50 protein-coding genes, 2 tRNA genes and 1 other RNA gene (1 of these 53 running past the window's edge) are annotated in these 57671 nt (G+C 51.2%); 38 read left to right on the plus strand and 15 right to left on the minus strand.

Annotated elements, in window-relative coordinates:
• Positions 1-215 precede the first annotated feature (215 nt).
• A complete protein-coding gene (locus tag IE074_RS10310; protein WP_169295376.1) occupies positions 216-494 on the minus strand; it encodes an SWIB/MDM2 domain-containing protein in 279 nt (92 codons plus the stop codon).
• Between the two features lie 309 nt (positions 495-803).
• Between IE074_RS10310 and pyrC the strand changes: the two genes are divergently transcribed.
• Together pyrC and IE074_RS10320 are read left to right on the plus strand one after the other, a co-directional pair.
• Entirely contained in the window at positions 804-1862 is a 1059-nt protein-coding gene (gene pyrC / locus IE074_RS10315) for a dihydroorotase (protein WP_189385390.1), read from the plus strand.
• A gap of 138 nt (positions 1863-2000) precedes the next feature.
• Complete coding sequence (locus IE074_RS10320; RefSeq protein ID WP_229793987.1) at positions 2001-2690, plus strand: O-methyltransferase; 690 nt, start codon at positions 2001-2003, stop codon at positions 2688-2690.
• 23 nt (positions 2691-2713) lie between these two features.
• On the opposite strand, the gene IE074_RS10325 is transcribed toward IE074_RS10320, so the two are convergent.
• On the minus strand, positions 2714-4543 hold the full coding sequence (locus tag IE074_RS10325) for an ATP-binding cassette domain-containing protein (protein ID WP_189385392.1): 1830 nt from the start codon (positions 4541-4543) through the stop codon (positions 2714-2716).
• Between the two features lie 103 nt (positions 4544-4646).
• Here IE074_RS10325 and rnpB point away from each other — a divergent pair.
• From rnpB to lpxC, 16 genes are all read left to right on the plus strand, one after another.
• An RNA gene (rnpB, locus tag IE074_RS10330) (RNase P RNA component class A) lies at positions 4647-5031 on the plus strand.
• A 285-nt stretch (positions 5032-5316) separates the two neighbouring features.
• Entirely contained in the window at positions 5317-5769 is a 453-nt protein-coding gene (gene mraZ, locus IE074_RS10335) for a division/cell wall cluster transcriptional repressor MraZ (protein ID WP_189385393.1), read from the plus strand.
• Positions 5769-6839, plus strand: coding sequence for a 16S rRNA (cytosine(1402)-N(4))-methyltransferase RsmH (rsmH, locus tag IE074_RS10340; protein ID WP_189385394.1), 1071 nt, complete (start codon positions 5769-5771; stop codon positions 6837-6839). The genes mraZ and rsmH overlap by 1 nt, the downstream gene beginning before the upstream one ends.
• Positions 6827-7141, plus strand: a complete 315-nt coding sequence (ftsL, locus tag IE074_RS10345; protein ID WP_189385395.1) for a cell division protein FtsL — start codon at positions 6827-6829, stop codon at positions 7139-7141. Before rsmH ends, ftsL begins: the two co-directional genes overlap by 13 nt.
• A 12-nt stretch (positions 7142-7153) precedes the next feature.
• Positions 7154-8959, plus strand: a complete 1806-nt coding sequence (locus IE074_RS10350) for a peptidoglycan D,D-transpeptidase FtsI family protein (protein WP_189385396.1) — start codon at positions 7154-7156, stop codon at positions 8957-8959.
• Positions 8956-11745 (plus strand): bifunctional UDP-N-acetylmuramoyl-L-alanyl-D-glutamate--2,6-diaminopimelate ligase MurE/UDP-N-acetylmuramoyl-tripeptide--D-alanyl-D-alanine ligase MurF, encoded by a 2790-nt coding sequence (murF, locus tag IE074_RS10355; RefSeq protein ID WP_189385397.1) that lies wholly within the window; start codon positions 8956-8958, stop codon positions 11743-11745. The genes IE074_RS10350 and murF overlap by 4 nt, the downstream gene beginning before the upstream one ends.
• A complete protein-coding gene (gene mraY / locus IE074_RS10360) occupies positions 11735-12904 on the plus strand; it encodes a phospho-N-acetylmuramoyl-pentapeptide-transferase (RefSeq protein WP_189385398.1) in 1170 nt (389 codons plus the stop codon). Before murF ends, mraY begins: the two co-directional genes overlap by 11 nt.
• Positions 12901-14430, plus strand: a complete 1530-nt coding sequence (gene murD, locus IE074_RS10365) for a UDP-N-acetylmuramoyl-L-alanine--D-glutamate ligase (RefSeq protein ID WP_189385399.1) — start codon at positions 12901-12903, stop codon at positions 14428-14430. Before mraY ends, murD begins: the two co-directional genes overlap by 4 nt.
• Entirely contained in the window at positions 14427-15644 is a 1218-nt protein-coding gene (ftsW, locus tag IE074_RS10370) for a putative lipid II flippase FtsW (RefSeq protein WP_189385400.1), read from the plus strand. Before murD ends, ftsW begins: the two co-directional genes overlap by 4 nt.
• Entirely contained in the window at positions 15644-16717 is a 1074-nt protein-coding gene (murG, locus tag IE074_RS10375) for an undecaprenyldiphospho-muramoylpentapeptide beta-N-acetylglucosaminyltransferase (RefSeq protein ID WP_189385401.1), read from the plus strand. The genes ftsW and murG overlap by 1 nt, the downstream gene beginning before the upstream one ends.
• Positions 16714-18123 carry a UDP-N-acetylmuramate--L-alanine ligase gene (gene murC / locus IE074_RS10380; RefSeq protein WP_189385402.1) on the plus strand — a complete coding sequence of 470 codons (1410 nt, stop codon included), beginning with the start codon at positions 16714-16716 and terminating at the stop codon, positions 18121-18123. Before murG ends, murC begins: the two co-directional genes overlap by 4 nt.
• Entirely contained in the window at positions 18120-19073 is a 954-nt protein-coding gene (locus tag IE074_RS10385) for a D-alanine--D-alanine ligase (protein WP_189385403.1), read from the plus strand. The genes murC and IE074_RS10385 overlap by 4 nt, the downstream gene beginning before the upstream one ends.
• Positions 19074-19087: 14 nt before the next feature.
• Positions 19088-19897: a cell division protein FtsQ/DivIB gene (locus IE074_RS10390; protein ID WP_189385404.1), complete on the plus strand. Its 810-nt coding sequence runs from the start codon at positions 19088-19090 to the stop codon at positions 19895-19897.
• Positions 19894-21123 carry a cell division protein FtsA gene (gene ftsA / locus IE074_RS10395; protein ID WP_189385405.1) on the plus strand — a complete coding sequence of 410 codons (1230 nt, stop codon included), beginning with the start codon at positions 19894-19896 and terminating at the stop codon, positions 21121-21123. The genes IE074_RS10390 and ftsA overlap by 4 nt, the downstream gene beginning before the upstream one ends.
• A gap of 204 nt (positions 21124-21327) precedes the next feature.
• On the plus strand, positions 21328-22521 hold the full coding sequence (gene ftsZ, locus IE074_RS10400) for a cell division protein FtsZ (RefSeq protein ID WP_189385406.1): 1194 nt from the start codon (positions 21328-21330) through the stop codon (positions 22519-22521).
• A gap of 197 nt (positions 22522-22718) precedes the next feature.
• Complete coding sequence (gene lpxC, locus IE074_RS10405) at positions 22719-23642, plus strand: UDP-3-O-acyl-N-acetylglucosamine deacetylase (protein ID WP_189385407.1); 924 nt, start codon at positions 22719-22721, stop codon at positions 23640-23642.
• On the opposite strand, the gene IE074_RS10410 is transcribed toward lpxC, so the two are convergent.
• On the minus strand, positions 23639-24142 hold the full coding sequence (locus tag IE074_RS10410) for a DciA family protein (protein WP_189385408.1): 504 nt from the start codon (positions 24140-24142) through the stop codon (positions 23639-23641). The two genes, lpxC and IE074_RS10410, sit on opposite strands and share 4 nt — an antisense overlap.
• A 105-nt stretch (positions 24143-24247) precedes the next feature.
• Between IE074_RS10410 and IE074_RS10415 the strand changes: the two genes are divergently transcribed.
• On the plus strand, positions 24248-25255 hold the full coding sequence (locus IE074_RS10415) for a M23 family metallopeptidase (RefSeq protein WP_189385409.1): 1008 nt from the start codon (positions 24248-24250) through the stop codon (positions 25253-25255).
• A gap of 93 nt (positions 25256-25348) precedes the next feature.
• The gene (secA, locus tag IE074_RS10420; RefSeq protein WP_189385410.1) at positions 25349-28096 is read left to right on the plus strand and encodes a preprotein translocase subunit SecA; all 2748 of its coding nucleotides are present in this window, start codon (positions 25349-25351) and stop codon (positions 28094-28096) included.
• Between the two features lie 55 nt (positions 28097-28151).
• On the opposite strand, the gene mgtE is transcribed toward secA, so the two are convergent.
• Positions 28152-29639, minus strand: a complete 1488-nt coding sequence (gene mgtE, locus IE074_RS10425) for a magnesium transporter (RefSeq protein ID WP_189385411.1) — start codon at positions 29637-29639, stop codon at positions 28152-28154.
• 2 nt (positions 29640-29641) lie between these two features.
• Positions 29642-30511, minus strand: coding sequence for an inositol monophosphatase family protein (locus IE074_RS10430; protein ID WP_189385412.1), 870 nt, complete (start codon positions 30509-30511; stop codon positions 29642-29644).
• Between the two features lie 108 nt (positions 30512-30619).
• Between IE074_RS10430 and IE074_RS10435 the strand changes: the two genes are divergently transcribed.
• From IE074_RS10435 to IE074_RS10470, 8 genes are all read left to right on the plus strand, one after another.
• Entirely contained in the window at positions 30620-32509 is a 1890-nt protein-coding gene (locus IE074_RS10435) for an FAD-dependent oxidoreductase (RefSeq protein ID WP_189385413.1), read from the plus strand.
• 236 nt (positions 32510-32745) lie between these two features.
• Positions 32746-34878, plus strand: coding sequence for a glycoside hydrolase family 31 protein (locus tag IE074_RS10440; protein WP_189385462.1), 2133 nt, complete (start codon positions 32746-32748; stop codon positions 34876-34878).
• Position 34879: 1 nt separating this feature from the next.
• A complete protein-coding gene (locus tag IE074_RS10445; RefSeq protein ID WP_189385414.1) occupies positions 34880-35755 on the plus strand; it encodes a polysaccharide deacetylase family protein in 876 nt (291 codons plus the stop codon).
• A 128-nt stretch (positions 35756-35883) separates the two neighbouring features.
• Positions 35884-36951 carry a methionine ABC transporter ATP-binding protein gene (locus IE074_RS10450; protein WP_189385415.1) on the plus strand — a complete coding sequence of 356 codons (1068 nt, stop codon included), beginning with the start codon at positions 35884-35886 and terminating at the stop codon, positions 36949-36951.
• Positions 36932-37585, plus strand: a complete 654-nt coding sequence (locus IE074_RS10455; protein WP_189385416.1) for a methionine ABC transporter permease — start codon at positions 36932-36934, stop codon at positions 37583-37585. The genes IE074_RS10450 and IE074_RS10455 overlap by 20 nt, the downstream gene beginning before the upstream one ends.
• A 16-nt stretch (positions 37586-37601) precedes the next feature.
• The gene (locus IE074_RS10460; RefSeq protein ID WP_189385417.1) at positions 37602-38396 is read left to right on the plus strand and encodes a MetQ/NlpA family ABC transporter substrate-binding protein; all 795 of its coding nucleotides are present in this window, start codon (positions 37602-37604) and stop codon (positions 38394-38396) included.
• A 52-nt stretch (positions 38397-38448) separates the two neighbouring features.
• A tRNA-Lys gene (locus IE074_RS10465) sits at positions 38449-38524 on the plus strand.
• Positions 38525-38596: 72 nt separating this feature from the next.
• Positions 38597-38672, plus strand: a tRNA-Lys gene (locus tag IE074_RS10470).
• A 188-nt stretch (positions 38673-38860) separates the two neighbouring features.
• Here IE074_RS10470 and IE074_RS10475 read toward each other — a convergent pair.
• The 3 genes from IE074_RS10475 to IE074_RS10485 are packed head-to-tail and all read right to left on the minus strand — an operon-like array spanning position 38861 to position 41499.
• A complete protein-coding gene (locus IE074_RS10475; protein ID WP_229793988.1) occupies positions 38861-40573 on the minus strand; it encodes a SulP family inorganic anion transporter in 1713 nt (570 codons plus the stop codon).
• Between the two features lie 29 nt (positions 40574-40602).
• On the minus strand, positions 40603-41031 hold the full coding sequence (locus IE074_RS10480; protein ID WP_189385418.1) for a YeeE/YedE family protein: 429 nt from the start codon (positions 41029-41031) through the stop codon (positions 40603-40605).
• Between the two features lie 36 nt (positions 41032-41067).
• Positions 41068-41499, minus strand: coding sequence for a YeeE/YedE family protein (locus tag IE074_RS10485; protein WP_189385419.1), 432 nt, complete (start codon positions 41497-41499; stop codon positions 41068-41070).
• Positions 41500-41653: 154 nt separating this feature from the next.
• Here IE074_RS10485 and rraA point away from each other — a divergent pair, with 154 nt between their 5' ends.
• Positions 41654-42136, plus strand: coding sequence for a ribonuclease E activity regulator RraA (gene rraA, locus IE074_RS10490; RefSeq protein WP_229793989.1), 483 nt, complete (start codon positions 41654-41656; stop codon positions 42134-42136).
• Positions 42137-42236: 100 nt separating this feature from the next.
• On the plus strand, positions 42237-42842 hold the full coding sequence (gene gstA / locus IE074_RS10495) for a glutathione transferase GstA (protein ID WP_189385421.1): 606 nt from the start codon (positions 42237-42239) through the stop codon (positions 42840-42842).
• A gap of 93 nt (positions 42843-42935) precedes the next feature.
• Here the strand turns inward: gstA and phbB are convergent, their stop codons facing one another.
• Positions 42936-43694, minus strand: coding sequence for an acetoacetyl-CoA reductase (gene phbB / locus IE074_RS10500; RefSeq protein ID WP_189385422.1), 759 nt, complete (start codon positions 43692-43694; stop codon positions 42936-42938).
• A 21-nt stretch (positions 43695-43715) separates the two neighbouring features.
• The gene (locus IE074_RS10505; RefSeq protein ID WP_189385423.1) at positions 43716-45479 is read right to left on the minus strand and encodes a PHA/PHB synthase family protein; all 1764 of its coding nucleotides are present in this window, start codon (positions 45477-45479) and stop codon (positions 43716-43718) included.
• 221 nt (positions 45480-45700) lie between these two features.
• Between IE074_RS10505 and IE074_RS10510 the strand changes: the two genes are divergently transcribed.
• The 7 genes from IE074_RS10510 (at position 45701) to IE074_RS10540 (ending at position 52826) form a co-directional block, all read left to right on the plus strand.
• Positions 45701-48001, plus strand: coding sequence for a TonB-dependent hemoglobin/transferrin/lactoferrin family receptor (locus tag IE074_RS10510; RefSeq protein WP_189385424.1), 2301 nt, complete (start codon positions 45701-45703; stop codon positions 47999-48001).
• Between the two features lie 38 nt (positions 48002-48039).
• A complete protein-coding gene (locus IE074_RS10515; RefSeq protein ID WP_189385425.1) occupies positions 48040-49077 on the plus strand; it encodes a hemin-degrading factor in 1038 nt (345 codons plus the stop codon).
• Positions 49078-49084: 7 nt separating this feature from the next.
• A complete protein-coding gene (locus IE074_RS10520; protein WP_189385426.1) occupies positions 49085-49915 on the plus strand; it encodes a heme/hemin ABC transporter substrate-binding protein in 831 nt (276 codons plus the stop codon).
• A gap of 52 nt (positions 49916-49967) precedes the next feature.
• A complete protein-coding gene (locus tag IE074_RS10525) occupies positions 49968-50915 on the plus strand; it encodes a FecCD family ABC transporter permease (RefSeq protein WP_373297814.1) in 948 nt (315 codons plus the stop codon).
• A 14-nt stretch (positions 50916-50929) separates the two neighbouring features.
• Positions 50930-51730, plus strand: coding sequence for a heme ABC transporter ATP-binding protein (locus tag IE074_RS10530; RefSeq protein WP_169295331.1), 801 nt, complete (start codon positions 50930-50932; stop codon positions 51728-51730).
• A gap of 84 nt (positions 51731-51814) precedes the next feature.
• A complete protein-coding gene (locus tag IE074_RS10535; RefSeq protein WP_189385428.1) occupies positions 51815-52510 on the plus strand; it encodes an AzlC family ABC transporter permease in 696 nt (231 codons plus the stop codon).
• Positions 52497-52826 (plus strand): AzlD domain-containing protein, encoded by a 330-nt coding sequence (locus IE074_RS10540; protein WP_189385429.1) that lies wholly within the window; start codon positions 52497-52499, stop codon positions 52824-52826. The genes IE074_RS10535 and IE074_RS10540 overlap by 14 nt, the downstream gene beginning before the upstream one ends.
• Before the next feature lie 134 nt (positions 52827-52960).
• On the opposite strand, the gene IE074_RS10545 is transcribed toward IE074_RS10540, so the two are convergent.
• From IE074_RS10545 to IE074_RS10560, 4 genes are all read right to left on the minus strand, one after another.
• On the minus strand, positions 52961-53767 hold the full coding sequence (locus tag IE074_RS10545) for a thiazole synthase (RefSeq protein WP_169295328.1): 807 nt from the start codon (positions 53765-53767) through the stop codon (positions 52961-52963).
• 11 nt (positions 53768-53778) lie between these two features.
• Positions 53779-54006, minus strand: a complete 228-nt coding sequence (thiS, locus tag IE074_RS10550; protein WP_189385430.1) for a sulfur carrier protein ThiS — start codon at positions 54004-54006, stop codon at positions 53779-53781.
• A complete protein-coding gene (locus IE074_RS10555) occupies positions 54003-55073 on the minus strand; it encodes an FAD-dependent oxidoreductase (RefSeq protein WP_189385431.1) in 1071 nt (356 codons plus the stop codon). Before IE074_RS10555 ends, thiS begins: the two co-directional genes overlap by 4 nt.
• Before the next feature lie 117 nt (positions 55074-55190).
• Positions 55191-55628: a hypothetical protein gene (locus IE074_RS10560; RefSeq protein ID WP_189385432.1), complete on the minus strand. Its 438-nt coding sequence runs from the start codon at positions 55626-55628 to the stop codon at positions 55191-55193.
• A gap of 99 nt (positions 55629-55727) precedes the next feature.
• On the opposite strand from IE074_RS10560, the gene recQ reads away from it, so the two are divergent.
• Positions 55728-57551, plus strand: coding sequence for a DNA helicase RecQ (gene recQ / locus IE074_RS10565; RefSeq protein WP_189385433.1), 1824 nt, complete (start codon positions 55728-55730; stop codon positions 57549-57551).
• A 97-nt stretch (positions 57552-57648) separates the two neighbouring features.
• Here the strand turns inward: recQ and ruvB are convergent, their stop codons facing one another.
• Positions 57649-57671 carry the end of a Holliday junction branch migration DNA helicase RuvB gene (gene ruvB / locus IE074_RS10570; RefSeq protein WP_189385434.1) on the minus strand. 1036 nt of this gene lie beyond the right edge of the window, so only the last 23 of its 1059 coding nucleotides appear in the window; its start codon lies beyond the right edge, outside the window; it ends in the stop codon at positions 57649-57651.

Raw genomic sequence — 57671 nt, forward strand, 5'->3', positions numbered from 1 at the left:
ACGCTTGCCCACTCAGCCCGCCAGCCGTATTGCTGAACTGTTGCCGCATAATTGGCAACCGCAGACAGCGATGTAAAAAAACAGGTTAAAGAAAACCGCTGTCAAGATGAGATGGCCGAACGCTTACAGACCAGGCGTCCACACGCAGGTGCATGGGAACGAGGAGGCATAAAAAAACGGGCACAGGCCCGTTTTTTATACTTTTAAATCTTGATTTACTTCAGGTGAGTGCTAACCAGTTTGGTCATTTCAAACATACTGACCTGCTCTTTACCAAAGATTGGGCGCAGTTTGTCGTCGGCATTGATATTGCGACGGTTTTGTGGATCTTGCAGATCATGTTTTTTAATATATTCCCAGATTTTTTTGGTAACTTCTGTACGAGGCAGTGGTGTGCTCCCTACAACGGCGGCCAATTCGGTGCTTGGAGTAAGGGGTTTCATAAACGCTGCGTTTGGTTTGCGTGCAGGTTTTTCCGATTTAGTTGTGGCCATTTTGGGGCTCTCCTTAAAGGCAGGTAGTTATATATAGTGTGTGAAGTAGAGAATAGCGTGTAATAGGATGCTTGCCTAGCATTTTTTAAGTATATTTTGATTCAAATGGTTTTTGAGGCCTTTGTCTGGGCAAATTATGGATAATTAACCATTATTGTCTATTCATGCCTGTTTGAAATCGGATTCAATATCAGTTTCCCGGGTCTGTTAGTAAAATTTGGCAGCAGGGCATTAATACTGGGTAAAGAATACTTATTTTGGTTATAGTGCATGATTATTCCATAGAAATTCTGCTTTTAATATTCAATCATGCAAATTACCGATCATTCAATTACTTTAAAACGCCCCGACGACTGGCATCTGCATTTACGTGACGGGCTGGCCCTTGAGTCTGTTATTGCCGATAGTGCCCGACAATTTGCCCGTGCTATTGTCATGCCGAATTTACGCCCTCCCGTTACGACAGTGGCGCTGGCGGCTGCCTACAAAACAAGAATTGAAAATGCATTGGTAAAAACGGGCTATGAAGGCAAATTCGAGCCACTGATGACTTTATATTTAACCGATAATACATCAGCAGAAGAAATTCAAAAAGCGGCTGAATCAGGCTTTATTCATGCGGTTAAATTGTATCCTGCCGGTGCCACGACCAATTCGGATGCCGGTGTGACCGATTTGCTTGGCAAATGTCGTCCGGCACTTGAGGCATTGCAAAAACATGGGATGCCCCTGTTGGTTCATGGTGAAGTCACTGACCCAACCATAGATCTGTTTGATCGGGAAGCGGTTTTCATTGAGCGTGTCATGATGCCGCTGCGTCGTGATTTTCCTGAGCTGAAAGTGGTTTTTGAGCACATTACCACACAGGAAGGTGCGCATTATGTGCGTGATGCGCAAGGTCCCGTGGCGGCAACCATTACCGCCCATCACCTGCTATATAACCGTAATGCCATCTTTACCGGGGGTATTCGCCCTCACTACTACTGCCTTCCCGTGTTAAAGCGCGAAAAGCATCGTTTGGCCTTGCTCGAGGCGGCCACTAGCGACAGCACGCGCTTTTTCCTGGGTACAGACAGCGCTCCGCATGCCAAAGGCCTTAAAGAGCACGCCTGTGGCTGTGCGGGTTGCTACACAGCCGTACATGCCATGGAGCTTTATGCCACCGCTTTTGAACTGGCTGGCAAGCTGGATAAGCTTGAAGCTTTTGCAAGTCTGAACGGACCTGATTTTTATGGCTTGCCACGCAACCAGACCTCCATCACCCTGGAGCGCACCGAATACAGTATTCCTGCAGAGTTGCCTTATGCCGGCAATACCACCCTGGTTCCTTTGGCAGCTGGTGAAAACCTGAACTGGAAAATGAAATAATCAGGTGACAAGTGCATGGCAATCCCGACGTCTTCATTCCGTCAGGGATTGACAATGCAATAGGACTTGAATGAATGCCTGTTTTGGGTGGGTTAAATGCCCAACCTGAGAAGGCAATAAGCGTTAATGGGCATTGCCTTGACTAAACATAAGACTCAAATTACCGAAGAATGCTACAAGCAGGTAGATGACTATTTCAATCAGCTGTTCCTGAAAGAAGATGTAATTCCTGAAAAAGTGCTTGAGCATTGCAAGAAAAACAATATTCCCGCGATTAATGTGGCGCCCAATCAGGGAAAGCTGCTTCATATGCTAGTCAGTATGAATGGGGCCCGTCGTGTTCTGGAAATTGGCACCTTGGGCGCATACAGTACCGTTTGGATGGGGCTGGCCTTGCCCGACGATGGCCGCCTGGTGACACTGGATTTTGATGAAAATTATATAAAGATTGCCCGTGAAAGCCTGAGTATTGCGGGTTTGCAGGACAAGGTTGAAATCCGGCAAGGAGTTGCTGCCTATACGCTTGCGCAAATGGTGCAAGAGCAGCAAGCTCCCTTTGATTTTATCTTCATCGATGCTGACAAGGAAAACAATCCGGTCTATCTGGAGTATGCCCTGAAGCTGTCGCGGCCGGGTACCGTTATTGTGGCCGATAATGTCGTGCGTCAGGCAAAGATACTGGATGATAGTGGCAAGGCGGATAATATCCGGGGGCTGCGTAGGTTTTTTGATGATATGGTGGGCAACCCCCGTCTAACCGTGACCGCTTTTCAGACCTTGGGCTCTAAAGGCTGGGATGGCCTGGCAATTGCCATTGTCAAGCAATAGCAGCGTCAGGCCAGCCAATATGCCTAGCTGGTTTCTTTCTTGGCTTCCAGCTGTTCCCAGCGGTCAAAAAGCTTAAGCAGTTCATCTTCCAGTTCTTGCAGGCGAAGGTTAATGCCGTTGGCGGTGTCCGAGCCGTCTTTGTACAATTCCGGATCGGAGAGTTTGGCGGTTAGTTCTATCTGTTCCGCTTCCAGTTTGGAAATTTCCTCGGGCAGGGTCTCCAGTTCCTTGAGCTCCCAGCTGGTAATGCGAGAGCGGTTAGGGCGTGGCTTTGGCTGGACAGGGGTGTCAACGGTAGGCGCTTCGGTTTTTTTATCTGTGCTGCCGGGCTTGCCGGCCAGTCTGGCCGCCACGTCTGCGGGCCGCTGTTCAAGCCAGTCATCATAACCCCCCACGTAATCCCGCCACTGTCCATCTCCTTCATAGGCAATCGTTTGGGTGATCACATTATTCAGGAAAGCACGGTCGTGGCTGACCAGTAAAACCGTGCCATTAAAATCTTGTAACAATTCTTCAAGCAGTTCCAGGGTTTCAATATCAAGGTCATTGGTTGGCTCGTCCATAACCAGGACATTGGCAGGCCTGGCAAACAGCCGTGCCAGCAGCAGGCGTGCCCTTTCACCGCCCGACAGGCTGGAAACCGGGGATTGTGCGCGGGCCGGTGAGAACAGGAAATCACCCAGATAGCTCATGACATGTTTGCGCTGCTGACCGATTTCAATCCATTCACTGCCTGGATTGATCACTTCGGTAAGAATGGCATTTTCATCCAGTTGTTCGCGCATCTGGTCAAAATAGGCAATTGACAGGTTGGTACCCAGCTTGACCTTTCCTTCAGTGGGAGAAAGTTTGCCCAGAATGATTTTGAGCAAAGTGGTTTTACCGGCACCGTTGGGGCCAATCAAGCCAATCCGGTCACCGCGCATGATGGTGGTAGAGTAGTTTTTGATAACGGTTTTGTCACCGAAAGTGTGGCTGACGTTTTCCAGTTCAGCCACCAATTTGCCGGATTTCTCACCCATGGAAACGGCCAGGTTGACGTTTCCAACGCGTTCACGGCGTTCACTGCGTTCGCGACGTAATGCTTCAAGGCGTCTGACGCGACCTTCATTGCGGGTACGTCGGGCTTCAACCCCTTTGCGAATCCAGACCTCTTCCTGGGCCAGGAATTTGTCAAAACGTTCATTCTGCAGTTTTTCGGCTTCAAGCCATTCTGCCTTGCGTGCCTGCCATTGACTGAAATTGCCTGGGAAACTGTGTAGCTGGCCGCGATCCAGCTCAATAATGCGAGTGGTTACGGCATCAAGGAAGCGTCGGTCGTGGGTAATGATGACGCAGGCCGAACGACAGCTTTGTATCATTTGTTCAAGCCAGAGAATACCCTCAAAGTCCAGATGGTTGGTGGGTTCGTCAAGGAGTAGTAAATCAGGGTCTTCTATAAAAGCGCGGGCCAGGGCTATGCGTTTTCGGGTGCCGCCAGACAGTCCCTTGACCAGGGCGTCAGGATTCAGGCCCAGTTTTTCAATAATCGCATTGGCACGGGCCGGACGGGCCCAGTCTTCGGAATCAAGGATATTGCCGCAGATGTTTTCATAAACGGTTTGTAAATCGTTAAGGACGGGTTCCTGCTCAACGGTAATGACACGCAGCGAACCCATTCTTGAGATTTCTCCATCATCGGCTTCGGTGCGGCCATCAAGAATGCGCAGCAACGAGGATTTGCCAGCGCCATTGCGGCCGATCAGACCGATTCTTTCGGACTCCTGGATGGTAAGGTTGGCGTTATCGAGCAGGGCGTGGTGGCCATATGCAAGATGAGCATTGATTAACGTGATAAGAGTTTGTGCTGCCATAAAGTAGATCTGAAAAATTGGATAAACGGTTTTTTTATTCTTTTGGGATAAAAGGACTTTAACACCTTTGGCGGGAATAAGTCGGTTAAAATGCTTTTCTGGCAAAGTGGGCTGGGCAATCGCGGGGGTTTTTATCCTCGAGGAACGTCCGGACTCCATAGGGCAGGATAGCGGCTAACAGCCGTCCGGTTGCGCAAGCGGCCGAGGAACAGGGCCACAGAGACGAGACTGCGGCGTGGGCATGCATGTGCACTGATACGGCAACTTCCGTATGGCATTGCCGCAAGGCAATAACGCAGCAGGGTGAAACGCGGTAACCTCTATCCGGAGCAACATCAAATAGGCATGTGTCTGGTTCTGCCAGGAAGGGCGGCTCGTCCAAACATGCGGGTAGATGGCTAGAATGCATCAGCAATGATGCGTCCAGAGGAATGATTGCCAACCAGTTTACTGGTTTACAGAATCCGGCTTATAGGCTCACTTTGTCAGTTCTTTTCTTATAATTCGCAAACCCTCGCCCTTACCGGGTGCTTGGGAAGTGTTTCATGGCAATTTTTCAAAAACTGTTAAGAAATGATAAAAATTAATATACAGTTTTTACGATATTTCTCACCTTACTTTCACTTTGTATTTTAAGAGCTTGATTTCTAAAGGTCTTTCTATTTTCCGTTTTCATCATTTAACGCTAAGTCGTTGTTGTTATTGGAAAAAGTCAATAAATAAAGCTTGACCAAATATCAGCCTTGTCTTAAAGTGGGAAAAAGTAGGGAAATGTGGAAAAAAGTGGGGAAAAAGTGGTTTTCCAGGGAAATAGTGCGCTCACCTTAGATGCCAAGGGACGGATGACCATTCCGGCCCGGTATCGTGACGCCCTGATGGAGTCCGCTCAGGGTGCCCTGACCATTACCCGTAATTTTGATGGCGGCTTGCTTATTTACCCCCGCCCCGTGTGGGAGGAAAAGCGTGAAACCATTATGCAATTGCCCATGTCCGCCCGTCATGTCCAGCGTATGTTATTGGGTAATGCCCAGGATGTGGAAATAGACGGATCAGGGCGGGTACTCATTGCTCCCGAATTGCGCTCTGCCACGGAAATGGTTAAAGACGTTGTTCTGGTTGGCATGGGCAGGCATTTTGATCTTTGGGATGCCCAGGTGTTTGCACATATGCAGGCGGCTGATATGGCCAAGGGTTTACCGGAAAGTTTGGATGATTTTTCATTGTGATGTCAGAAAGTTTCGTACACAAGACCGTGTTGCTTGGAGCAACTGTCAATGCGCTGGTTCACGATGAGTTCAATGTAAAGGCCAAATGGATTCATGATTTGTTGCCGCCGGGCAATAAAGAAGGTGTTTTCGTTGATGGCACGTTTGGGCGGGGTGGGCACAGCCGTTATTTGCTGTCCCAGCTTTCAGCCAATGCAAAACTGTTTGTTTTTGACAAAGATCCCCTGGCCATGGCCTCGGCGCGTCAATTGCAGCAGGAAGATTCCCGGGTGGAAATTATTCATGGTGGCTTTTCTTCAATGGAAGAAGAATTGCGCCAGCGTGGCATTGAGCAGGTTCAGGGTGTTTTATTGGATTTGGGGGTTTCTTCCCCACAGATAGATGATGCATCCAGAGGTTTTTCCTTCATGCGGGAAGGGCCGCTGGATATGCGAATGGATACCAGTCGTGGCTTAACCGCGGCTGAATGGCTGGCACAGGCCAGTATTGAAGAAATGAAGGAGGTTATAAAAAACTATGGCGAAGAACGGTTTGCTTTCCAGATTGCAAAGGCGATTGATCATCGCCGCCAATCCAGCCCTTTGTGCACCACGCTCGAACTTGCCGAGCTCGTCTCAACCGTCGTCCGGACGAGGGAAAAAGGTCAACATCCGGCCACACGCACCTTTCAGGCTATACGGATTCACATCAATCAAGAGCTCGAAGAGCTGGCGAACACCCTCGCGTCACTTTTAAGATTGCTTGCGCCAGGTGGCCGGATGTCAGTGATCAGTTTTCACTCGCTTGAAGACCGGATGGTTAAACAGTGTATTGCGGCAGCGGCCAAGCCGGGTGCCGATTTTGCCCGTTTACCATTGCGCGAAAGCGAAATGCCCCAGCCTGTGCTTAAAAATATGGGCAAGGTGCTGGCTACCCAGGCCGAAGTGGCTGCCAATCCCCGTTCCCGCTCTGCGGTCTTGCGGGTAGCGCAAAGAACCGCAACTGAATTGACGGATGCGGATGCTTTTGTCAGCAGGCCGCTCATGCTGGGTGGTCAGTCTGGCAAGCGGAGAGCATCATGGCGCGCTTAGGTTTATTGCTGCTGGTGGGCTGGTTTGCTTACAGCGCCATTTCCCTGGTGTCGGTCCGATATCAGCAGCGCCTGCTATATGTGGATCTGGGCCGTGCGCAGGCAGTAGAAAATGAACTTGGCATAGATTGGCGTTATTTGCAGCTTGAACGGGCAAAACTTACCACCAATGCACGTATTCAACAAGTCACAACCCAAAAACTGAACATGCAAATTCCGCATATCGGTCAAATTATTTACATCAAAGATTCTGAGCTGGTTAATAACCTGGCCTCACCTGCGGCACAACAGAGTAACCAATAAAAGGGAGGCCAAATGCTTAAGTTCGGCAAAAACAAAATCCCTGAGTTGTTCAAGCGATCCAGAGAAAACGCCTATTCGCGCCATTACAGCAGCCCTGTTTTGCACGTGCAAATCCCAAGATGGCGTGCGCGCGTGCTTTTTGTCCTGATTTCCCTGGGTTTTCTGGCAGTAATTGGCAAGGCCCTGTATATCCAGATCATGAGTACCGAGTTCTTGCAGGCAGAAGGCGAAAAGCGCTTTGAGCGTACTTTACAGTTGCCGGCGACCCGTGGACTTATTACCGACCGTAATGGCGAATTTCTGGCAACCAGCACACCCGCGGTGGCTGTCTGGAGCATTCCCGAGGAAACCAGCAAGGCAAGTGTCCAGCAGCTTGGCGCTTTGGCTAAACTGCTGGATATGCCTTTGAAAGACCTGCAAGAAAGATTGAAGAACCTGGATAAGACATTTGTTTATCTGAAACGGCAGATTCCGACGGACATTGGCAAACAGATCAAAGAGCTGGGGGTTCCCGGCATTCATTCTTTACCCGAGTCCAAGCGCTCTTATCCGCAGGGTCCTGTGACCGCACATGTGGTTGGATTTACCAATATCGAAGACAGGGGAATTGAAGGAATTGAGCTGCAAATGAACGACTCATTGCAGGGCAAGCCGGGTTTGCGCCGGGTATTGCGTGACCGTATCGGGCGTATTATTGAAGATGTCCAGGAAGTGGAACCGGCAACCGACGGTGCAGACGTCATGCTGACCATAGACGGGCATATTCAACTTCTTACTGCGCAGGCCCTGGAAAAAGCCATGAAAAAGCATGAGGCCGAGTCGGCCGGAGCAGTGGTCATTGACACGCAAAATGGCGAAATACTGGCTATGGTCAGTGTGCCATCTTACGATCCTAATGAACAGTCCGAACGTAAAGGTCCCGAACTCAGGAATCGGGTTATTACCGATACCTTTGAGCCAGGGTCCATTATCAAACCACTGGTTGCGGCCCTGGCGCTGGATGCCGGTATCATTACCAAAAATACGCTGTTTAATACGGGTACCGGTTCTTACCGCTATCAGGGGGCTACCATTACCGATGTCAGTTCCCGCAATGGCACGTTGAATGTGTCCGGCATTTTACGCCGCTCAAGCAATATTGGCATGACCATGATTGCCGAACGTTTGCGTTCGGAACAAATGTGGACGGTATTTAATGCCCTGGGTTTCGGACAGGTTCCCAACACCGGTTTTCCCGGTGCGGCTTCGGGGCGTGTCCGGCCATGGGAGCGCTGGAAGCTTATTGAAAAGGCAACCATGTCCTATGGATATGGTTTATCGGTATCCCTGCTGCAAATCGCCAAGGCATTCACAACACTGGCCCGTGACGGAGATATGATTTCCCTGTCATTGATTAAAAATGACAAGAAACCCACCAGTATCCAGATATATAAACCGCAAACGGCCCGTGATGTAAGGGCCATGCTCGAAGAGTCAGCGGGTCCGGAAGGGAATAAAATCCAGGCAATGGTCAATGGCTACCGTATTGGCGGAAAAAGCGGGACCGCAAGGCAAATTGTCAACGGACGGTATAGCCGTTCTGATTACAGGGGCTCATTTGTTGCCGTTGCACCTATTTCAAAACCCAGGGTTGTTGTGGCGGTAACCGTGAACAGACCGAAAAAAGGCGGTTATTACGGTACCCTCACTGCAGGGCCGGTTGCGGCAGAAATCATTGAAGGAACCTTGAAGTACCTGACGGTTCAGCCGGATTTGCCGGTAGAGCCTGCGCTGGAAGCAAAGAACCCGAACACAACAAGCAGGAGAAATCGGGGATGACCGTAGCATTCATATTACATTGGTTAAAACAGCACGTGGCATCCACGGCGCATCTTCAGCTGGATTCCAGGGACATCCGTAAAGGGGATGTCTTTGTTGCCTGCGTGGGTACCTCACAAAATGGTGCTGCATACATTGAGGATGCAATCGTAAAGGGCGCTGCTGTTGTTTTGCTTGAGCAATCCAGTGGTCAGCAGGCTAATGCCGGCTATCCGGTGCCGGTATTGGCCGTGCCGGGTTTACGGCAATTGCTGGGCGAGCTGGGCGATGCCTGGTATGGGCATCCATCAGAACAGGTTTTTGTGATTGCGGTTACCGGCACCAACGGAAAAACCTCTTGCGCCACTTGGTTGGCCAGAGCGCTTACTGCCAATGGCGTGCCGTGTGCCACTATTGGTACCCTGGGCATGGTTTTGCCCGATAACACCAATTTGGGCGGTTCGCTCACGACCCCTGATGTGTTGACCTTGCATCGCTTACTGGCAGAATTGCGAAACCGGGAGATCAATGCCGTGGCCATTGAGGCCTCCTCTATCGGTCTTGATCAGGGGCGCCTGGACGGCTTGCGTATACGTATTGCGGCCTTTTCCAATCTGACTCTTGATCATCTTGATTATCACAAGGACATGGCGCAATACGAACAGGCCAAAATGCGCCTGTTTCATTGGCCCGGTTTGCAGCATGCCGTGATCAACCTGGATGATCCGGCCGGTGAGCGCATGTTCCGTGACTCCCGTGCCGAAAACACGATTGGCTATTCCCTGAAGGGGCATGCAGATGCAAAAATTCTTGCCAAAGAGCACCGTTTTTATGATTACGGACTGGCTTTCGATTTATTCAGCCCGCAAGGTGAAGCACAGGTACTGACACGCCTGCTGGGCGAACACAATATCTCCAATTTACTGCTGGTTGCCGGTGTTTTGCAGGCTATGGGCTGGCAACTGGCCCATATTGTCAAAACCATCTCACTGCTTGAGCCGGTTCCCGGACGCTTGCAGATTGTAAAAGGCCTTGATATAGAAGGTGAAGCAGGGATGCAGCCGTTGGTGGTGGTGGATTACTCGCATACTCCCGACTCGCTGGAGCGCGCACTGGATGCCTTGAGGCCAACTGCCCAGGCCAGGAAAGGTCGGTTGATTTGCGTTTTTGGCTGCGGTGGTGACCGTGATAAAACCAAACGTCCTGTCATGGGGAAAATTGCCTCGCAAAAAGCTGATCTGGTTTATGTGACCAGCGATAATCCCCGTACCGAAAATCCTCAACAGATTCTGGCCGATATCCTTGCCGGCATGCCCGGCTCACCCACTGTCCAGCCTGATCGGGCCAGTGCCATTTTGCAGGCGGTGTTGCATGCCTCGGCCACCGATGTCATCTTGGTGGCTGGAAAAGGGCACGAAACCTATCAGGAAGTCAATCATGTGAAAACCAGTTTTGATGACCGTGAGTGGTCAGTGCTGGCACTTGCATTACGCCATGCCACCGGTGTCTCCACCGATTCGCGCAGTGTTGGTAAAGGGCAGATCTTCATTGCCCTGAAAGGTGAGAATTTTGACGCCCATGATTTTCTGGATAAGGTTCAGCAAACAGGCGCATTGCTGGCGGTTGTCAGCCGTAAAAATCCGGATCTGGATCTGCCCCAGGTATTGGTTGCCGATACGGGCAGGGCGCTTGAGTTGATGGGCAAGGCCTGGCGTTCGCTGTTTGATATTCCGGTTATTGGCGTGGCGGGCAGTAATGGCAAAACAACCACTAAGGAAATGATCGCTTCCATTCTGGCAGCACATGTCGGGCCGGCGCATTGTATTGCCACTAAAGGTAATCTGAACAATCAAATTGGTGTCCCGTTAAGTTTACTTGAGCTCAATAAAAAGCATCTGGCTGCGGTGTTTGAACTGGGGATGAATCACCCGGGTGAAATCCGCATCCTGACCGATCTGGCCAGGCCCACCGTTGGCTTGGTGAACAACGCGCAAAGGGAACACCAGGAGTTCATGCAAACGGTAGAGGCTGTAGCCATTGAAAACGCCGATGTGATCGCCGGACTTGACGCCAGTGGTGTTGCTGTTTTTCCTGCCGATGATCCTTATACTGCCTTGTGGCAGAAAATTGCCGGGAACCGTCGCCGGATTTTATTCGGTTTTGGCGAGCAGGCCGACGTCACCGCCCAAGAGCTGGTTGCCGATATCAATGGCAGCCGTTTTCTGCTGGTGACCCCAGGTGCTTCAGGCAAGGTTTCATTGAATATTCCAGGCCATCACAATGTGCGTAATGCATTGGCAGCCACAGCATGCGCACTGGCCATCGGGATACCTTTAGATACCATTATCATTGGGTTACAAAAATTTAGCCCTGTTAAGGGACGAATGCAGGGATTTGTGCTTTCTGACGGCACAAAACTGCTTGATGACTCGTATAATGCAAACCCTGATTCTGTTCGTGCTGCCATCGATGTCCTGTCACAATTGCCGGGATCCAGGGTTCTGGTTCTGGGTGATATGGCTGAAGTGGGTGAAGATGGTCCGCAAATGCATGCCGAAGTGGGTTTTTATGCCAAAGAAAAAGGTATTGATTACTTGCTGGTTTATGGCAATGCGTCCAGGCAAACCGCACAGGCTTTTGGTTCACAGGCAAAGCATTTTGAAGACATCCATCAGATGGCACCGTACATCAGAACTCTCAAACCGTTAAATATTTTAGTGAAAGGATCACGATCAATGCGTATGGAGCGTGTTATTGCAGACTTGCAAAAAGCTTCATCCATTGAAGGGGAAAAAGATGCTGTATGAGTTATTCGGGTGGCTGTCTACAAGTATAAGTGGCTTCGGTGTATTTGAATATATTACGTTGCGCGCCATGCTGGCATGTGCCACTGCGTTGTTTATTGGCTTGTGGGCCGGCCCGCGCGTCATCCGTAAATTGACGGCGCTTAAAATTGGCCAGGCGGTCAGGGCTTATGGGCCCGAGTCGCATCTGGTCAAGAATGGTACGCCAACCATGGGAGGAGTCCTCATACTCATCGCGATTGGTATCAGTACTTTATTATGGGCAGACTTAAGCAACCGGTTTGTATGGGTGGTGATGCTGGTGACCTTCGGGTTTGGTGCAATTGGCTGGGTTGATGATTATCGCAAAGTGGTTTATCGAAATCCCGAAGGCATGTCCTCGCGGGAAAAGTTTTTCTGGCAGTCATTGATTGGCCTGATTGCATCGGTCTATCTGACATTTGCGGTCTCTGCACCGGCCAATGCCGATTTATGGCCTTTGTTCAAGGAATGGGTCTTAAGTGGTTTCACCATGCCACTGCCTTCCCGTGCCGACCTGATTGTGCCTTTTTTCAAAAGTGTCAGTTATCCGTTGGGCGTATTTGGTTTTGCCGCCTTGACCTGGGCGGTTATCGTGGGTACCAGCAATGCCGTTAACCTGACCGATGGCCTTGATGGCCTGGCGATTATGCCTACCGTCATGGTGGGCGGTGCCTTGGGTATTTTTGCCTATATTGTAGGAAGGGTTGATTACTCCAAATACCTGCTGTTCCCCTATATCCCGGGGGCCTCTGAAATGTTGATTCTGTGTGCCGCCCTGGCTGGTGCCGGTTTGGCCTTCCTGTGGTTCAACGCGTATCCCGCCCAAGTGTTTATGGGCGATGTGGGTGCGCTGGCCCTGGGTGGAATGCTGGGCACGGTTGCTGTCATTGTCCGGCAGGAAATTGTCCTTTTTATCATGGGGGGCGTGTTTGTGGTGGAAACGCTGTCGGTCATGATCCAGGTCATCTGGTTTAAATACACCAAGAAAAAATATGGTACCGGACGCCGGATATTACGGATGGCACCTTTGCATCACCACTTTGAGGTGGGAGGCTGGAAAGAAACCCAAGTGGTGGTTCGCTTTTGGATTATCACGATGATGCTTGTGCTACTTGGTTTGGCAACCTTGAAATTACGATGAATACACAGTCAGAAAATAACGTTTTGTCTTTTCCTTCCTCGGTCCTGGTTCTGGGATTGGGAGAAACCGGTCTTGCTGCCGCTTTATGGTGCCTGCGTAATCGGGCGCGTTTGCGCATTGCCGATACCCGGGCCAACCCGCCCGGCCTTGACAAGCTGGATGCAACCGGGCAGCCCTTTGAAAAATTCCTGGGCGAACAATGTTTTAACGATCAGACACTGGAAGGGGTTGAGGCGATTGTCTTAAGTCCGGGCCTGGTGCCTTCCGAGCCACATCTGGCCCGTTTTCTTGCCCGCGCGGAACAACGGAATATTGAAATACTGGGTGAAATAGAACTGTTTTCCCGCGCACTTTTACAGTTAAGGCAAACACAGGCTTATGAGCCCAAGGTACTGGGGATTACCGGAACGAATGGCAAAACCACGGTAACCACCATGGTTCGGGACATGTTGCAGGAAGCCGGGCTGGTTGCCGTGGCAGCGGGGAATATTAGCCCCTCTGCATTAACCGCCCTGATGACTGCGCTTGATGCCAACGCCTTGCCCGATGTCTGGGTGCTAGAGTTATCCAGTTTTCAGTTGGTAACCGTTAAAACCTTGCAGCCTGACGCTGCGGTCGTGCTGAATATTACCCAGGACCACCTGGACTGGCATGCCAGCCTGCAGGAATACGCCGATTGCAAGGCAAAGCTGCTCAAAATGAGCCAAGTGGCCATTATCAATCGCGATGATGAAATGGTAAGTGCCATGGTTGAGTTTGCCGATGACCTGAATGTGCGCTCTTTTGGTGAAACCGAGCCTGTCCTTGATCAGGATATGGGTCTGGAAGACAGTAATGGCATGTTGTGGTTGGCTGCTTGCAGTGCCGATGAATTTGATTTGCCCGAAACCGGTGGCAGGAGAAAAAAGACCACGGAACGTCCGGTTAGAAAACACGGGGTGCTTAAACGTTTGATGCCGGCAGATGCCATGATGGTGCGAGGCCGGCATAATGCACTGAATGCCTTGGCAGCCATGGCGTTGTGCCGCGTGCTGGGTATTGGATGGACGCCATTGCTGAATGCTTTAAGAAACTATGTGGCCGAACCGCACCGGACCAATTTTGTTCGAAGTATCAAGGGTGTTGACTTCATCAATGACAGCAAGGGAACCAACGTGGGCTCTACGGTCGCTGCCCTGAAAGGCATGGGACGCAAGGTGGTGTTGATTGCAGGTGGTCTTGGCAAGGGTCAGGATTTTTCTCCACTGGTTGCCCCGGTTTCGCGTTTTGCACGGGCCGTCATTCTGATCGGACAGGATGCCCGCGTTATTGAACAGGCCCTGGCGCCCGCAGGTGTCCCTTGTATCCATGCCATATCGCTTGAGGAAGCGGTTAAGGCGGCATTGGATCATGCCCATGAAAATGATGTGGTGATCTTGTCACCCGCCTGCGCCAGCATGGACATGTTCAAAAATTACAATCATCGTGGCAATGCCTTTATAGATGCCGTCAACGAGCTGGCCCTTGAAAACGGAGAAGTTGCATGAGTTTGCTAGCAGAGCTTCGTTCCAGTGTCAGTGCTGTCAAGCCGGGTCGTACGACCATGCGCAATTATGACTTGCTGTTGGGAGTTGCTGTCTCTGCCTTGTTACTGTTTGGTCTGATCATGGTGTTTTCCGCCTCCATTGCGCTGGCCGATGGGCCTAAGTATGCCAACCTGGGCCGTTATTATTTTGCCCTTCGTCATGCAATTTATATCGCTGTTGGCGTGTTCCTGTTTTCCCTTACCCTGACTGTACCCATGAGCTTCTGGGAAAAGTACGCTTTCCGGATTTTCCTGTTGGCAATGCTATTGCTGGTTCTGGTGCTGGTGCCGTTTATTGGCAAAGAGGTCAATGGCGCCTCACGCTGGCTTCCCATTGGCCCAATCAACTTTCAGCCATCTGAATTCATGAAGGTGGCCATGTTGCTCTTTGCCGCCGATTACACGGTTCGTAAACAGAAATACATGCAGGACTTTATTCGTGGTTTTATGCCCATGGCCCTGGCATTGATCGTGGTTGCCACACTGTTGTTGCTTGAGCCCGATCTGGGGGCTTTAATGGTAACGGTATCAATTGCTGTTGGAATCCTGTTTCTTGGGGGCATTAATCTGGGACTTTTTGTTTTTGCGATTGGTGCCCTGGTTGTCTTGTTTGTGTCGATGATTATTTTTGCTCCCTGGCGGCTGGGGCGTATCATGGCTTATCTCGAGCCTTTCCATGAGTCGAATGTGCAATCCAGTGCCTATCAGCTGGTGCACTCCCTGATTGCGATTGGTCGCGGAGAATGGTTTGGGGTTGGTCTGGGATCCAGCATTGAAAAACTGCATTATTTGCCCGAGGCGCATACTGACTTCATTATGGCGGTAGTGGGCGAGGAGCTGGGCTTTGTCGGGATCTTTCTGGTGGTGGTGCTGTTTTTTATCATTGTCAAAAAAAGCTTTGATATTGGCCGTTCAGCCATTGCGATGGACCGAGAATTCAATGGTCTGGTGGCCCAGGGGGTGGGTGTCTGGCTTGGTGTGCAGGCTTTCATCAATCTGGGTGTTTGCCTTGGCTTGTTACCGACCAAAGGGCTTACCTTGCCGCTGGTCAGCTATGGAGGCTCTTCTATCGTCATGAATTTGATTGCGGTCGCCATGCTGATGCGCGTTGATTACGAAGTCCGTCAAATGATGCGTGGCCGGCATGTTAACAAAGAAAGTAAAAGGTCGTACTGATGAAACAGCCAACGTTATTGGTCATGGCTGGTGGAACTGGCGGGCATATTATGCCAGGTCTGGCCGTGGCGCATGAAATGCAGGCTCGTGGTTGGCATATCGTCTGGTTGGGTGATCCATCCAAAATGGAAGGCAAGCTGGTGCCCGCGCATGGCTTTACCCTGGTTCCCATGACTTTTTCAGGGGTTCGCGGCAAGGGCATTGCCGCTATTGCCAAATTACCGTTTACCCTGTTGCAGGCGAGCCTCCAGGCCTGGAAAATCCTGGCCAGGGAAAAACCTTCGGTTGTCCTGGGCATGGGCGGTTATGTGGCTTTCCCGGGTGGTATGATGGCTGCTTTGCGTGGCATTCCTCTGGTGGTTCATGAGCAGAATGCCGTGGCAGGTACTGCCAATAAATGGCTGGCCAAGGTAGCGTCCCGTGTGCTGTCAGGGTTTCCTGGTGTGTTGCCTAAAGGGCAAATGGTGGGCAATCCGGTACGCACCGATTTGCTTGCAACGCCAGGCCCGGCCCAGCGTTACGGGAGCCGTTCGGGTCGTTTGAATATCTTGGTGGTGGGGGGCAGTTTGGGGGCGCACGCCCTGAATACCATTGTGCCCCAGGCCCTGGCCGGTATTGCACCAGATGTACGCCCTCATATCGTGCATCAGTCAGGTACCCAACATCTTGACACACTGGAAAAAACCTATGCCGGATTGGGGGTAGAGGCTGAGTGTGTGGCCTTCATTGCCGATATGGCGGCGGCCATGTCAGCCGCCGATTTGCTTATTTGTCGCGCAGGTGCCATGACGGTCGCCGAGGTGGCTGCGATTGGGGTGGCGGCCCTGTTTATTCCATTGCCACATGCGATTGATGATCATCAAACGGCCAATGCTCAGTGGCTTGTCCGTGAAAAAGCGGCATGGACCAAAGCGCAAAAAGAATTATCAGCCGAATGGCTGTCATCCTGGTTACAGGATAAAACACGTGATGAATTGCAGGCCGTTGCCGAGAAGGCAAGGCAATGTGCACGAACTGACGCCACACAGCTTATTGCCGATGTGTGCGCCAGTGTAGTTAAGGATAAAACATGAAACACAGGATAAGAAATATCCATTTTGTTGGCATTGGTGGCTCTGGCATGAGCGGCATCGCCGAGGTATTGCTCAATCTGGGCTATCGTATCAGTGGCTCCGATTTGCAGGAGTCTGCGGTTACGCGACGTTTGGCCAGTCTGGGCGCAATCATCCATATCGGGCATCAGGCAGAAAACGTGCAAGCGGCCGACGCGATTGTGACCTCAACAGCGGTAGCCAACAGCAACCCTGAAGTGCTTGCCGCCCGGGCCCGGCAAATTCCAGTGGTGCCACGGGCCATCATGCTGGCTGAATTAATGCGTCTGAAACGAGGTATCGCGATTGCCGGCACGCATGGCAAAACCACCACCACCAGCCTGGTGGCAAGTGTGCTGGCTGCAGCAGGCCTGGACCCGACTTTTGTGATTGGCGGGCGTCTGAATTCGGCCGGTGCCAATGCGCGTCTGGGGCAGGGTGATTATATTGTTGTGGAAGCTGATGAGTCGGATGCTTCGTTTTTGAATTTGTTGCCGGTCATGGCCATCATTACCAATATTGATGCCGATCACATGGACACCTACAGTCATGATATTGCCCGGTTGCGCAGCGCCTTTGTGGAGTTCACCCAGCGCCTGCCGTTTTATGGCAGTGCGATCCTGTGCAACGATGATGATAATGTCCGTAAAATCATTCCCTTCATTTCCCGTCCGGTCACTACCTATGGGTTCAGCGATGATGCCCATTTTCAGGCAGTCAAGGTTAGGGCTGAGGGCACCATGATGTGCTTTGACGTCATTCGCCGTATCAGGGTTGATGAGTGGTTGCCAACCTTAAGCATTACCCTGAACTTGCCGGGACGGCATAATGTGTTGAATGCCCTGGCTGCGATTGCCGTGGCAACCGAGCTGGATCTACCCGATGAGGCCATTGTTTCAGCTTTAAAAGGATTTAACGGTGTTGGGCGCCGGTTTTCCTATACGGGTGACTTCAATATTCCCGAAGAAAAAGGGGGTGGCCATTTTACGGTGATTGATGATTATGGACATCATCCGGTGGAAATGGCCGCGACCATCGAGGCGGCGCGCGGTGCCTGGCCTGACCGTCGTCTGGTGCTGGCCTTTCAGCCGCATCGTTATACCCGCACACGCGATTGCTTTGAAGATTTCGTTAAAGTATTAAATAGTGCCGATGCAGTTGTACTGACTGATGTTTACGCTGCAGGCGAGACACCGATTGTGGCCGCCGATGGCCGTGCCCTGGCCCGTGGAATTCGTGTGGCGGGAAAACTGGAACCGGTTTTTATTGAAAATGTAAGTGAAATGCCACAGGCAATTATTGATTTTGTCAGGGATGGCGATGTTGTGGTGGTCATGGGGGCGGGCTCGATTAGCAAGGTTCCCGGGCAAATAGGAGAATTGGCATGATACATGAATTTGGCAAAGTCGGTATTTTGTATGGCGGCCATTCAGCCGAGAGAACCGTTTCCCTGCAATCGGGTGAAGGCGTTTTGTCAGCCTTGCAAAGCAAGGGGATAGATGCCCACCTGTTTGATACCAGTGTGCACAGTCTGGCAGCGTTGGCGGCACAGAATTTTGATCGTGTTTTTATTGCACTGCATGGGCGTTACGGAGAAGATGGCACGCTTCAGGGGGTGCTTGAGTTATTGGGCATTCCTTATACCGGTAGCGGTGTAATGGCCTCAAGCCTGGCAATGAATAAAATCATGACCAAGCGAATCTGGCTTGAGCAAGGATTGCCAACGCCTAAATACAAAGTGATCAAAAACCTGGCAGATACCGATGCCGCTTATGCTGAACTGGGTCTGCCCCTGATTATCAAGGCGCCACATGAGGGGTCAACCTTGGGGCTGTATAAGGTCAGCCAGCCGGATGAATTGCATGAAGCCTTCAATCAGGCAAGTAATTTTGATCATGAACTATTGGCCGAGCAGTTTGTAGTGGGCCGTGAACTTACTATTCCCGTGGTAGGCAAGGGGGACGATGCCCGGGCTTTGCCAGTGATTGAAATTTTTGCTCCTGACGGCAATTATGATTTTGAGCACAAATACATTTCAAACGATACGCGTTATGAGTGTCCGGCCAATTTGGCTCCCGAGCTGGCCAGCAGGATTCAGGAAATTTCCGTGCAGGCCTATCGGGCCATTGGATGTGAAGGATGGGCCCGCGTCGATATTATGCTTGATGCGCAAAACCAGCCCTGGTTGCTTGAAATCAACACATCTCCGGGCATGACCAGTCATTCCCTGGTACCCATGGGGGCGAAAGCGGAAGGGATGAGTTATGCCGACTTGTGTGTATTCATCCTGTCGCAGGCATCGTGCAAAATACACAGGCCCATGCCTGAAAACGGATAACAGGGATGTAAACAGTGCTGAATAATGCCCGTGCGACCAACCTCATTGCAAATGTCATTGCAATAATGGCCGTTATCATTTTGATCACGGGGGGCATCTATTGGCTTGCGCATCGCCCCATGTTCAATCTGTCTCGCATCACGATAGAACCGGTGAATGGACGGGTGCTGAATTATGTGTCGCCTGCCAGCATTCAGGCAACCATTGCAGGTAAACTCAAGGGTAATTTTTTTACGATTGATCTTGGGGAAACCAAGCAGATTTTTGAAACCTCACCATGGGTCAGGCAGGCGCATTTGCGGCGTGTCTGGCCAGATGGTTTATTGCTTAAAATAGAAGAGCATGAACCCTTTGCATTCTGGAATGAAAACCAGATGATCAATACATGGGGAGAACTGTTTTCGGCAAACCAGGCTGAATTGAATGCAGAGTCTGAATTGCCACAGTTTAACGGCCCTGATGGCTCTGAACGACTGGTGGTACAACGGTATGCCGAGCTGGTTCGTTGGCTGGCGCCATTAAAATTGGGCGTTAATGAAATAACGCTTAGCGATCGCTATGCATGGCGTGTAGAATTGAGTAATGATATGGAATTGGTAATGGGAAGGGATCCGGGGGCTGATGCGGTCAATCCGCATGGAGGTCAGGGAGCGGTATCTTTTGCCTCGACCATCGAACGCTTTGTGCGTACGTGGCCGGTATTACAAAATCGTATCGAAGGCAGGAAAATAAACAAGGTGGATCTTCGTTATACCAAGGGCTTTGCCTTAACGTATGCTCCAGTGGATAATACGCTACCAGTTGATAGTAAAGAGAAAAAATGAGTCGTGACCTTAAGGACCTAATTGTTGCGTTGGATATCGGTACTAGCAAAGTCGTTGCGGTAGTGGCCGAAGCGTTGCCTGAAGACGGGCGATTTGAAGTGATCGGGCTTGGGCAGCATGAGTCCAAGGGAATGCGTAAAGGGGTTGTTGTCAATATTGATTCAACCGTGAACTCAATCCAGCGTGCGCTGGAAGAGGCTGAACTGATGGCCGACTGCAAAATCAGGGAAGTTTACACGGGCATTGCCGGTAACCATATTACCAGCTTCAACTCCAGTGGCATGGTGGCCATTAAAGACAAGGAAGTTTCCGAGGCTGATGTTGCCCGGGTCATTGAAACCGCAAAGGCGGTTAATATTCCAACCGATCATCAGGTACTGCATGTCCTGACCCAGCAATTTATCGTTGATAACCAGGAAGATATCAGGCAACCGGTTGGCATGAGCGGCATACGGCTGGAAGTACGCGTGCATATTGTGACAGGGGCTGTCAGTGCCGCCCAGAATATTGTCAAGTGCGTACGGCGTTGCGGACTGGAAGTGCAGGATCTTATCTTGCAACCGCTGGCATCCAGCATGGTTACCCTTACCAATGATGAAAAAGAGTTGGGCGTGGTCATGGTGGATATTGGGGGCGGTACAACCGATGTGGCCATTTTTACCGGTGGCGCAATCCGCCATACCACTGTTTTGCCGGTTGCCGGAGACCAGGTGACCAGCGATATCGCTGCCATGCTCAGAACACCAACCCCCGATGCTGAAGACATCAAGTTGCGCTTTGGCATTGCCAAACAATCCCTTGCCAATCCTGAAGAGTTGATCGAAGTGCCAGGGCTGGGTGACCGGGATGTACGCAAAGTCAAACGGCAAACCCTCGGGGCGGTTATTGAGCCCCGCATCGAAGAGCTGTTCATGATGGTGCAACAGGTGGTCAGGGATTCGGGCTATGAAGATCTGGTGGCATCGGGTATTGTGCTGACGGGTGGAACCTCACTTATGCCTGGCATTGTTGAATTGGCCGAGGATGTCTTTCTCAAGCCGGTTCGGGTGGCGGTTCCCGAATATCGCGGTAGTCTTGCCGATGTCGTTCGCAACCCGCGGTTTTCTACCGTGATGGGCTTGTTGACCGAAGCTCGCGTGCAACGTCTCAGGGGCAGTAAAACAATGCAACAAAAAGGAGGATTTAAATCCATCTTTTTGCGCATGAAAGAGTGGTTTATGAATTAAAATACAAACATAATTAAAGGATTACGTAATTTTTTTATGTTTAAAGCGTATTTTTGCAGGGTTAACCCCTGCAAAAGGGTGATTAAAATCATCCAGGAGTTATTTAAAAGACAAATGCGGGAAAAATTTCGGCCTTGTCTTTGAAATAATTTCCGAAAATTGGGGAATTTTAGAAATTTATCTGGATTATAGGAGTTGGATAACATGGATTTGGGCTTTCAAATATTAGATGACAGTAATAGCAGTGGTACCGTAATCAAGGTGATTGGTGTGGGTGGTGCTGGTGGCAATGCGGTACGACACATGATGCGCTCAGGTATCAAAGGTGTGGATTTTATTTGTGCCAACACTGACATACAGGCGTTGACCGCTACCGAAGCACCTGTACAAATTCGTTTGGGTAACTCTGGTCTGGGCGCAGGCGCCAAACCAGAGCAGGGACGTGCTGCTGCCGAGCTGGCCCGTGAAGAAATCAGGGTGGCCCTGAATGGTGCAAATATGGTGTTTATCACTGCAGGTATGGGTGGTGGTACCGGAACCGGTGCGGGTCCTGTGGTGGCAGAAGTCGCCAAGGAGCTGGGTATTCTGACCGTTGGCGTAGTGACCAAACCTTTTTCTTTTGAAGGCACCCGTCGTATGAAATCGGCGGAAGAAGGTATTGCCGAGCTGTCCAAACATGTGCACTCCCTGATTGTGGTCCTGAACGAAAAGCTTTATGAGCTGATGGGTGAAGATGCGACCCAGGATGATTGCTTCAAGGAAGCGGATAATGTCTTGTACAATGCCTGCGCGGGTATTGCTGAAATTATTAACGTCCAGGGAGATATCAACGTCGACTTCGAAGACGTGAAAACGGTCATGGGTGAATATGGACAGGCCATGATGGGTACAGCGGTAGCCAGTGGCCAGGATCGTGCCCGTGTGGCTGCCGAGCAGGCAATTGCCTGCCCGTTATTGGAAGGTGTTGACCTGAATGGTGCACGCGGTATCCTGGTTAATGTAACCGCCAGCCGTTCCCTGAAAATGACAGAAACCAAGCTGATCAACGAAATCATCAGCAGCTATGCTTCCAAGGATGCCCATTTTATTTTTGGTAGTGCCTTTGATGAATCCATGGGTGAGAGCTTACGTGTTACCGTGGTTGCCACGGGACTTGGGCGCAAACAGCCTGAACTGGTACATAATGTAATCCAGAATGTGCGTACCGGTACCGATGACCTGGTGTTGAACCTGAATGCGGCTGAAGGCCAGCCTGAATCGTTCAATCTGGATACGCCTCCGGTATTCCGTAATCCTCGTGCCCGTAGTCAGGCGGCATCCGATCAGGTAAGGGCGCTTGAAACATCAGGTATGGAGCGTTACGATATTCCTGCCTTTTTGCGTAAACAGGCAGATTAATAAAAAGCAGTACCAACTCCTGCTGGAAATCAGTCTAACGGTTTCCATCAATTAAAAGAAACGGTTTCCCCAAGCCGTTTCTTTTTTGTCTTTAATTGAAACACTTTTTAGTCAAATCAATAACTTGGCAGCTCATTTCAAGGTAAAATGAACCTTTATAAAAAGGTAAATTTTGGCCTTGTTGCGATATTACACTTATGCTCAGACAAAGAACAATTCAGAATCTAGTTAAAACAACCGGTGTCGGCGTTCACTCCGGCGAACGTGTGGAAATTGTCCTGCGTCCTGCCGAGGCAAATACCGGTATTGTTTTTCATCGTATCGATACCCCCGAAGTTGTTGATTTTCCCGCCTTGGCAGACAAGGTGGGCGATACCCGCATGGCTTCAGTCCTGCAAAATGGCAATGTTCGTATCTCTACCGTAGAGCATTTAATGTCCGCCCTGGCTGGCTTGGGAATAGACAACATCCATATAGACCTGAATGCCGAAGAAGTGCCTATAATGGATGGCAGTGCAGGGACCTTCGTTTATTTGCTGCGTTCTGCAGGCATTGTTGAACAAAATGCGCCAAAACGTTTCCTTAAAGTATTGAAAACGGTAGAGGTGAGCGAAGGCGAAGGCGAAAATGCCAAATGGGCCCGCCTTGAGCCTTATGAAGGTTTTTCATTGGCTTTTTCTATCAATTTCCAGCATCCGGCCATTGACTCAACGGCCAGTTTTGCCGAAGTGGATTTCGCTCGCGACTCTTATACCAAAGAAATTGCCCGCGCCCGTACTTTTGGTTTTGCCAGCGACGTTGAGGCTATGCGCTCTATTGGCCTGGCGCGTGGTGGTAGCCTTGATAATGCCATTGTCATGGATGATTATCGTATTCTCAATAGTGATGGCTTGCGTTACGATGATGAGTTCGTCAAACATAAAATCCTGGATGCCATCGGTGACCTTTACCTTATTGGCAAGCCGTTGCTGGCCCGCTATGTGGCCTGTAAGTCGGGTCATGGTCTTAATAACAAGCTGTGCCGTGCCCTGCTGGCCCAGCAAGATGCCTGGGAAATCGTGACTTATGACTCTCAGGCAGCCGCGGCAGACGCTGTTGGCCGTGACTGGCGTCTGGCTTAGGCTTTTCTTCGATTCAAAATTCGGGCAATGGCATCAGAAAATTCGCCTTCAGGCAGGGTTTTATGCAATTTATCAAAGGCATCCAGTGCAGATTGGTTTAAAATAGCCCTGTTTTCAGTATGAGCCCGGGTCTCCGGTTCGGGTTTATACAGGTTTGCCTGTATCCTGATGCGAACTTCATTCACGTTCAAACCCTGATTCATCAGGAGCTGGCTGATTCTTGGCGTAAGTTGGCGTATCTTTGCCGCGTAGGCGGCGCTGGGTACCGCAATGACCAGGGTTCCGTTATCAAACTTCAGAATTTTACATGCCTGGGTGACCGGATCATGTAAACTAGCCAGAATTGTATTTTGTATGTCCAGGTAATAACTGGCCGTTTTAAGGATGTTTGCCTTTTGTTCATCATCCCTGAGCCAGCCCAGGGCAGTCTTTTCCCCATTGCTTTGTTGGTGATGGGTGGTATGGTTTTTGTTTTTATAATATTTACGAAACAGGGACATAGACAGTAGATAGGTAAAATGTTTAGAAAGCGTAAAAAAGATCTTTTTTTATCAGAAAGTTCATTTAAACACAGGCAGTCCAGCAAGAAAATCTGGACATTCAGTATGTCAGTCTTGGTCTTGGGTATCGCGGTGGCCAGTGGGGCAATGCTAGAGCGATACTGGGGCGTTCAATCCCTCAACCAGGAAAATAATAGCCATTTGGCCACCAATGTGCAACCCTCAACCCGCGATGAGGCGCTTATCCGTAACAGTGTAAACTTCATGGCGACCCAGGTGGGTGAATTGCGTGCGCGCGTTGAAAGTCTTGAAAAACTGGGCACCCGGGTAGCCGGCACGGCAGGTTTGCTCAAATCCCCCGAGGCGGCGGCGATTCTTCCAACGGCCAAAGAGTCGGATGAATCTTTTTCCTTCGAGGAAGATTTGATTTCCAATGACACCATCATGTCAGCCGAAGAAATCGGTCGTGAGCTGGATATGCTCAAGCAACAAATTTCCATGCAAAATGATGGTTTCAGAACCATGGAGCTGCTGCTTAATACGCGTAACGCCGACCGCAGCCGCATCCCTTCGGCTTTGCCGGTATCCATGACGGCAGCCCGAATTTCATCCGCCTATGGCTGGCGCCGTCATCCGGTCAGTAAAAAATATCATTTGCACTCAGGCACCGATTTTGCGGCTCCAACCGGCACTCCCATATATGCTGCCTCTGCCGGCATTGTCGTAGATGCCGGCTATAATGGTGCTTACGGTAATTCCATTGATGTGGATCACGGCAATGGCGTGGTAACCCGATATGCCCACGCTTCGAAACTGCTGGTAAAAAAAGGTGATCTGGTTTCCAAAAAACAAATTATTGGCCGGGTTGGCTCCACAGGGCGATCTACCGGTGCTCATTTGCACTTCGAGGTCCGTGTCAATGACAATCCGGTTGATCCGCTCATGTTCCTGAAGCAAACCTCAACGAAGCCGGCAACGGCGGTTGCCGAGAACTCGTTGCTGGAAACGGTCAGCAAGGCAAGTGCGGCTGTTATTGGGGCACAACTGGGTTCGGGCGGAAAAGCTGGGGCCAGTTTGCCTTCTGGCGTTACAAGTGGAACCGGTATGCGTTAAACTACTGGCTTAGAGTAAAATTTTGACTAACCACATTGGACCGGTTTGGCGGGCAGCGCCTGCGAAAATCCAAGCTTATATTGCAAAATAAGAATGATTTCTATACTTAAAAAACTAGTTGGCAGCCGTAACGACCGCATACTTAAACAGTATCGCAAAATAGTGTCAAAAATCAATGCGCTGGAAAAATCAATCTCGGCGCTTTCCGATGAGGAACTTTCAGCCAAAACGCCCGAGTTTCGTGCCCGTCTCGAAAAGGGGGAAAGCCTGAATGATTTGCTTCCCGAGGCCTTTGCCGTTACCCGCGAAGCATCTCGCCGGGTATTGGGCATGCGTCACTTTGATGTGCAGCTGCTGGGTGGTATTGCCCTTCATAATGGTAAAATCGCGGAAATGCGTACCGGTGAGGGTAAAACCCTCATGAGTACCTTGCCCGTTTACCTGAATGCATTAAGTGGCAAGGGTGTGCACGTGGTGACGGTTAACGATTACCTGGCCCGTCGAGACGCGCAGTTAAACGCCCGTCTTTACAATTTCCTTGGCCTGACCGTCGGGGTGGTGGTTCCCCAACAGGACAACCAGGAAAAAATCGACGCTTACCGTGCCGATATTACTTATGGTACCAATAACGAATTTGGCTTCGACTACCTGCGTGACAATATGGAGTACCGCATCGAGGATCGTCGTCAGCGTGGCCTTAATTATGCAATTGTCGATGAAGTCGATTCAATCCTGATTGATGAGGCCCGTACCCCGCTGATTATTTCAGGTCAGGCCGAAGACAATACCGAATTGTATGTGCGCATGAATGGTATTCCTGCCTTGCTCACGCGCATGAAAGAAGAGCCCAAGCCGCAGGAACCAGAACCCGAAGGTGATTTCTGGGTAGATGAAAAGTCACAGCAAATTTACCTTTCGGAAGCCGGCCATGAAAAATCAGAGCAGCTTTTGCGCCAGGCCGGCATCCTGCCCGAAGGCGAGTCTTTGTATGATCCACGTAATATCACTCTGATGCACCATTTGATGGTGGCTTTGCGTGCCCATAATCTGTTCTTCAAAGACCAGCATTATGTGGTGCAAAACAACGAGGTGGTCATTGTCGACGAATTCACCGGCCGATTCATGGCTGGCCGTCGCTGGTCCGATGGCCTGCATCAGGCAGTCGAGGCCAAGGAAGGTGTACAAATCCAGAATGAAAACCAGACACTGGCTTCCATTACCTTCCAGAACTATTTCCGCATGTATGAAAAACTGTCCGGCATGACCGGCACGGCAGATACCGAGGCTTATGAGTTTCAGGAAATTTACGGTCTTGAAACCGTTATTATTCCCACAAACCTGCCCATGGTCCGGATCGACCAGAACGACCAGATTTTCAAAAATGACCAGGAAAAATTCGCCGCTATCATCAAGGATATCCGCGATTGTTATGAGCGTGGTCAACCTGTTTTGGTGGGTACCACCAGCATCGAAAATTCTGAACTTTTGTCTGCACTGCTGAAAAAAGAAAAGCTGCCTCATGAAGTGCTTAATGCCAAACAGCATGCGCGCGAGGCGGAAATCGTGGCCGAAGCGGGTAAACCGGGCCATATTACGATTGCCACCAATATGGCCGGTCGTGGTACCGACATCGTATTGGGAGGAAGCATAGAAAAAGCCATAAACCTGGTTCGTGCCGATGACTCTCTCACGGCAGCCCAGAAAGAAGAAAAAATCGCAGGCATCCGGGAAGAGTGGAAGCCGCTTAATGAGCAGGTCAAGGCTGCGGGTGGATTGCGTATTATTGGTACCGAACGGCATGAGTCACGCCGGATCGACAACCAGCTGCGTGGTCGTGCCGGCCGTCAGGGAGATCCGGGCTCTTCCCGTTTTTATCTTTCTCTCGATGACTCGCTCATGCGTATTTTTGCAGGCGAGCGTGTGCGTGCCATCATGGAGCGCCTGGGTACCGACGGTGAGCCGATAGAGGCCAAAATGGTCTCCCGCTCTATTGAGTCGGCACAGCGCAAGGTGGAAAGCCGTAACTTTGATATCCGCAAGCAATTGCTTCAGTACGATGACGTTTCCAATGATCAGCGCAAGGTCTTGTATGGCCAGCGTAACGAGGTTCTTGAAGAGGCGTCCATTTCAGATATGGTTGCTGAATTGCGAAGTGCTGCGGTTAATGATCTGGTGCGAACCTATGTTCCCGAAGACTCCATGGAAGAGCAATGGGATATTCCTGCACTTGAAACCGCGCTTGCGGCCGAGCTGCAAATAGAGGTGCCATTGACGGCCATGATTCAGGCTGATGACAGTCTTGGTGAGGAAGAAATCCTTGCGGCCATCCAGGAAGCGGCAAAGGATGCCTATGATGCCAAGGTTGCGGTGGTTGGACAAGAGCAATGGTCTTCCTTTGAGCGTTCCATTTTGTTGCAAACCATCGACTCTCACTGGCGCGAGCATCTGGCATCACTTGACCACCTGCGTCAGGGCATCCATTTGCGTGGATATGCACAAAAAGACCCCAAACAGGAATACAAAAAAGAAGCCTTCCAGCTGTTCGCCGGCATGCTTGAGCGTGTCCGCAATGATACGATTAAAGTATTAATGACCGTCCAGATCCGATCCCCCGAACAGGTTCAGCAGGCCGGGGAAGAAGCGGCCAAGCCTCACGTGCAGAATGTAAGGCTTCATCATTCTGATTTCGACGAAGCATTGGGTGCCGAAGTCAATGAAAATGGGGATGTCTCTGCGGGTGGCATCACGGTACGGAACATGATGGCCAATGTCGGACGCAATGATCCATGTCCATGCGGTAGCGGCAAAAAATACAAACATTGCCATGGTCAACTGAAATAACACATTTGTGAAGGAAAAAAGGCTGAATACCGGATTCAACGGTATTCAGCCTTTTTTACAGCAGGAAGATGCTGGCAAGTCCCAGAAAAATGAAAAATCCTAAAGAGTCGGTTGCGAAAGTCAACATGACAGATGAGCCCACGGCCGGGTCTTTGCCAAATTTATCGCGAACAATAGGGATCAGGACACCCAGTACGGCACCTATGAGCATATTGCTTACCATGGCTGCTGCCATGACCAGGGCAATTTTGAGTGAGCCTGAAAAAGCCCAGGAAAAACCTGCGGCAACAATGCTACCAAGAAATCCAACTAAAAATGTAACGATACATTCCCTTTGAAGCAGGGAACGGAAATTTTTTGAGGTAATGCGCCCTACCGCAAGGGCACGGATGACCAGGATCATTGTCTGATTGCCCGAGTTGCCGCCAATGCCCGCCACAATTGACATCAGGAAAGCCAGAATAACAATGTGGCTTACGGTGCCTTCAAACTGTGAGGCAATGACCGAGGCCGTTGCGGCCGTACATAAATTGATCAATAGCCAGGGTGCGCGGTTTTTGATGGCCTTGACGGCCGGTGCGAATATATCTTCTTCATGCAGACCGGCACGGGACAAATCTTGCTCCTGGGAGTCTTCACGAATGACATCCACGACTTCGGCAATGGTTACCCGGCCAATCAGCCGGTTTTGCTTGTCAATAACCGGTGCGGAAACCAGATCATAACGCTCAAAAGCCAAAGCCGCTTCGGCGTCATCTTCATTTGGCTTGAGGGAAAGATAGTCTGTTTTCATGACATCTTTTACTACGGTTTCTGGGTCGTTGACCAAGAGCTGGGAAATGCTTAAAACCCCCTGGAAACGATCCTGACGGTCTACCACAAAGATCTGGTCGGTATGGTCTGGCAGATTTTCCAGGCGTCGGAGATAGCGAAGGACGACTTCCAGGCTGACATCTTCACGGACCCGTACCATTTCGAAGTCCATGATGGCGCCAACAGTGCCCTCAGGATAACCCATGGCTTCAAGCAGTTGTGCCCGTTCTTCATTGGTCAGGCCTTTTTGGACTTCGGCCACAATATCGGCAGGAAGGTCGGGAGCCAGATCGGCCAGCTCATCGGCGCCAAGGTCTTCGGTTGCGGCCAGAAGATCTTCGCGGTTCATGGATGAGATCAGGTCTTCACGAACCCAGTCATTGACTTCAAGAAGAATATCACCATCATACTTGGCATTCACCAGGCCCCAGATCAGGCGACGCTGTTCAGACGGTAACGATTCAAGAATAAAGGCAATGTCTGCCGGGTGCATCTGGTTGAGCAAGTGTTCAAGCTCGACCTCATGCTGGCGCTTCAGTAACCCTTCAATAATGGGTGCCTGTTCATCGCCTTCTTCCTGGCGGCGGACCAGGTTTTCCACCACTTCATGCTTTTTGAGCAACTCCTGTATTCTTTCGAGTGCAAGTTGCGCGTCCTCGGTATCCAGTCTTCGGGGTATCGTGACGACAATGGCTTCGGGGGTTTCTGTTCTTTTGTTGTTACTATTCATACTTATTCTTTTTTAATAACGGGTGCAGTCAGGTGTGGCTTGAGCATAGCCATGAGTTCGGGGAAAACCTGCTGGTTGGCGGCGGCAACATAACCTTTGATAGGCCAGGGATCCATGCCATACATGTCTTCAGCCTGTCCGCCGGCTTCTCGCACGAGCAGGGTGCCTGCAGCAACGTCCCAGGGAGCCAGGCCCATTTCCCAATAAGCATCGAAACGGCCGCAGGCAATCCAGGCAAGATCAAGGGCGGCAGCGCCAAGGCGACGGATCCCCCGCGTGGTGTGCAGGGCGGACTCAAAGGTGGGCATGTATTGATCCGCAAAAGAAAAATCACGAAATGGTACGCCCGTGCCAAGAAGAGAGTCGGACAATGATTGTGAGGTTGAACAGTAAATCCGTTCACCGTTAAGGCGTGAACCTTCCTGATAAATGGCGGTGAACAATTCTTCTCTGCAAGGATCGTATACAACCGAGACAACCGGTGTGTCACGTGTCAATACAGGAGTGTCTGGCAGGAGTTGTGTACCAGCATGGGCAATTAAGCCCAGTGAGACGGCATAATGGGGAATCCCGTGCAGGAAATTGGTGGTGCCATCAAGAGGATCAATATACCAGGTGGCGCTGCCCGTTGGTTGGCCGCCGGTTTCTTCGGCCACAATACCAAACTCAGGGGTAATGTGGGTAAGGTGCTCCAGAATTGCGGTTTCGGCTTCACGGTCTGCCTGGGAAACCAGGTCATTGCGTGATTTATGATCGATGATCAGCTCTGACCTGTCATGGGCGTAGGCCTGTAAAATTGCTGCTGCGGCATGTGCTGCGGTAATACCTGCTTCCAATGCTCTGCTAAAATCCAAATGGTTTTTTGTTAACATCGTAAATCGTCCATTCAAGTCCTTATAAACAGGAATTATACACAGGAGTGACCCCAGGGTCTCTGGCTCCTGAAACTTAAATTTTGATTTGCCCGAACGCTTTCTTTCATGTCTTCCACGTATCCTGTTTTATATCCTGCCAGCCTTGTCACACAAGCCAATGGCTTCATTTTGTCCGGCACGGAACATCCCGTTTCGGCCACGGCAGAAAGTTTTTTCGAGCTTGACGCATGGTATTCAACTTTCGTGTCATCTTGTTTGCAATGGAAGGGCAAGGTGCGTTATACCATTGCCCTGAATGGTACGCGTTTTGCCATGCATCTGTTCCTGTTGCGTAAATACTGGCAAAGAAGTCCATCACCCTGCCAGCGTTTGCACCTGGTGGTGTTCGAGGAGCAGCCGCTTTCCCGTGAGGATTTTGTAAAAATGGGTGCGCGTCTTTTTCCCGGGTGTTTGCAGGAGCAAGTCAATCAGCTGGCCAGTCACTGGCCTTGTGTGTTGCCGGGCATGCATCGCATTGACCTGGACGGGGGCCGCCTGACCATCACGCTGGCGTACGGTGAAAAACGGCGGATGCTGAAAAATATTCATGCGTCTATTGACGCCTATATCCTGGCAGACAGTTGCGGTCCAGCCGTACTTGTGCAAGAAAGCTACGGGGATTGGTTGCGGTATGCCTCGCCACAGGTTTGTGTTATAAGCCGTGCCCAGGATGAAAGTCTCTTGAGACAGGCCCTGAAAACAGAAGGTCTGGTTACAGGAGAAGCCAGCGTCAGTGAAGAAGGCAAATATCTGGCCCTGCAGGCGCGTTCTGGCAGGCCAATGCCGGTTTACAGGGCGGACCAGGACAGAACCGCCCTGGTGATAGGGGGTGGTCTGGCCGGCTCAGGGGTGGCGCATGCCCTGGCCCTTCGCGGCTGGCAGGTCAAGGTTTTTGATCCGGCTTTTGCGCATGGCAAGTCGGCAGGGCAGCAGGGTCATATTGCCGCTGCCCTTACACCGCTGGTTTCCATTGATGATAACTTTCGCTCCCGCTTAAGTCGAGCCGGTACTTTAAGGGCTCATGCCCGATGGCGGGATTTCCCGGCATCGGCCATTCCTGCCCGATGTGGCACACTGGAGTTAAGCCGTAATAAAGGCCATGCCAAGGATTTGACCGAGGCCGTCAAGGCCATGCAATTTCCCGGGCAATGGGTTCGCAATGTCGATCCAGTCGAGGCTTCGGCACTGGCGGGTATGCACATAGACAGAGAGGGCGCCTATTTTTCTGCCGGAATGCTGGTTAATCCGGAGGGTCTCATCAGGACCTTGCTGGACAGTGAGGCGATTGAGTGCCTGGCTGCCAGGGTTGCGTTTTTATTGCGTAATGAGCAAACCCGGCAATGGGAGCTTCTGGGGGCCGATGGCAATGTACTGGCTCGTGGACATACGGTTATTGTGGCTTGCGGTTTGCAAACCCTTCCTCTTATGCAGGAAAGCGGCCTGATGCTGCAAACCCGCCGCTCGGGTGAGGTGGTACCGGCCATTCCCAAGCTGCACTCCCTTCATCCCATGGGGGGAGAGGTCATGCATGTGCCAGCCGGGCTTGTGAATGGGGGCCCCCGTTGCATTATTGGTGGTGAGGGTTATTTTTTGCCGCCGGTCAACAATTTTTGTGTCATGGGCAGTACTTATATGCATAATCAATTGGTGCCCTGTACAAGTAAAAAAGGACAGGAATCCATTTTATCCAAAATGCCGGTGGCGCTTTCTGCCGATCTTGAAAAAGCGGTCCAGAACAACGAAATAAGCGGATGGGCAGGCATGCGGGCTGTTATGCAGGGGCGCTTGCCGGTTATCGGGCAACTTGAGCATGCCGAAGGCGTGTGGATTGCTGCTGCCTATGCCTCTCACGGTCTTACATGGTCCAGTTTGGCCGGGGATGTGATTGGTGCCCGGCTGGAAGGCGAGCCGGTTCCGCTGGAGCGCGATTTGCAGAAATCGATTTCCCCGCGCTAGTCTTGCAATATCTTTTGTATTTGCCGATTTAAACGTGAAATAAGCGATATATAAGGTGAATTTTCTGTTAAATCCGTGTTTTGATTTTAATTTTGGTGTAAATGAGTCAGAATAATACATTTTATAGTGTGACCGTTTTGGCGCCACACTAAGCGCAACACTTAAAAAGAACTTACGTGATCCAGCTTGATAATCTAGAACTTGTATCCGCACATTCAGCACATGCCGTTTTTGAAATGGATTCGGGCCTGAGCCTTCGCATAGAAGCACATGCACCGGGTGTATTTCGTTTGCGATGTGGTCCAGCCGCTAAACTGGACGATGAAAAACTGAATGCGCGCGCCAGGGCTCGTCAGGAGTTGTTGTTGGCCAGGCCCGAGGCAATTGGTGAAATGAGCACCGAGTCTCTCGTACGGGATAGTGGCTGGCGTTTTGTCCAGGGTGACATTACGCTGGAAATGCATGCCCGGCCATTCCGGCTGGCCCTGTACCGCAATGGACAGCTTTTATTAAGTACAGATAGTCAATTCGTCAGCCCTTTTGTGGCCGAAGTCCAGAATGACCAGCCAGAAAGCTGGGGGCTTATGCTGGGCCTGCCTGACAATACACCGGTTTACGGCCTGGGTGAAACCATTGGCGATTTCAATCGTCGCGGCCAGGAAGTCGTTTCCGATTTACCCGGCTTCAATTATTTGCCGTTGGCCTGGAGTCCTCAAGGCTGGGGTGTTTATGTCAACACCCTGAGCCGGGTCCTGCATGCACCCGGTATACCAGACGAGCCTGATACCTATCAACTGTTTGTTGAAGATGGTGTCTTTGACCTGTTTTTATTTGCCAGTGAGCCCGCTGAAATCTTCAATCAATATTCCGCCCTTACCGGTCGCGCGGGTCAGCCTCCACTTTGGGCCATGGGTGCCTGGCTGGTCCAGCAAAAGGGCCAGGACATTAATGAAATAAGTAATCTGGCTAAAGCGCTGCGTGAGCAGGGTCTGCCACTGGATGCCCTCAGACTTGGCAATCCATCCCTGATCCAGTTTCAACCGGACAGGCAGGCGCTGGAATTGGATGTATCACGGCTTGACGATGCAAGGCGTTATTTTGCCCAGCTGGCCGAAGAGCAATGGTATGCCTGTGTAACGACTTTTCCGGGCGTTTTGTCCAATACGCCTTTGTTTGCAGACCTTGAAGATCGTGGCTGGCTGCTTTGCAATGAAGAAGGGCTGGCACAGGTTTTTGACGGCGTTCCGGCAACAGGCGGACAGTCTTTTGGCCTGCTGGATTTAACCTATAAAGACGCTTTCCTTTTCTGGCAAGAACGACATGCGCAGCTCATTGAAGAGGGTGCCAGCGCCATTGAGTGCAAACTGCCCGTGGAACTGCCTGATTCGGTCAGCGCCCGAAACGGGGAGTCGGGTCCGCTTTTGCGTACGCTTTATCCCCTGTTGCTGAAAAATGCCCTGTTTGAGGCTGTGTCACGCAACAAGATACCTGCGGAAGGGGTGGTGTTAAGTGACAGTCTTGGCCTGGGTTCGCAGCGAACGCCCTGGAAGCAGTTGGAATGCACCGGCAATGACTGGGACGCCATGAGCCAGGTTTTACGCAGTGCCTTGTCGGTTCAGGCCAGCGGTATTGTGACTCAGGTGCATGACATTGGCAATCCGGACGGCTTGTCAGGTCCTGTTGATCCTGAATGGTACTTGCGTTATTTGGGGCTGTCGGTGTTTTCTGCCGGCTTCGCCTTGCATGCAAACCCGGCGCTATTGCCAACGGCTTTCGATGAAAAAACGCAGTCACAAATCAACACCCTGCTTGAGTTGCGTTACCGGCTTATTCCCTACGTGCTTGGCATTATAGAAGACTCGGTAAGAACAGGTCTGCCGGTCCAGCGCATGATGGCGCTGGCTTTTCCTAACGATGCAAGAGCGCAGGAATTTGATACCCAATTTCTGTTTGGTCCCGCCTTGCTGGTGGCACCGATACTGGAACCGGGTGGGCAGGTTGTTGTTTATTTGCCTGAGGGCGAAGCATGGTGGGATCTGAATACCGGCTGGCGTTATGAAGGCGGCCAATCCATCAGTCTAGCGTGTGCACTTGATTCCGTGCCCGTGTTTGGGCGTGAAGGACATATGCTATGCCTGGGTCCTGTGCTTAAACATTTGGGCGAATTCAATACGGCCAGAATCCTGGATGAGGTATGGATGTTTGGCATGCCGTTACATAATCCGGTTGTGATGCGTAATAAAATCCGTGTCATGCAAATGCAAGGATCCAGTTACATCAAAGGTCTCGAGGGGCTGCGTATTTTGCAATCAGAAGGACTTGAAGTAAAACGTCGCGGTGCTGAGGTGCGCATCTCACGGGAGCGATAGGATGGGATCGAAAAATGCCAGGTCTGTGCCGGTCCTGATGTATCACCACATTACCCCGTCTTCAGGGCAAATTACCACCAGCCCCGAAAACTTTGATTCGCAAATGGCGGCACTGGTGGCCAATGGTTATACAAGTCTTACCGCAGACCAGTTTGCCGGCTACCTTAAAGGTGAAGCGGTACCCGAAAAATCGGTTCTGATTACGTTTGATGATGGCTATCTGGACAACTATGTCTATGCGCATCCGATTTTGCAAAAACATGGCATGCATGCTGTCATGTTTCTTGTCACCCATTGGGCAGGGCAAGGCGAACCCCGTCCTGTTTACGGGTCGGGCAACCCTTTGCCAGCCTGTCCCTCACACCATGAATGCAGTGCAATAGTGGCCGCTGGCAAGGCCAATGATATTGCCGTTCGCTGGTCAGAAGTCCGGGCCATGGAAGCGGCCGGTACGTTTGAAATCCATTGCCATACCCATACCCACACCCGTTGGGACTTGAACTGTGACAGAACCGGCAAGCGTAAGGGTATTGCCAACGATTTACAGCAATCAAGAGCAGCCCTGTTGCAGGAGTTAAATAAAGATACCCCGCATTTGTGCTGGCCACAGGGATATTTTGATGATGACTATATCCAGGCGGCCCAGGCATTGGGTTTTAGCGTTTTTTATACCACCGATGCCTATGGCTTTAATGTTGTTGGTGGCGACCCAAAACATATTTACCGGATAGCCGTCAGAAATAAACCCGGTGCCTGGTTAATGCACAGAATCGGTATTGCCAAAAATCCTTACTGGGGCCCCTTGTATAATCGCTGGAAAAAATTTCGCAAGCAGCGACGCAGGGCCAGGGAACTAAGACGAGCCAGCAAGGCATAGGTTTTATTCCCCGCATTGCCCGGTTTAAAAATAATTTAAGAAAAGCAAGTCCCTTATTTCCAAAAGAAATATGGGCCTTACTATAATTTTGTTTGCTGAAACAGGCAAACAGATCACAATACCATATCATGATTCATATTAAAGATTTAAGAAAAACATACAAAACACCCAAAGGGGTGTTTGAAGCCATAAAAAAAATAGACCTTAAAATAGAACAAGGTGAGATTTTTGGCATTATTGGCCCCAGCGGAGCAGGTAAAAGCACACTGGTGCAATGCATCAACTTATTGGAAAAGCCTGATTCCGGTTCCATTACCCTTAATGGTCAGGTGTTAACCGGTTTGTCGGAAATCGAGTTGCGGGCGCAACGAAGACGGATCGGCATGGTTTTCCAAAGCTTCAATTTATTGTCACGCCGCACGGTTTTCAACAATGTGGCCTTGCCGCTTGAAATTGCCGGTGTCAATAAGGAAGAAATCAAAAGCAGGGTAGATGAGCTGTTGAATCTGGTGGGTTTGTCACATTTAAGTGATCGTTACCCTGCCCAGATTAGCGGGGGGCAAAAGCAACGGGTGGGTATTGCCCGTGCGCTGGCCTGCCATCCGGATGTCCTGTTAAGTGATGAGGCTACCTCGGCCCTGGACCCTGAAACAACAGCCAATATCCTGGACTTGTTGCGTGATATCAACCGCAAGACGGGCATTACCATCGTCATGATTACGCACCAGATGGAAGTGGTTAAGCAAATTTGTGACCGGGTGGCGGTGTTAAGTCATGGGGCTGTGGTGGAAGTAGGGGCGACCGCCGATGTATTTGCCAATCCCCGACATGACGTTACCCGGGCCATGGTGTCTGCGGCCACCGAGTCCAACTTGTCGGAAGATTCTTTGGAGATTCTTGTGGCGCGCCTGAAAACATGGGTTCAGGCGCATCCGGGCCAAGATGCCGCGATTTGGGAATTGCATTTGCATGACGCCCAGGTGTCTGGCGGCCTGTTTTCAGGAGCGGCCAAGCATGAGGGTGTCAGTTTTTCCTTGCTACAGGCCAAAGTGGAAGATATTAAAGGTGTCGCAGTGGGTAAATTATATGTACAGGTACAGGGTAGTGCGCAAGCCATCCTGAATGCACGACAGGCCTTAAGTAATGAGGCTGGTGTTCAAATACAAGAGGTGGTGTATGAATCCGCAAATGATTAATTTATTAATGGATGCGACTTTGGAAACCCTGCTCATGGTGGGGGTCTCTGGACTTGCCGCACTCTTTCTGGGCGTACCCCTTGGTGTTGCCCTGATCGTGACTGACAAAGGCGGCCTGTTGCAGAATATGGCGGTTAATCGTGTCTTAGGGGCCATCATCAATGCAACCCGGTCGGTGCCCTTTATTATTTTGATGGTGGCGATCATTCCGCTTACACGTTTTATTGCCGGCACATCGATTGGCACCACGGCAGCCATTGTGCCCCTGGCCATTGCGGCTATTCCATTCATGGCCCGGGTAGCCGAAACCGCCATGCGTGAGGTTGACCGTGGCCTGATCACTGCCGCCAAGGCGATGGGGGCGTCTCCCATGCAAATCATCGTCAAGGTTTTATTGCCCGAGGCTTTGCCCGGACTGATTTCCGCCATGGTTATTACCCTGGTCAGCCTGATCGGTTATTCGGCCATGGCCGGTGCCATTGGCGGGGGCGGCCTTGGAGACCTGGGTATCCGCTATGGTTATCAGCGATTCTTGCCTGAAGTCATGCTGATTGTGGTGGTGGTGTTAATTGTTATGGTTCAGTTGATTCAAAGTGTGGGTGACTGGATCTCCCGACGTTTGTCACATAAATAATCCTGAAGGATTCGAAATGAAGAAAACAGTTGTTAGTCATATCCTGGCCCTTGCATTGGGTGCCGGTCTTATCTCTGCCTCGTATGCCGCAGACAAAACGCTGAAAGTGGGTGTTACAGCCGGCCCGCACGCACAAATCATGGAAGTGGTAAAAGACGAAGCGGCCAAAAAAGGTTACAACATTGAAGTGATCGAGTTTTCCGATTACGTACAGCCCAATGTGGCCCTGGCGGCAGGTGATCTGGATGCCAACAGTTACCAGCACTTGCCGTACCTTGAAAATGCCAATGCCGATCGCAATTACGGCATCGTGAGCATGGCAAAAACAGTCGTTTTTCCCATTGGCATTTACAGTAAAAAAATCAAAGATTTAAGTGAGGTGAAGGAAGGTTCGCGTTTTGCCCTGCCCAATGACCCCACCAATGGTGGCCGTGCCCTGTTACTGCTGGAAAAACAGGGTCTGATCAAACTTGACCCGAAAGCAGGCATTAAGGCAACCCCTATTGATGTCATTGAAAATCCCAAAAAACTGCGTTTCATTGAACTGGATGCGGCCCAGTTGCCACGTTCACTGGATGATGTTGATTTTGCGGCCGTTAATACCAACTTTGCCATTGAGGCGGGTCTGACTCCCAAGAAAGATGCCATGGTATTGGAAGACGGTAATTCACCCTACGCCAATATTATTGCCGTACGTGAGAAAGATCTTGAGCGTGCGGACCTAAAAGAATTCGTGCAAATTTATCAGTCACAGCCAGTCAAGGATTTTGTTGTGAAAAAGTACCAAGACTCTATTTTGGTGGCTTGGTAATAAAAAATTATTGACAGCCTTGTATGAATCAGTCATAATTTCATTCTTTCAGGGGCTGGTAGCTCAGTCGGTAGAGCAGCGGACTTTTAATCCGTTGGTCCCGGGTTCGAATCCCGGCCAGCCCACCAACTGAAAATTAAAGCACGTAATTTGTAGTACATATAATTAGCCGCTTTTTTATCCAAGCGGCTTTTTTAATCGGGCTGGTAGCTCAGTCGGTAGAGCAGCGGACTTTTAATCCGTTGGTCCCGGGTTCGAATCCCGGCCAGCCCACCAGATTATTTTGCTTATTAAAATAAGTCGCTAACAAAAGTTAAGCGGCTTTTTTTGCGTAAAAATTTCGGATATTTTAACTGCTGAATTAAATATTAAACATAAATGCCTGCATAACATAATTTACAAGCAAGGCATTTATGTTTTTTTGGGTTTACGTCATTAATAAAGTGCCCGCCCGGTAGCAGGATTCAGCCTTTCAAGTGCAGGAACGCCGCGTGCACACTTAAAAAAATTTTGTTTTTCATGCGCCTGCCCAAAGAGGTGTTTTTCAGACGATCCATAATGGGGCCTTTGATTTCGGCAAAATACAGCTGGATGTCGCGGGCAGCCAGGCTTTTTTCAAGTTGGTCCAGCATTTCCAGTGCAGTGGCATCAATTTGATTAACCGCCGAGCAAACCAGCAGCATTTTTTTGACATCAGGGTTGGCATTAACCAGTGCCATGATTTTTTGTTCCACCACTGCTGCATTGGCAAAAAACAGGCTCTCATCAACGCGTAATGCCACCAGGCCGGGAATTGTCTGCACATCATGACGTTCTATATTGCGGTAGTGTTCGGTATTGGGAACACGGCCCAGAACGGCCATATGCGGACGACTGCTGCGCCAAACCAGAACGGCAAGGGAAAGGGCAATGCCCAACAGAATGCCCGCTTCCACGCCCATAAAAACAACCCCCAGCATCGTTGTCAATAAAGAAAACGCATCAGCGCGATCATATTGCCAGGCGGTCTTAAGACTGCGCCAGTCGATCAATGCCGTAACGGCCGAGATAATGGTGGCGGCCAGTACGGCCTGGGGCAGATAGTAAAAAAGATGGGTGAAATAAGCAATCACTACGGTCATGAGCAGGGCACTGATGACGCCGGCTAGCGGTGTATTGGCACCTGCAGAAAAATTGACCACCGAACGTGCAAACCCGCCCGTAACCGGGTACCCGCCCGAAATGGCACTGGCAATGTTGGCGGCGCCCAGGCCAATTAGTTCGCGGTTTGGCTTGATGCGTTCCTTGCGTTTTAAGGCCAGTGATTGTGCCACCGAGACGCTTTCTACAAAGCCGACCAGGGAAATAAGCAGCGCAGGCAGCCACAAGGCGCCAATGGCATCCAGGCCTGGCAGGTTCATGCTTAAGGTGGGCAGACCTTGCGGAACATGACCGGCAATGCTAACGCCAAATTGCGAGTCCAGTTTGAATACATAAACGATTAACGTAAAGCAGATAACACTGATCATGGGCGCCAGCTTGGAAAGCATGCCGGCCAGTCTGGATGAGATACCGGCTTTTTCAAGAAGAGTGCTTAAGGAACGGCGTGACCACCATAAAAAAAGAAGGCTGCTGGTTCCTATGAGCAGGGTAGCCAGATTGGTTTGGGGTAAATGACGGGCAAGATCAACCAGGGTGGCGATGATGTTATTGCCCGAAGCCTGTACGCCCAGCATGTGTTTGAGTTGCCCGATACTGATCAGGATTGCCGAACCGCTAATAAAGCCACTGATGACCGGGTGGCTTAACAAGTGGGCCAGAAACCCCAACCGCAATAGCCCAAAAACCAGTAGCATGACGCCGGATATCAAGGCCATTTGAATGGCCAGTTCGATGTACTGCACTGAGCCCGGTTGGGCCAGCGGCGCCAGGGCGCTGGCGGTCATGAGGGAAATAACCGCAACCGGGCCGGTAGCCAATGTCATGCTTGAACCCAGCAGGGCGTAGGCAATAATGGGCAGGATACTGGCATACAGTCCCATTTCAGGTGGCAGCCCTGCCAACATGGCATAGGCCAGACTTTGCGGGATAAGCATGACGGTCACAATCAGGCCTGCGGTCAGGTCACCCGAAAACAGGTTTTTCTGATAGGCGGAAATCCAGTCAGGCAGAAAGTGGGGCAATTTGCGTTTGGTCACGGTTATGAAGCTTTGCGGTTTGCGTGGATTTAAGGTGTTTTAGGGGTTTTACGGTTTTCATAGGCGGTGAAAACAGCCATACCTGCAACCATGGCAATCACAAACAGCAATGCCTTCCATTCGCCCGCGGCCATTGATACCAGGGCAGGCCCGGGGCAAATGCCGGCCAGTCCCCAGCCAATGCCAAATAACAAGCTGCCAATGAGCAGACGGGGTGTAATACTTGTGCTGGACGGTAAACTCATGGGGTCACCCAGGCAGGCCGTCTGGCGTTTTTTGGCGGCGGTAAAGGCAAACAGGCCCACCAATATGCCGCCTCCCATGACGAAGGCCAGGGAAGGGTCCCAGGTGCCGGTAATATCCAGGAAGCCTAGTACTTTTTCAGGGTTGGCCATGCCTGAAATGATAAGACCCATGCCAAAGAGGAGTCCGACCAGATATTCGGTGATGCGTTTCACGATGTTGATATCCTTAATGATGATGAAGACAGGGGGTTAGCCAATAAGGTGACGAACCACGTAAACGGTTGCAATACCACTTGCCATGAATGCAATGGTGGCGGCTAGAGACCGACCGGAAAGGCGTGACAGGCCACAAATGCCATGTCCACTGCTGCAACCTGAGCCCAGGCGAGTGCCAAAACCCACCAGCAAGCCAGCCAGAATAATAAGTGGCCAGCCGGTATTGATTTCAATCGGGATGGAACCCACGGCTAACAGGTAAATGAGTGGTGCTGAAAAAAGCCCCAGTAGGAACGCGATGCGCCAGTGGGTATCGCCTTTGGCGGGTTTGAGCAGGCCACCCAGAATGCCACTGATGCCCAAGATGCGGCCGCTGGCCAGAATGAAGATGGCGGCTGCGATGCCTAATAAAATACCACCGGCCAGTGAGGACCAGGGAGTGAAATTTTGCCAGTCGATAATCATGTGAAAATTTCCAGAGTTAATATTATATAAAAATATATTATATATAAAAATATAATAAAAATACAGATCAGGCTTGTCGAAAATATAAAGATCATGGATTACACTTGATCGTCAATTTTAAAAACGGAAAATGTCAGCTCAAAGGAGAAAAATAATGTCAGTCTTACTTACCTGCGATGTGATGGATGCATTTCCTGAAAGTGCTTCCTGCGATCTTCAGTTCCGGCAATGGGGCAGGCGCCAGGCCATCAGCGGATGGATCAGAACGCTTAAGGTTTATGAAGACAATACCCTGGTCAGGCAGGTCCTGTCTGAAAAGTCCTCGGGAGATATCCTGGTGGTGGATGGCGGGGCTTCGTTGCACAGGGCCCTGGTTGGAGACATGATTGCCACTTTGGCCATGGATAACGGCTGGGCCGGTATTATTGTGTATGGTGCCATTCGCGACAGTGCCCAAATTAATGAGATGGACTTTTCCGTCAAGGCCTTGGGCACCAATCCTCGCAAAAGTCACAAAGCCGGCCAGGGCGTGCTGGATATCCCTGTCATGATCGGTGGTGTTACCTTCAGGTCTGGCTGGTATGTTTATAGTGATGCCGATGGCATTGTGGTAACTGAAAACCCTGTCATTATTTAGTCTGTTTGATATTCATAAAATGTTGTGCAAACTGTCATCACGGGGTTCGTGAAAGGTTTTCACATTATTAGTTTGTTAACTTCATTAAGGAATTTGTTCAATGAAATTGTTTTATAAACCAGGGGCCTGTTCTTTGGCACCGCATATTGTGCTGGAAGAGTTGGGTATTGGCTATGAAGCTGAAAAAGTCGATCTTAAAACCAAGGTGACCGAATCAGGTGCGGATTTTTTAACCATCAATCCAAAAGGATACGTCCCTGCATTGCAAATGGATAATGGCGAGGTGTTAACAGAGTGCCAGGCCATTCTGGAATATTTGGGTGACCGTAATCCTTCCCAAAACCTGATTCCTGCAGCAGGATCTACGGCCCGCTATCAAACTCATGCCTGGCTGAATTTTGTGGCGACCGAACTTCACAAAGGGTTCAGTCCCTTTTTCAAGCCGTCCACCCCGCAAGAATGGAAAGATGCCTGTCTTGTCATTCTGGAACAACGCCTGTCTTATGTTAATGCCGAATTGGCAGGTAAAGACTATTTAATGGGTGATACCTTTACGGTTGCCGATGCCTACTTGTTTACTGTCCTGGGCTGGGCTCGGTATATTCAGCTTGATCTGGCCAACTGGGGCAATCTGGCTGCTTATCAGGCACGGTTGGCACAGCGTCCGGCAGTGGTCGCAGCCATGAAAGCGGAAGGGGTGATTTAACCGTTTTGTTTCATCAGGCACTGGACTGAAAATGAAAAATGCCTGCCCGGCAAATACACCGGGCAGGCATTTTTTACTTTGTTGCGGACAGCATTAATACATATGCTGTCCGCCGTTCATGGCAATGTTGGCACCGGTCATGAAGCCACCCAGGTCACTGCAGATGAACACGATAAGCGCAGCCAGTTCGGCCGGTTCGCCCAAACGGCCTAATGGAATCTGGGGCAGGATCTGGTTGTCCATGACTTCTTTGGGAACGGCGGCAACCATTTCAGTATTAAGGTAACCGGGAGAAACCGCATTCACCGTTACACCTTTGCGGGCAAATTCCAGCGCCAGGGTTTTGGTAAAGCCATAAATGCCGGATTTTGCCGAAGAATAGTTGGCCTGGCCGAATGAACCCTTGCTGCCGTTAACGGAAGAAATATTGACAATACGTCCCCAGCCGGTGGCCAGCATGTCTTCGCATAAGGGCTTGGTCATGTTGAACATGGAGTCCAGGTTGGTTTTCATTACCAGATCCCATTTTTCCTTGTCCATTTTGCGGAAACTGGCATCGCGGGTAATGCCGGCATTATTGATCAGAATGTCAATGTGATAACCATCGTCGTGCATTTGTTGGGCACCGGCAATACAGGAGTCGTAATCGGCGACATCAACAACATAAGCCTTGAAGTCATAGCCCTCATTGCTTTGTTTTTTCAGCCAGTCGGAATGGTCTTTTCCGGGGCGCATGGTAACAAGAACGGTATGGCCGGCATCATGCAGGGCACGGGCTATTGCCGTACCCAGGCCGCCGGTGCCGCCGGTAACCAATGCCGTACGTTTGACTGATTCATTCACAGTTGTCATTTCATTAACTCCAGGTAGAAATTATTTTTCAAAAACATAAATGCCGGGGGCGTCACAAAGCAATGGATAACCTTTATCGGGATTGCCCATCGGAGGCGGTGATACCGGTTCACTGGAACGCTCGTTCAGCCACTTAAACCAGCAGTTCCACCAGGAGCCTTCCTGAAATTGTGCGGTTTTGAACCATTCATCAGGACCCAGATAAGGGTCGTTATTGCTTCGCGCCAGGACACGGAAATGGCGGTTTTTATGACCGGGTTCGCTAACGACACCGGCATTGTGTCCTTTGTTGGTGAGTGCAAAGGTAATGTCGGAACTGCACAAATGGTGAATTTTATATACCGAGCGCCAGGGCGCAATATGGTCCGTTTCAGTGCCCAGGCAGAAAATGGGCACGTGTATGTCTGTCAGGGAAACGGGGCGGCCATTGACGGGGTAGCGGCTTTCTGACAGATCATCGTGCAGGAATAGCCTGCGCAAGTATTGGGAGTGCATTTTGGCGGGCATGCGGGTTGTGTCCGTATTCCAGGCCATCAAGTCATTCATGGTGGACTCTTCACCCAGCAGGAATTCTTTGATATAACGCGACCAGATCAGCAAATCGGAACGCAGAAGAAGGAAAGCGCCCGCCATTTGTTCACCGGTTAAATAACCAATATCGGCCATTTCCGCTTCAAGAATGGCCAGCTGGCTGTTATCGATGAACAGGGACAGTTCCCCGGGTTCGCTGAAATCGGTTTGGGCGGCGAGCAGGGTCATGGAAAGCAGGCGGTCATCTTTGTCCCTGCCCATTGCGGCCGCGGCAATAGAGAGCAGGGTGCCTCCCAGGCAATAACCGGTGGCATGGACTTTGTGTTGGCCTGTAATGTGGTTGATGGCATCCAGTGCTGCAAAAAAACCCATGGAAAGATAATCATCCATGCCCATATGGCGTTCTTCAACACCGGGATTCTTCCAGGAAATGCAAAAGACGGTATAGCCCTGATCAAGCAGGTGACGAATCATGGAATTGTGCGCGGAAAGATCAAGAATATAGTATTTCATGATCCAGGCAGGGATGATCAGAACCGGTTCGGGATGAACCTTTTTGGTTGTGGGCGTGTACTGAATCAGCTCCATGAGCTGGTTACGCAGTACCACCTTGCCGGGGGTGGTGGCCAGTTGCTGGCCCACCTTGAAATTTTCAAGCTTGGGATCGGGAGTGCCGGTATATTGTTGCAGGGCCTGTTGCCAGGCATTCATGGCACCACGTACCAGGTTGGCCCCTTGTTCTTCCAGTGTTTTTTGCAATACTTCGGGGTTGCTGGCCACAAAGTTTTTAGGTGACAGCGCATTCAGGATTTGCTGGACTGACATGCTGACAATGTCCATGTGGTGGGGGGTAACTCCGCGAATATCACTGGTTGCCTCTTTCCACCATTGCTCTGTCATGAGATAAGACAGTTGCATCATGTTGAAGGGCCAGGTTTTCCATTTCTGATCGCTAAAGCGTCTGTCGGTAATGGGTGGTTCGATGTTCAGGTTGGTGTGGTGGCTGGGGGTGCCGGGGATGCCAACGGTTTGTGTGCGCTGCGCATATTGGGCCAGGGCCAGTCCCTGGCCAATGGCAAGATTGATCAATTCAAGCTGCTTTCCCGGTGAAATGGCCAAATGCCTGGACCAGTCGATATAACTTAGAAAACCTTGCAACGGAGACATTGATAAGGTGCCCCTGGCAATAGACGCCTGGAAACGCTGATCCAGCTGATCCATGGCGGTTTGGGGGTCGTAGGTGTTTTTTACCATTCAGGAGTCCTTGGGAGTAATGGTGCTTTTGGGGAGTGTAATAGCTACTCAGGAAAGCATGACATCTTCAAGTATAGGGTATTGCATTTTTATTGCGATGACATGAATACCACTGATTTTATATTTTTAAATAGATTTAGATCAAGAGTATTGACATTAATAATAATACAAATGATAATGATTTTCATTTATTAAATTAGAATGATAAGGTAATCGTAAAAATGAAGTATTCAAATCGATTCCGGTATCAAGGGATACTGATGCTGTCCGGCTTGGTGGCCAACAATCCTGGGTTTGCACAAGTGGCACCCCAAAATGAAAGAATCGTTACTTTGCCCCAGGTAAAGGTAATAGCCGCAGAAACTGAAACACCCCGCGTGGAATGGATAGACAGGCAAGCCTTGCAGGACGCAGGCATTGAAAGCTGGGCTGATTTGGGGCAACGCCTTACGCCAGGAGTGAACTTCAACCGTCAGAACAATAGTGTGAATATACGGGGCCTGGATGCCAACCGTATCCGGCTTACCGAGGATGGTGTACCCTTGCCATGGTTAAGCGATGGCAGCCGTGGCGTAAAAGGGGGGCTTGATGCCATTAACTTTGATTCCCTGTCAGCGATTGATATTGTCAAAGGGCCGGGAGCCAATCAAACCAATTCCATGACGGCTGCGATAGCCTTAACCAGTCTGTCGCCTGGTGACTTGCTGCCAAAAGGGCAGGATATCGGTTTTTTGGGTAAAACCACTTATTCGGGCCTTGATGACAGTGTTGGCGGAGATGTCGCACTGGCTACTCGCCTGGGTGAAAAAACCCGGATGCTGTTCCAGTATGCTTATAAAAAAGGGCATGAAATTAAAAATCATGCGAGCATCGGTGGCTATGGCGACAGCAGAACCAAAGAAGATCCGGCTGATTATCACCGGAGCTCGGCTTTGTTCCGTATTGAGCATGACTTGGCACCGGGGCATCTGCTTGGCCTGGGAGCCAGCCTGTTTCGGCTTGAAAGGGATATTGACAAGCTCAGCGAGCAAAATACATCCACATATCAAATTGGCGATAACCGGTCTAAAGAAGAAATCAGGCGTGACCGGATCTGGCTGGATTATGCGTATCGGTCAGAACGGCAATGGGCTACGCTGGACCAGTTGTCTATACTGGCTTACTGGCACAGGACCGACCTGATTAATGAACAGAATGCTTATCGCCAGAAGGATGCCAGGGCCAATATCATTCCCCGCGACCCTTACAGATATGGTTTTCCGTCAGGAAAATATGCCCGTCATAATCGTGTAGGGCAAAATGGCTGGGGCGGGAATCTGGATGCTTCGGGTTATTGGGGGGGTGAGCAGTTGCGTTCGCACTGGATGGCAGGTGCAGGATTTAACAGCGACCGTTATCGCCAGCATTCAGGAGGGGTGGATAATTGCCCTGTGGTTTCCCCCATGTTGCCGGCCCCGTTTGGCCCCCGTTCTTGCGAATTCCTGCACACCAATCAGGCGGATGTGCCCCGGGTTAAAAGCAATGACTGGTTTGCTTATGCCAAAAATACGTTTTCATGGGGTAATGGGCAATACAACCTGACACCTGGCCTGCGTTACGATCATTACGAGCGCAGCCCATCCGTGGCCGGAGATTATCTGAATAATCCCAACGGTGGCCTGGCGAAAATGGGCCCACGTAGCGGAGGACATTTTTCGCCATCCCTGGAGTTTACCTGGAACCCCAATGACGCGATCGCTTTGTTTGCCCGTTATGCACATGGTTTCAGGGCGCCTGACGCCCCCGAGCTGTATATGCAGTTTGGTTCTTCAGCCAATTACCTGCGCAAGGGTGAAGTGTCCCTGAGACCGGAAACCAGCCGGGGTTGGGAACTGGGTGTTGCCGTGAATACGGATACGGCTGGAGGATTACTCACTTTCTTTGACCAGCGTTATAAAAACTTTATTGAATCGGGGGTACCAGTGGCGGCCGATTCCATTTATGCGCAAATGATGCAAAACGGTTTGTATCCATTTGGCGTGTTTACCCATGCCAATCTGGACCGTGTCCGTATTTACGGCCTAGAGGCCAGCGCTTACTGGCATATGAATAACCATTGGTATACCCGGGGTTCCGTGGCATGGACGGTGGGCAAAGACCGCAGTATGGGTGATTACCTGAATTCGGTCGCACCACTCAAGGGCATCCTGGCGCTTGGCTACCAAAGCCCGCAATGGGGCGCTGAAGCCATCTGGACAATGGCCGCCAAACGCGACAAGGTCAAGTATCCCGATGCGACTGGCCAAGTGCCTTATCCCGATTTCAAGGCGCCCGGTTATGGCACGCTTGATCTGGTGGCGCACTGGACTCCTGAGGCGTTGAAGGGGCTGCGTATTCAGGCCGGCCTGATGAATGTGTTTGACAAAAAATACTGGAATGCCCTGAATGTGCCGACGGCGGGCAGCAGCCGGATTTCCCGCGGCATTGACTATTACACCGAACCGGGCCGTCATGCCACACTTTCTGTCAGTTACCAATACTAATAACCATAGTAACGTAAATTATTTTAAGGTGAAAATATATGAATCAATCATTTGAATCCCTGCGCAGTCAATGTGACCGCCTGCTGGCGCAGGAACCCAAGTTGCGAATCCGCAATGTGGCAGAGCGCCTGAATGTCAGTGAAATGCAATTGCTGGCCGCGCAATGCTGCGATGCCCAAGCGGTTTATCTGGGTACCGATGTCAAGGAAGTTTTTAAACAGCTGGTCACTTTGGGCGAGGTGATGGTCTTGACCCGCAATGAATGGTGCGTGCATGAGCGGCATGGCCTGTTTGAGGGTATCCAGGTGGGCCAGGCCTCTACTGGCATCGTCCTGGGGCCGGATATTGATTTACGGATGTTTTTTGCCTGCTGGAAAACGGCCTGGGCAGTCCGGCAGAACGGGCGGTTCAGTATCCAGTTTTTTGATGAAACCGGTATGGCGATTCACAAGGTTTACGGCACTGAAAAGACAGACAGGCAGGCTTATGAGGCGTTGGTCGAACGCTTCAGGACCGATTTGGCACAGGTGCCGGCCGTCAAGGTGCCCGAGTCTGGGCAAACCGGTCTTTCTGAACAGGCGCCGGCCCAGTTGCGGGACAACTGGTTGGGCATGAAAGATACCCATGCGTTTTTTCCTTTATTAAAAAAATGGAATGTCTCCCGCATAACCGCCTTGCAGGCCGCTGGAAATGATTTGGCCCAGCAGGTTGATAACGATGTCGTTGAGCGTATGTTGAAACTCAGTGTGGAACGGGAAATCCCGATCATGTGTTTTACCGGTAATCGGGGAATGGTGCAGATTCATTCTGGCGTGATCCATAAACTGTTGCGCACAGGCCCTTGGTTTAATATTCTGGATGCAAAATTCAATTTGCATTTGAATACATCCGCCATTGATTCCGTTTGGGTGGTGAATAAGCCAACCACTGATGGTTGGGTGACGTCTCTTGAGGTTTATGAAAAATCCGGCGAGATGATTGTGCAGTTTTTTGGCGTACGCAAACCGGGCATACCCGAGTTGCCAGCCTGGCGTAATTTGCTGGAATCTTTATGCAAGGAACCGCTTGCGGCTTAATAAGACCATGAAAAAATCATTGTTGTTTTTATTGGGGCTGTTTTTTGTACCCATGGTTTTTGCCGCCAATAAAGAGCGGGTCATCAGCCTCGGGGGCTCGGTGACCGAGATTGTGTATGAGCTGGGTCTGGGGGACAGTTTGATTGCCGATGATTTTTCCAGCCTGTACCCGGAAGCAGCCACTCATCTGCCCCGGGTAGGTTACTATCGTGCCGTACCCGTTGAGGGATTGGTGGCCATGCATCCGGATCTGATTCTGGCTTCGGAAAACGCGGGGCCTGCGCATGCACTGGAAAGTGTCCGCAAACTGGGTGTTGAGATTGTCAAGGTATCCGACCGCGCCAGCCTGGAATCCCTGTACGAGCGGGTGCGGCAGATCGCCAGGGTTTTAACTGTCGAAGACAAAGGGGATGCACTCATTGAGCAAATTCATGCCTCGGTGGCCCGGGCACAAGCCCGGCCCGGCAAAAACCTGAAAGCGGCCCTGATTATCAACCGGACAGGCACCCTTCAGGCTGCTGGCAGCCATACCGCCGCTTCCACCCTGATGTCGCTGGCAGGCTTGACCAATGTCCTGGAGCCGGCACAACAAGGATATAAAGCGGTATCAGCAGAAAGCTTGGTAAATTTCGGGCCTGAGCTTATCATTGTTACTGAGGGCTCGGTGCAGGCCAGTGGCGGCCTGGAAAAGCTCCTCAGGCATCCTGCGATTGCAACAACGCCTGCAGCCATCAACAAACGGATTGTCGTCATGGATGATCTTCTCGCCCTGGGTCTGGGACCCCGTGTCGCCCAGGCTATTGAACAACTTAAACTGGCATCAAATGCAGCACAGTAGTCATTACCGGAAAAACCTGTTTTCAGTCCGCATTATTTTTGTTTTGGCCATACTGGTGGTGATCAGCCTGATCGGGTCTGCCAGCACTGGTGCGGTTGCCATTCCCTTTGCGGACATTCCCGCTTTGCTATGGGGGCAAGTTCCTGAAAGCCAGCGCCTGATGCAGGCGGTGTTGCTTGATATTCGCCTCCCACGCGTCCTGTTTGGCCTGGTGGCGGGAGCCGCGCTGGCCCTGTCGGGAGCGGTCATGCAGGCCCTGTTCAGGAATCCGCTGGCAGAGCCCGGGCTGATTGGCGTTTCGTCCGGGGCGGCCTTGGGGGCCGTACTGGTTATTGTGTTGGCCAACACTGGCTTCTGGGGTATTGCCCTGGCGGCATTTGCAGGCAGCCTGCTTTGTACCTGGCTGGCTTATTGGGTAGGGTGCCGTTTTCCCGGGGTGGCGGGCCTGTTGCTGGCGGGCATTGCCATCAATGCCATTACCGGCAGCCTGATCGGCCTGCTTAGTTATATAGCCACCGATAACGAACTGCGGGACTTGACCTTCTGGAGCATGGGCAGCCTGGCGGCTGCGTCCTGGTCTACACTGGGTTTTATGCTGCCCTGGACGGTCGTTCTTTCCGTTTATGCCGTCCGGCAATGGAAAGCCCTGAATGCCTTGCTGCTCGGAGAGCGGGAAGTGGAGCATCTGGGTTTTTCCATGCAGGCTTTGCGGCGCCGGCTGATTGTTTGTGTGGCCCTGTTGATTGGTCCGCTGGTGGCGGTTACGGGGGGCATTGGTTTTGTGGGTCTGGTCGTGCCGCATATTATGCGGATGGTTATTGGTGCCAATCATCGTTATCTGTTGCCGGCTTCCTTTTTGGGGGGCGGCCTGGCCCTGATTTGGGCTGACTGGGTGGCCCGTACCATTATCCTGCCTTCAGAACTGCCCATTGGGCTGGTGACCAGCCTGATTGGCGGCCCGTTTTTTCTCTGGCTATTGATTCGCCAGATCAAGAGGTAATAATGACAAGTGCCATGAAAGGTAAGTCGCTGCGTGTTTATCGGCAGCAACGACGTATTCTTGATAATGTTTCCCTTTCCATTGAAAGCGGGCAGGTACTGGCTTTGCTGGGTGCCAATGGTGCCGGCAAGTCAACGCTGCTGTCGGTGTTGGCCGGTGAAATGAAGCAGGGACTGACTGCGCATGAGCGCATGGCCGTTACCCTTAACGGGACGGATATTTCCAGCTTGAGCGCGACCGAATGCGCCCGGCGGCGAGCTGTATTGCCGCAAAATGCCTCGCTGACCTTTGATATGAGCGTGCTGGAAATTATTGAAATGGGCATGTACCCGTTTGCAGGGATAACGCAGGAACAGGCCACGACTTTGCTTGAGCAGGCCCTGCAATGGGCCGATGTGCAGAGTTTACAAATGCGTAACTACCAGACCCTTTCTGGCGGAGAGCGGCAGCGGGTCCAGTTTGCCCGAGTGCTGGTGCAGTTGCTGGCCCTACGTGAACAGGACACGGCGGCCCGTTATGTCTTGCTGGATGAACCCACGTCAAGCCTGGACCCCAAACACCAGCAGCAATTATTAAGGACCCTGGGCAAGCTGGCCCGCCAGGAAAACATCGGTGTGCTTATTATTTTGCATGACCTGAATCTTGCCGCCCGTTATTGTGACCGGCTTGCCCTGCTATGCGAGGGCAGGCTGATTGCCTGCGATACCCCCGAAAAAGTGCTGACCCGAGAGAATCTGCATGCGGTGTATGGCATTTACGGGCAGGCCATTGCCCATCCGCTGGTGCCAGGTAAACAGCTGGTAATCTGGGAGTAAAACGCTTTTTACGGCAGGCTGTCATGGCAATGGTGTAATATCTCACCTTTTTCCTGAAGCAAACTAACAAAAGCAATCATCAGAATGAGTCAGTTGAATTATTTTGGCCGGGGCCTGCGCGCGGGGCTGCCCATCATGCTGGGCTATATTCCCGTTGCCATGGCGTTTGGCATAGCGGGTGCCAGCCTGGGTTTAAGTGCCTGGGAGCTCATTGCCACGTCATTGATTGTCTATGCGGGGGCCGGGCAATTTTTTATCCTGGCATCCTTGCAATTGGGCACGCCGCTGGTGACCATGGTTTTATTGGTGACCTTGCTTAATGCCCGTCATCTTTTGTATGGTCCGATTATTGAAAAATACCTGCCCAAGGGGCTGAAGAATCGTCTGGTCAAGGCGTTTTACCTCACCGATGAGGTGTTTGCGACCTGTTATGTGGGCATGGGTAAGGTGGAAAATGCGGCCCGTGGCAGTTGGTATATGGGCCTGGGCATATTGGCCTGGCTGTCCTGGGCTACTGGTACGGCCATTGGTGTGTTTGCCGGTGATGAGTTATTAAAGGCTTTTCCGGTGGTTGAAAAAACCCTGGGGTTTGCCTTGCCGGCCATGTTTGTGGCGGTAACGGTGCAAAGTATTCAGCCCCCTATGTTAAAGGCCATGGCCGCCGGTGTCGTAATTACGATAGGGGTGGTATCACTGGGCTTCCCAACCCTGGCCATTCTGGTGGGGGCTTTTGGTGCCTGCCTGTTTTATACCCCCGGAGACGACAATGCAAAAGTATGAATATGTGATTGCCATGGTGGCCATGGGGGTGTTCACTTACTTGATGAGAGCCTTGCCGTTTGTTTTGATGCAACGCAGCCGCCTGCTGTCACGCCTGAATTCGGGCCGGTTTGCCATCATGGGCCCGGCCTTGCTGGTATCAACCACTACGGTGGTGCTGTATTCGGGATTGGCAGAAACCACGTCATGGCAGGAAGTGGGCGCTTATGTACTGGCGGTGCTGATTCTGTTTGGCGTGCTGAAGGCGGCCAAAAACACCGGCCTGGCCATGTTGGTGGGGATGCTGGCTTACGGTTTCCTGATGTGGCTGGTGTAAACACTGCCCGGTATTTTATTAAGGCAGAAATTCGGTTTTTATTTGAAGCCTAAAATGGATGCGGGGTTTATAAGTTGAAAAAAACGGGTTGGCAGGGTAAAGGAGACCCTGCGTTCATCGCATCGCTAACGGCATTACAGCAAAAAGGGCCTGCCGGTTACGGGGGTGGTGGGTGTGGCCATATCCTGTCTGGCCATAATGCCGGCTTCATAAGCCATCCGGCCCGATTGAATGGCCAGTTTGAACGCTTCGGCCATTTTGACCGGATCATGCGATTGTGCAACGGCGGAATTTAACAGGACTGCATCAAAGCCCAGTTCCATGGCTTTCACCGCATCAACCGGGGAGCCAATGCCGGCGTCTACCACCAGCGGCACATTGGGCAGGCGGGCACGCAAGGTTCTTAGGGCAAAGGGGTTAACCAGTCCCTGGCCCGAGCCAATGGGGGCGCCCCATGGCATTAAAATGCGGCAACCGGCATCCAGCAGGCGGTTGCAAGTCACCAGGTCATCGGTGCAATATGGGAAAACCTCAAAACCGTCCTTGACCAGTTGCGTGGCGGCGTTAATGAGTTCAATCGGATCGGGCTGCAAGGTGTAGTCATCACCAATTACTTCAAGTTTGATCCAATTGGTATCAAAAATTTCCCGTGCCATATGCGACAGGGTAATGGCCTCTCGGGCGGTTTTGCAGCCAGCCGTGTTGGGCAGAAGCCGGGCACCATTTTGTTTGAGTATTTGGAAAAAAGCATTGGACACCCCGTCGGTCGTGCTTTTGCTCAAGGGATTTTGTCCGGGGGCAAGCTGGCGTTTAAGGCCAACGGTAACCACCTGTGCGCCCGAGGCGGCGATGGCATCCTGTAAAACCTTGGGTGAGGGGTAGCCGGCTGTGCCAAGAAAAAAACGACTGGACAGCAGGGTATCTGCAATAGTGAATGACATATTATTCCTGCTTAGCCACCGGTAATGGGTGAAAAGGTGAAGACGGCATCGTTGGCTTGCAATGTATAGGTTTCACGTGCCGAACGGGAAACGAAAATTTCATTGACGGCGGTGGCGACGGCGGTTGGGTCAGTTTCCTGACGGGCTTCGGTTTGTAATTGTTCAACCAGGGCGGCCAGTGTAGTGCCCTGTTCAACTGTGCGCTCAAGACCATTAACTGAAATTGAAATTGTTGTCATACCTGCAATAAAGAAAAGTCAGCGGAAAAGACCGATTTTAAGGCGTTTTCAACCATAGCGGGTGCAATTAGCCAGCCATGGCGAAACAAGCCGTTAATGCGGGTCAGGCCAGGCTCGGTTTCAATGCGCGGAAAGTTGTCAGCCAGGGCGGGGCGCAGGTTGACTTCCGAGTGAATGATTCTGCCTTCGGCGATTTCCGGTAGAATACTGTGGGCGGCAGCCAGCAGTTCAACCGTGGTACGGACTGAAACGGGGGAGCGGTCTTCGCTTTCGATTTCACTGGCACCGACCACGATGGTATCGGGTGCGCGCGGAACAATATAAACCCGGTAGCGGGGGTGAAGCAGGCGAATGGGACGGTGCAAACTGACGCCTGGTGCCTGGACCCAGAAAATTTCTCCGCGCACGCCCCGTACATTCTGGCAGGAAAGTTCGGCATGGTTATGCATGGGTTTGTCACGGGCACCAACGCCACGGGTATCAAAAACCCAGTCGAAGGTATGTTTTTCGGTGCCGGTATGAATGGTATGCGGCGTCAGCAAGGTAACCGGCCGGTTCCAGTGCCATTGCACATTCAGGGCAGATGCCGCCAACGCCTGCATGGCCTGTACCGTATGAATCTGGCCTTCGTTGGCCAGCAGCCAGGTGTGGGAGGGGCCTTGTATGGATGGCTCCAGTCGGGCCAGTTCCTGGCGTGGCAGGGGTTGGGGCTGATCGTGTTCGGGGGCTTTTGCCCTAAGCAGGGAGACCAGCCGGTCTGCGGCACCTTCATCACCGCGGTGCGCCACCAGCAGACTTCCTTTAAAGTGCAACTCAACCGGCAGACTCAGGCGGGGAACCAGGTTTGCCCATAAATCCAGCGATCGCTTGCCCAGCTGAAAGACGTTTTCATCACCGCTTTCCAGTTCGGCAACTGGGCTAAGCATGCCCGCCGCCGTCCAGCCGGCGGCAACCGGACTGGACATGGATGGGGCCGGGTCAAACACACTTACCTGGTGACCCTGTGATGACAAAACAAAAGCGAGCAAACGGCCTGACAGGCCGGCTCCGGCGATAGCGATTTTCATGTTTTTTCTTTGCCTGTTGATTGGTTTTACTGAAGTAAGGCAACATTATAAACAGGCAGGCTTGCGCCAGTGACAACATTGGCGGCTGGTTCCGGGTTTAATGATAAAGATCAAATTTCAACGGCCCAGTTTTTGTTGCAACTGTGGCCCGTATTGCCTGGCCACTGCTTCAAGGTCGGTATAAATTTGTTGGGTACATGTTTCGCTGGACTCTGACAGACAGATGCGGATATGTTGCTGGATATTCAGCCAGGCTGCATGGGGGGCAGGCACATTGACGATATCCACGTTTTCGGCCAGTGCGGTAAAGCGGCCGTCACGGTTAGGATCTGCGCCAATCAGTCTTACCCGGGCCACTGCCTGGTCCGGGTGGTTAACCAGTTGCAGGACAGGGGACATCATGATCCGGTTTTGCAGTTGCGCAACGATATGGGTGCCAATGGCATCATTGGGGGTGTTGCCACTGACATAAACCGGAATTTTGGCCAGTGCGGCGGTAGCGCAGGTACTGGCCAAGACAGCCGCCAGCAATTTGTAAAAAACGGATTTTTTCATTTCTGTTGTTCAGCATTGACTATAATGTCAACATCATACGACTTTTCTGGTTCAGAATTGTTTTAATAACGGTTAAATCAACTACAGCATATTTCAGCAGTGTCACTATCTTCAGCCAGCCAGGTTTTACAAACGGTCTTTGGCTACGAATCTTTCCGGGGCGAACAGCAGGCCATTGTCGAACATCTTGTTTCTGGTGGGGATGCGCTTGTCCTGATGCCCACCGGTGCCGGCAAGTCCTTGTGTTACCAGGTGCCTGCCTTGGTCAGGCAAGGATGCGCTATTGTGGTGTCTCCGTTGATTGCCTTAATGAAAGACCAGGTGGATGCCCTCAAAGAGCTGGGTGTGCAGGCGGCTTACCTGAATTCCACCCTTGATTGGTCGGAAATCCGCGCGGTAGAGCGGGACTTTTTGCGTGGTGAGCTGGACTTGCTTTATATTGCGCCAGAGCGTTTGCTGGGCGAGCGTTGTCTGCAATTGTTAAGCCAGGGAAGAATTTCCCTGTTTGCCATTGACGAAGCGCACTGCGTATCCCAGTGGGGGCATGATTTCCGGCCTGAATACATGGGCCTGTCCATCCTCCATGAACGCTGGCCCCAGGTGCCGCGAATTGCTTTAACCGCTACCGCTACTACCCATACCCGCCAGGAAATCATTCAGCGTTTGGCGTTGGGTGAAGCCAAACAGTTTATTGCCAGTTTTGACCGGCCCAATATCACTTATCACATTGTTGAAAAGCATGATGTCCGTCGCCAGTTACTGCAGTTTATCCGTCAAGAGCATATGGGTGACTCGGGTATTGTGTATTGCCTGTCACGCAATAAAACCGAAGATATTGCCAAATTCCTGAATAAGGAAGGGATTAAGGCCCTGCCTTATCATGCCGGTCTGGATGTGGCCCGTCGGGCCGAACACCAGGCCCGTTTCCAGCAGGAAGATGATCTGGTCATGGTGGCCACCATTGCCTTTGGCATGGGTATTAACAAGCCCGATGTCCGTTTTGTGGCGCATATTGATCTGCCCAAGTCGGTCGAGGGCTATTACCAGGAAACCGGCCGTGCCGGACGTGATGGCCTGGCAGCAACCGCCTGGATGGCCTACGGCCTGCAAGATGTGGTGCAGCAAAGAAAAATGATTGAAGATTCAAATGGTGATGAAGTCTTCAAGCGTCGTTCGGCGGCCCAGCTGGATGCCATGTTGGGGCTTTGTGAGACCGCGCAGTGCCGGCGGGTTCGTTTGCTGGCTTATTTTGACCAGCATATCGAACCTTGCGGTAATTGTGATGTGTGCCTTAACCCGCCCAAAATGTGGGATGGTACGGTGGCTGCACAAAAAATCCTGTCAGCGGTTTACCGGCTGTTCAAGGAACGTGACCAGCGTTTTGGCGCCGGCCATATTATTGATATTTTGCGCGGCAAGAAAACCGACCGGGTGACGCAAAACCGGCACGATACCTTAAGTGTGTTCGGGGTGGGGCAGGATTTAAGCGATTCGGCCTGGCGTAGCGTATTGCGACAGTTGCTGGCCAATCATTATCTGGCACTGGATATCGAAGGTTATGGCACCCTGGCATTAACGGAAAAAAGCCGGGCGGTGCTCAAGGGTGAAGAGGTGCTGATGCTACGTCAGGAGTCCGAGCGCATGGCATCCAAGTCACGCAACATTATGCCCAAAGCCAGGAAGCCGGTTATCAGTCTTCCGCCCGAAGCCGAGGAGCGCTTCGTCCAGCTTAAAAAATGGCGGCTGGCCATTGCCCGGGAACATGAAGTGCCAGCCTATGTGATTTTCAATGATGCCACCTTGCGGCAGATTGCTCTGAATAACCCGGAAACGCTTGAAGATTTAAGTTTTGTCAGCGGGGTGGGGGCGCATAAGTTAGAGGCTTACGGCGAAGCGATTATTGAATTTCTTGATCAAATGTAGTGTTGAGCGGATCCCACCATGTGGTGATAGCGCCTCACGTTTTACGCATTCTGAACCAGAAGAAGCGATGCTCCAGTGTGGGAATGGGGATACAGGCTTAAAACAGCTTTCCGTCTTCAC

Source organism: Advenella faeciporci (assembly GCF_014652395.1).
In the GTDB taxonomy this organism is placed as follows: domain Bacteria; phylum Pseudomonadota; class Gammaproteobacteria; order Burkholderiales; family Burkholderiaceae_B; genus Advenella; species Advenella faeciporci.

Coding starts and splice junctions, on each gene's coding strand:
- IE074_RS10445 (WP_189385414.1), top strand. CDS start 34,880: ATGGGATCGAAAAATGCCAGGTCTGTGCCGGTCCTGATGTATCACCAC.
- IE074_RS10440 (WP_189385462.1), top strand. CDS start 32,746: ATGGATTCGGGCCTGAGCCTTCGCATAGAAGCACATGCACCGGGTGTA.
- thiS (WP_189385430.1), bottom strand. CDS start 54,006: ATGACAACAATTTCAATTTCAGTTAATGGTCTTGAGCGCACAGTTGAA.
- IE074_RS10415 (WP_189385409.1), top strand. CDS start 24,248: ATGTCAGTCTTGGTCTTGGGTATCGCGGTGGCCAGTGGGGCAATGCTA.
- ftsZ (WP_189385406.1), top strand. CDS start 21,328: ATGGATTTGGGCTTTCAAATATTAGATGACAGTAATAGCAGTGGTACC.
- IE074_RS10410 (WP_189385408.1), bottom strand. CDS start 24,142: ATGTCCCTGTTTCGTAAATATTATAAAAACAAAAACCATACCACCCAT.
- pyrC (WP_189385390.1), top strand. CDS start 804: ATGCAAATTACCGATCATTCAATTACTTTAAAACGCCCCGACGACTGG.
- lpxC (WP_189385407.1), top strand. CDS start 22,719: ATGCTCAGACAAAGAACAATTCAGAATCTAGTTAAAACAACCGGTGTC.
- murC (WP_189385402.1), top strand. CDS start 16,714: ATGAAACACAGGATAAGAAATATCCATTTTGTTGGCATTGGTGGCTCT.
- IE074_RS10485 (WP_189385419.1), bottom strand. CDS start 41,499: ATGATTATCGACTGGCAAAATTTCACTCCCTGGTCCTCACTGGCCGGT.
- gstA (WP_189385421.1), top strand. CDS start 42,237: ATGAAATTGTTTTATAAACCAGGGGCCTGTTCTTTGGCACCGCATATT.
- IE074_RS10530 (WP_169295331.1), top strand. CDS start 50,930: ATGAAAGGTAAGTCGCTGCGTGTTTATCGGCAGCAACGACGTATTCTT.
- IE074_RS10510 (WP_189385424.1), top strand. CDS start 45,701: ATGAAGTATTCAAATCGATTCCGGTATCAAGGGATACTGATGCTGTCC.
- IE074_RS10460 (WP_189385417.1), top strand. CDS start 37,602: ATGAAGAAAACAGTTGTTAGTCATATCCTGGCCCTTGCATTGGGTGCC.
- mraY (WP_189385398.1), top strand. CDS start 11,735: ATGCTGTATGAGTTATTCGGGTGGCTGTCTACAAGTATAAGTGGCTTC.
- IE074_RS10560 (WP_189385432.1), bottom strand. CDS start 55,628: ATGAAAAAATCCGTTTTTTACAAATTGCTGGCGGCTGTCTTGGCCAGT.
- ftsW (WP_189385400.1), top strand. CDS start 14,427: ATGAGTTTGCTAGCAGAGCTTCGTTCCAGTGTCAGTGCTGTCAAGCCG.
- IE074_RS10350 (WP_189385396.1), top strand. CDS start 7,154: ATGCTTAAGTTCGGCAAAAACAAAATCCCTGAGTTGTTCAAGCGATCC.
- IE074_RS10325 (WP_189385392.1), bottom strand. CDS start 4,543: ATGGCAGCACAAACTCTTATCACGTTAATCAATGCTCATCTTGCATAT.
- IE074_RS10535 (WP_189385428.1), top strand. CDS start 51,815: ATGAGTCAGTTGAATTATTTTGGCCGGGGCCTGCGCGCGGGGCTGCCC.
- IE074_RS10310 (WP_169295376.1), bottom strand. CDS start 494: ATGGCCACAACTAAATCGGAAAAACCTGCACGCAAACCAAACGCAGCG.
- IE074_RS10520 (WP_189385426.1), top strand. CDS start 49,085: ATGAAAAAATCATTGTTGTTTTTATTGGGGCTGTTTTTTGTACCCATG.
- IE074_RS10455 (WP_189385416.1), top strand. CDS start 36,932: ATGAATCCGCAAATGATTAATTTATTAATGGATGCGACTTTGGAAACC.
- mgtE (WP_189385411.1), bottom strand. CDS start 29,639: ATGAATAGTAACAACAAAAGAACAGAAACCCCCGAAGCCATTGTCGTC.
- rraA (WP_229793989.1), top strand. CDS start 41,654: ATGTCAGTCTTACTTACCTGCGATGTGATGGATGCATTTCCTGAAAGT.
- IE074_RS10555 (WP_189385431.1), bottom strand. CDS start 55,073: ATGAAAATCGCTATCGCCGGAGCCGGCCTGTCAGGCCGTTTGCTCGCT.
- murD (WP_189385399.1), top strand. CDS start 12,901: ATGAATACACAGTCAGAAAATAACGTTTTGTCTTTTCCTTCCTCGGTC.
- rsmH (WP_189385394.1), top strand. CDS start 5,769: ATGTCAGAAAGTTTCGTACACAAGACCGTGTTGCTTGGAGCAACTGTC.
- IE074_RS10545 (WP_169295328.1), bottom strand. CDS start 53,767: ATGTCATTCACTATTGCAGATACCCTGCTGTCCAGTCGTTTTTTTCTT.
- IE074_RS10430 (WP_189385412.1), bottom strand. CDS start 30,511: ATGTTAACAAAAAACCATTTGGATTTTAGCAGAGCATTGGAAGCAGGT.
- ftsA (WP_189385405.1), top strand. CDS start 19,894: ATGAGTCGTGACCTTAAGGACCTAATTGTTGCGTTGGATATCGGTACT.
- IE074_RS10435 (WP_189385413.1), top strand. CDS start 30,620: ATGTCTTCCACGTATCCTGTTTTATATCCTGCCAGCCTTGTCACACAA.
- IE074_RS10515 (WP_189385425.1), top strand. CDS start 48,040: ATGAATCAATCATTTGAATCCCTGCGCAGTCAATGTGACCGCCTGCTG.
- secA (WP_189385410.1), top strand. CDS start 25,349: ATGATTTCTATACTTAAAAAACTAGTTGGCAGCCGTAACGACCGCATA.
- IE074_RS10450 (WP_189385415.1), top strand. CDS start 35,884: ATGATTCATATTAAAGATTTAAGAAAAACATACAAAACACCCAAAGGG.
- IE074_RS10540 (WP_189385429.1), top strand. CDS start 52,497: ATGCAAAAGTATGAATATGTGATTGCCATGGTGGCCATGGGGGTGTTC.
- murG (WP_189385401.1), top strand. CDS start 15,644: ATGAAACAGCCAACGTTATTGGTCATGGCTGGTGGAACTGGCGGGCAT.
- IE074_RS10385 (WP_189385403.1), top strand. CDS start 18,120: ATGATACATGAATTTGGCAAAGTCGGTATTTTGTATGGCGGCCATTCA.
- phbB (WP_189385422.1), bottom strand. CDS start 43,694: ATGACAACTGTGAATGAATCAGTCAAACGTACGGCATTGGTTACCGGC.
- murF (WP_189385397.1), top strand. CDS start 8,956: ATGACCGTAGCATTCATATTACATTGGTTAAAACAGCACGTGGCATCC.
- IE074_RS10505 (WP_189385423.1), bottom strand. CDS start 45,479: ATGGTAAAAAACACCTACGACCCCCAAACCGCCATGGATCAGCTGGAT.
- ftsL (WP_189385395.1), top strand. CDS start 6,827: ATGGCGCGCTTAGGTTTATTGCTGCTGGTGGGCTGGTTTGCTTACAGC.